58 protein-coding genes and 1 pseudogene (1 of these 59 running past the window's edge) are annotated in these 55,409 nt (G+C 75.6%); 27 read left to right on the forward strand and 32 right to left on the reverse strand.

The window, feature by feature from the left end; genetic code table 11:
- Positions 1 to 8 precede the first annotated feature (8 nt).
- Together ACI79P_RS17590 and ACI79P_RS17595 are read left to right on the forward strand one after the other, a co-directional pair.
- Complete coding sequence (locus ACI79P_RS17590) at positions 9 to 137, forward strand: DUF2391 family protein (protein WP_456582428.1); 129 nt, start codon at positions 9 to 11, stop codon at positions 135 to 137.
- Between the two features lie 14 nt (positions 138 to 151).
- Entirely contained in the window at positions 152 to 565 is a 414-nt protein-coding gene (locus ACI79P_RS17595) for a hypothetical protein (RefSeq protein WP_456582351.1), read from the forward strand.
- A 100-nt stretch (positions 566 to 665) separates the two neighbouring features.
- Here the strand turns inward: ACI79P_RS17595 and ACI79P_RS17600 are convergent, their stop codons facing one another.
- A complete protein-coding gene (locus ACI79P_RS17600; RefSeq protein WP_456582352.1) occupies positions 666 to 872 on the reverse strand; it encodes a dihydrofolate reductase family protein in 207 nt (68 codons plus the stop codon).
- Positions 873 to 931: 59 nt separating this feature from the next.
- Between ACI79P_RS17600 and ACI79P_RS17605 the strand changes: the two genes are divergently transcribed.
- The gene (locus tag ACI79P_RS17605) at positions 932 to 1,075 is read left to right on the forward strand and encodes a hypothetical protein (RefSeq protein WP_456582353.1); all 144 of its coding nucleotides are present in this window, start codon (positions 932 to 934) and stop codon (positions 1,073 to 1,075) included.
- Here the strand turns inward: ACI79P_RS17605 and ACI79P_RS17610 are convergent.
- Both ACI79P_RS17610 and ACI79P_RS17615 read right to left on the reverse strand, forming a co-directional pair.
- Positions 1,012 to 1,230: pseudogene (locus ACI79P_RS17610) on the reverse strand (dihydrofolate reductase family protein); the annotation flags it as partial. The gene ACI79P_RS17605 and the pseudogene ACI79P_RS17610 sit on opposite strands and share 64 nt — an antisense overlap.
- Positions 1,231 to 1,323: 93 nt before the next feature.
- Positions 1,324 to 1,728: an MmcQ/YjbR family DNA-binding protein gene (locus ACI79P_RS17615; protein WP_456582354.1), complete on the reverse strand. Its 405-nt coding sequence runs from the start codon at positions 1,726 to 1,728 to the stop codon at positions 1,324 to 1,326.
- Between the two features lie 102 nt (positions 1,729 to 1,830).
- Here ACI79P_RS17615 and ACI79P_RS17620 point away from each other — a divergent pair, with 102 nt between their 5' ends.
- Together ACI79P_RS17620 and ACI79P_RS17625 are read left to right on the forward strand one after the other, a co-directional pair.
- The gene (locus ACI79P_RS17620; protein ID WP_456582355.1) at positions 1,831 to 2,202 is read left to right on the forward strand and encodes a nuclear transport factor 2 family protein; all 372 of its coding nucleotides are present in this window, start codon (positions 1,831 to 1,833) and stop codon (positions 2,200 to 2,202) included.
- Positions 2,203 to 2,281: 79 nt separating this feature from the next.
- Positions 2,282 to 3,973 (forward strand): flavin monoamine oxidase family protein, encoded by a 1,692-nt coding sequence (locus tag ACI79P_RS17625; RefSeq protein ID WP_456582356.1) that lies wholly within the window; start codon positions 2,282 to 2,284, stop codon positions 3,971 to 3,973.
- 1 nt (position 3,974) lies between these two features.
- On the opposite strand, the gene ACI79P_RS17630 is transcribed toward ACI79P_RS17625, so the two are convergent.
- A complete protein-coding gene (locus ACI79P_RS17630) occupies positions 3,975 to 5,270 on the reverse strand; it encodes a class I SAM-dependent methyltransferase (protein WP_456582357.1) in 1,296 nt (431 codons plus the stop codon).
- A 59-nt stretch (positions 5,271 to 5,329) separates the two neighbouring features.
- On the reverse strand, positions 5,330 to 5,665 hold the full coding sequence (locus ACI79P_RS17635) for a hypothetical protein (RefSeq protein ID WP_456582358.1): 336 nt from the start codon (positions 5,663 to 5,665) through the stop codon (positions 5,330 to 5,332).
- Positions 5,666 to 5,912: 247 nt separating this feature from the next.
- On the opposite strand from ACI79P_RS17635, the gene ACI79P_RS17640 reads away from it, so the two are divergent.
- Positions 5,913 to 6,584, forward strand: a complete 672-nt coding sequence (locus ACI79P_RS17640) for a bZIP transcription factor (RefSeq protein WP_456582359.1) — start codon at positions 5,913 to 5,915, stop codon at positions 6,582 to 6,584.
- Positions 6,585 to 6,594: 10 nt separating this feature from the next.
- Here the strand turns inward: ACI79P_RS17640 and ACI79P_RS17645 are convergent, their stop codons facing one another.
- Together ACI79P_RS17645 and ACI79P_RS17650 are read right to left on the reverse strand one after the other, a co-directional pair.
- Positions 6,595 to 7,698 carry an AI-2E family transporter gene (locus ACI79P_RS17645; RefSeq protein WP_456582360.1) on the reverse strand — a complete coding sequence of 368 codons (1,104 nt, stop codon included), beginning with the start codon at positions 7,696 to 7,698 and terminating at the stop codon, positions 6,595 to 6,597.
- A gap of 312 nt (positions 7,699 to 8,010) precedes the next feature.
- Complete coding sequence (locus tag ACI79P_RS17650; protein WP_456582361.1) at positions 8,011 to 8,634, reverse strand: hypothetical protein; 624 nt, start codon at positions 8,632 to 8,634, stop codon at positions 8,011 to 8,013.
- 364 nt (positions 8,635 to 8,998) lie between these two features.
- On the opposite strand from ACI79P_RS17650, the gene ACI79P_RS17655 reads away from it, so the two are divergent.
- The 5 genes from ACI79P_RS17655 to ACI79P_RS17675 all read left to right on the forward strand — a co-directional run bounded on the left by ACI79P_RS17655 (position 8,999) and on the right by ACI79P_RS17675 (position 13,118).
- A complete protein-coding gene (locus ACI79P_RS17655) occupies positions 8,999 to 9,292 on the forward strand; it encodes a hypothetical protein (RefSeq protein ID WP_456582362.1) in 294 nt (97 codons plus the stop codon).
- A gap of 78 nt (positions 9,293 to 9,370) precedes the next feature.
- Complete coding sequence (locus tag ACI79P_RS17660) at positions 9,371 to 10,621, forward strand: cytochrome P450 (protein ID WP_456582363.1); 1,251 nt, start codon at positions 9,371 to 9,373, stop codon at positions 10,619 to 10,621.
- 133 nt (positions 10,622 to 10,754) lie between these two features.
- A complete protein-coding gene (locus ACI79P_RS17665) occupies positions 10,755 to 10,958 on the forward strand; it encodes a hypothetical protein (RefSeq protein WP_456582364.1) in 204 nt (67 codons plus the stop codon).
- Between the two features lie 5 nt (positions 10,959 to 10,963).
- A complete protein-coding gene (locus tag ACI79P_RS17670; protein ID WP_456582365.1) occupies positions 10,964 to 12,181 on the forward strand; it encodes a phospholipase D-like domain-containing protein in 1,218 nt (405 codons plus the stop codon).
- A gap of 151 nt (positions 12,182 to 12,332) precedes the next feature.
- The gene (locus tag ACI79P_RS17675; RefSeq protein ID WP_456582366.1) at positions 12,333 to 13,118 is read left to right on the forward strand and encodes a hypothetical protein; all 786 of its coding nucleotides are present in this window, start codon (positions 12,333 to 12,335) and stop codon (positions 13,116 to 13,118) included.
- Positions 13,119 to 13,157: 39 nt separating this feature from the next.
- On the opposite strand, the gene folP is transcribed toward ACI79P_RS17675, so the two are convergent.
- From folP to ACI79P_RS17690, 3 genes are read right to left on the reverse strand one after another with little or no spacing between them, the layout of a single operon-like run.
- Entirely contained in the window at positions 13,158 to 13,991 is an 834-nt protein-coding gene (gene folP, locus ACI79P_RS17680) for a dihydropteroate synthase (RefSeq protein WP_456582367.1), read from the reverse strand.
- 10 nt (positions 13,992 to 14,001) lie between these two features.
- A complete protein-coding gene (locus ACI79P_RS17685) occupies positions 14,002 to 15,090 on the reverse strand; it encodes a glycosyltransferase (RefSeq protein ID WP_456582368.1) in 1,089 nt (362 codons plus the stop codon).
- On the reverse strand, positions 15,087 to 16,163 hold the full coding sequence (locus ACI79P_RS17690; RefSeq protein ID WP_456582369.1) for a glycosyltransferase family 9 protein: 1,077 nt from the start codon (positions 16,161 to 16,163) through the stop codon (positions 15,087 to 15,089). The genes ACI79P_RS17685 and ACI79P_RS17690 overlap by 4 nt, the downstream gene beginning before the upstream one ends.
- Positions 16,164 to 16,232: 69 nt before the next feature.
- Here ACI79P_RS17690 and ACI79P_RS17695 point away from each other — a divergent pair, with 69 nt between their 5' ends.
- Together ACI79P_RS17695 and ACI79P_RS17700 are read left to right on the forward strand one after the other, a co-directional pair.
- A complete protein-coding gene (locus ACI79P_RS17695; RefSeq protein WP_456582370.1) occupies positions 16,233 to 17,483 on the forward strand; it encodes a glycosyltransferase in 1,251 nt (416 codons plus the stop codon).
- The gene (locus ACI79P_RS17700; RefSeq protein WP_456582371.1) at positions 17,480 to 19,294 is read left to right on the forward strand and encodes a glycosyltransferase family 2 protein; all 1,815 of its coding nucleotides are present in this window, start codon (positions 17,480 to 17,482) and stop codon (positions 19,292 to 19,294) included. The genes ACI79P_RS17695 and ACI79P_RS17700 overlap by 4 nt, the downstream gene beginning before the upstream one ends.
- A gap of 4 nt (positions 19,295 to 19,298) precedes the next feature.
- Here the strand turns inward: ACI79P_RS17700 and ACI79P_RS17705 are convergent, their stop codons facing one another.
- From ACI79P_RS17705 to ACI79P_RS17715, 3 genes are read right to left on the reverse strand one after another with little or no spacing between them, the layout of a single operon-like run.
- Positions 19,299 to 20,525, reverse strand: coding sequence for a glycosyltransferase (locus ACI79P_RS17705; protein ID WP_456582372.1), 1,227 nt, complete (start codon positions 20,523 to 20,525; stop codon positions 19,299 to 19,301).
- A 6-nt stretch (positions 20,526 to 20,531) separates the two neighbouring features.
- Positions 20,532 to 20,687: a hypothetical protein gene (locus tag ACI79P_RS17710; protein WP_456582373.1), complete on the reverse strand. Its 156-nt coding sequence runs from the start codon at positions 20,685 to 20,687 to the stop codon at positions 20,532 to 20,534.
- A 59-nt stretch (positions 20,688 to 20,746) separates the two neighbouring features.
- On the reverse strand, positions 20,747 to 21,712 hold the full coding sequence (locus ACI79P_RS17715) for a Gfo/Idh/MocA family protein (RefSeq protein WP_456582374.1): 966 nt from the start codon (positions 21,710 to 21,712) through the stop codon (positions 20,747 to 20,749).
- 116 nt (positions 21,713 to 21,828) lie between these two features.
- Here ACI79P_RS17715 and ACI79P_RS17720 point away from each other — a divergent pair, with 116 nt between their 5' ends.
- Positions 21,829 to 23,445, forward strand: coding sequence for a molybdopterin-dependent oxidoreductase (locus tag ACI79P_RS17720; protein WP_456582375.1), 1,617 nt, complete (start codon positions 21,829 to 21,831; stop codon positions 23,443 to 23,445).
- Positions 23,446 to 23,460: 15 nt separating this feature from the next.
- Here the strand turns inward: ACI79P_RS17720 and ACI79P_RS17725 are convergent, their stop codons facing one another.
- From ACI79P_RS17725 to ACI79P_RS17750, 6 genes are all read right to left on the reverse strand, one after another.
- Positions 23,461 to 24,345: an alpha/beta fold hydrolase gene (locus ACI79P_RS17725; protein ID WP_456582376.1), complete on the reverse strand. Its 885-nt coding sequence runs from the start codon at positions 24,343 to 24,345 to the stop codon at positions 23,461 to 23,463.
- Positions 24,346 to 24,406: 61 nt separating this feature from the next.
- Positions 24,407 to 25,813, reverse strand: coding sequence for a metallophosphoesterase (locus ACI79P_RS17730; protein WP_456582377.1), 1,407 nt, complete (start codon positions 25,811 to 25,813; stop codon positions 24,407 to 24,409).
- 71 nt (positions 25,814 to 25,884) lie between these two features.
- Positions 25,885 to 27,372, reverse strand: a complete 1,488-nt coding sequence (locus ACI79P_RS17735) for a phosphatase PAP2 family protein (protein ID WP_456582378.1) — start codon at positions 27,370 to 27,372, stop codon at positions 25,885 to 25,887.
- A 74-nt stretch (positions 27,373 to 27,446) separates the two neighbouring features.
- The gene (locus ACI79P_RS17740; protein WP_456582379.1) at positions 27,447 to 27,842 is read right to left on the reverse strand and encodes a hypothetical protein; all 396 of its coding nucleotides are present in this window, start codon (positions 27,840 to 27,842) and stop codon (positions 27,447 to 27,449) included.
- Positions 27,839 to 28,390, reverse strand: a complete 552-nt coding sequence (locus ACI79P_RS17745; RefSeq protein WP_456582380.1) for a hypothetical protein — start codon at positions 28,388 to 28,390, stop codon at positions 27,839 to 27,841. The genes ACI79P_RS17740 and ACI79P_RS17745 overlap by 4 nt, the downstream gene beginning before the upstream one ends.
- On the reverse strand, positions 28,387 to 30,453 hold the full coding sequence (locus ACI79P_RS17750) for a PEP/pyruvate-binding domain-containing protein (protein WP_456582381.1): 2,067 nt from the start codon (positions 30,451 to 30,453) through the stop codon (positions 28,387 to 28,389). Before ACI79P_RS17750 ends, ACI79P_RS17745 begins: the two co-directional genes overlap by 4 nt.
- 200 nt (positions 30,454 to 30,653) lie before the next feature.
- On the opposite strand from ACI79P_RS17750, the gene ACI79P_RS17755 reads away from it, so the two are divergent.
- Positions 30,654 to 31,574, forward strand: a complete 921-nt coding sequence (locus ACI79P_RS17755; protein WP_456582382.1) for a hypothetical protein — start codon at positions 30,654 to 30,656, stop codon at positions 31,572 to 31,574.
- Between the two features lie 50 nt (positions 31,575 to 31,624).
- Positions 31,625 to 32,623 (forward strand): non-homologous end joining protein Ku, encoded by a 999-nt coding sequence (ku, locus tag ACI79P_RS17760; protein WP_456582383.1) that lies wholly within the window; start codon positions 31,625 to 31,627, stop codon positions 32,621 to 32,623.
- Positions 32,624 to 32,675: 52 nt separating this feature from the next.
- Here ku and ACI79P_RS17765 read toward each other — a convergent pair whose 3' ends face one another.
- The 4 genes from ACI79P_RS17765 to ACI79P_RS17780 form a co-directional block, all read right to left on the reverse strand.
- A complete protein-coding gene (locus ACI79P_RS17765; RefSeq protein WP_456582384.1) occupies positions 32,676 to 33,302 on the reverse strand; it encodes a Rho termination factor N-terminal domain-containing protein in 627 nt (208 codons plus the stop codon).
- Between the two features lie 87 nt (positions 33,303 to 33,389).
- Entirely contained in the window at positions 33,390 to 34,415 is a 1,026-nt protein-coding gene (locus ACI79P_RS17770; protein WP_456582385.1) for an acetamidase/formamidase family protein, read from the reverse strand.
- Positions 34,412 to 35,857 carry an APC family permease gene (locus ACI79P_RS17775; protein WP_456582386.1) on the reverse strand — a complete coding sequence of 482 codons (1,446 nt, stop codon included), beginning with the start codon at positions 35,855 to 35,857 and terminating at the stop codon, positions 34,412 to 34,414. Before ACI79P_RS17775 ends, ACI79P_RS17770 begins: the two co-directional genes overlap by 4 nt.
- 86 nt (positions 35,858 to 35,943) lie before the next feature.
- Positions 35,944 to 36,987, reverse strand: coding sequence for an ABC transporter substrate-binding protein (locus ACI79P_RS17780; RefSeq protein WP_456582387.1), 1,044 nt, complete (start codon positions 36,985 to 36,987; stop codon positions 35,944 to 35,946).
- A 21-nt stretch (positions 36,988 to 37,008) separates the two neighbouring features.
- On the opposite strand from ACI79P_RS17780, the gene ACI79P_RS17785 reads away from it, so the two are divergent.
- The 4 genes from ACI79P_RS17785 to ACI79P_RS17800 all read left to right on the forward strand — a co-directional run bounded on the left by ACI79P_RS17785 (position 37,009) and on the right by ACI79P_RS17800 (position 40,564).
- Positions 37,009 to 37,452, forward strand: coding sequence for a MarR family winged helix-turn-helix transcriptional regulator (locus ACI79P_RS17785; RefSeq protein WP_456582388.1), 444 nt, complete (start codon positions 37,009 to 37,011; stop codon positions 37,450 to 37,452).
- A gap of 84 nt (positions 37,453 to 37,536) precedes the next feature.
- A complete protein-coding gene (bluB, locus tag ACI79P_RS17790; RefSeq protein WP_456582389.1) occupies positions 37,537 to 39,231 on the forward strand; it encodes a 5,6-dimethylbenzimidazole synthase in 1,695 nt (564 codons plus the stop codon).
- Positions 39,228 to 39,773 carry a bifunctional adenosylcobinamide kinase/adenosylcobinamide-phosphate guanylyltransferase gene (locus tag ACI79P_RS17795; RefSeq protein WP_456582390.1) on the forward strand — a complete coding sequence of 182 codons (546 nt, stop codon included), beginning with the start codon at positions 39,228 to 39,230 and terminating at the stop codon, positions 39,771 to 39,773. The genes bluB and ACI79P_RS17795 overlap by 4 nt, the downstream gene beginning before the upstream one ends.
- Complete coding sequence (locus tag ACI79P_RS17800) at positions 39,770 to 40,564, forward strand: adenosylcobinamide-GDP ribazoletransferase (protein ID WP_456582391.1); 795 nt, start codon at positions 39,770 to 39,772, stop codon at positions 40,562 to 40,564. Before ACI79P_RS17795 ends, ACI79P_RS17800 begins: the two co-directional genes overlap by 4 nt.
- A 13-nt stretch (positions 40,565 to 40,577) precedes the next feature.
- Here ACI79P_RS17800 and ACI79P_RS17805 read toward each other — a convergent pair whose 3' ends face one another.
- Complete coding sequence (locus ACI79P_RS17805) at positions 40,578 to 41,603, reverse strand: AraC family transcriptional regulator (RefSeq protein WP_456582392.1); 1,026 nt, start codon at positions 41,601 to 41,603, stop codon at positions 40,578 to 40,580.
- A gap of 90 nt (positions 41,604 to 41,693) precedes the next feature.
- On the opposite strand from ACI79P_RS17805, the gene ACI79P_RS17810 reads away from it, so the two are divergent.
- Positions 41,694 to 43,193, forward strand: coding sequence for a flavin-containing monooxygenase (locus ACI79P_RS17810; protein ID WP_456582393.1), 1,500 nt, complete (start codon positions 41,694 to 41,696; stop codon positions 43,191 to 43,193).
- 44 nt (positions 43,194 to 43,237) lie between these two features.
- Positions 43,238 to 44,173: an alpha/beta hydrolase gene (locus ACI79P_RS17815; protein ID WP_456582394.1), complete on the forward strand. Its 936-nt coding sequence runs from the start codon at positions 43,238 to 43,240 to the stop codon at positions 44,171 to 44,173.
- 44 nt (positions 44,174 to 44,217) lie between these two features.
- On the opposite strand, the gene ACI79P_RS17820 is transcribed toward ACI79P_RS17815, so the two are convergent.
- Both ACI79P_RS17820 and ACI79P_RS17825 read right to left on the reverse strand, forming a co-directional pair.
- Positions 44,218 to 44,994 (reverse strand): esterase/lipase family protein, encoded by a 777-nt coding sequence (locus ACI79P_RS17820; RefSeq protein ID WP_456582395.1) that lies wholly within the window; start codon positions 44,992 to 44,994, stop codon positions 44,218 to 44,220.
- A gap of 29 nt (positions 44,995 to 45,023) precedes the next feature.
- Complete coding sequence (locus ACI79P_RS17825; RefSeq protein ID WP_456582396.1) at positions 45,024 to 45,329, reverse strand: hypothetical protein; 306 nt, start codon at positions 45,327 to 45,329, stop codon at positions 45,024 to 45,026.
- Between the two features lie 152 nt (positions 45,330 to 45,481).
- Between ACI79P_RS17825 and ACI79P_RS17830 the strand changes: the two genes are divergently transcribed.
- Entirely contained in the window at positions 45,482 to 45,742 is a 261-nt protein-coding gene (locus ACI79P_RS17830) for a hypothetical protein (RefSeq protein ID WP_456582397.1), read from the forward strand.
- A 45-nt stretch (positions 45,743 to 45,787) separates the two neighbouring features.
- On the opposite strand, the gene ACI79P_RS17835 is transcribed toward ACI79P_RS17830, so the two are convergent.
- Positions 45,788 to 46,975: an acyl-CoA dehydrogenase family protein gene (locus ACI79P_RS17835; protein WP_456582398.1), complete on the reverse strand. Its 1,188-nt coding sequence runs from the start codon at positions 46,973 to 46,975 to the stop codon at positions 45,788 to 45,790.
- Positions 46,976 to 47,133: 158 nt separating this feature from the next.
- On the opposite strand from ACI79P_RS17835, the gene ACI79P_RS17840 reads away from it, so the two are divergent.
- A complete protein-coding gene (locus ACI79P_RS17840; protein WP_456582399.1) occupies positions 47,134 to 48,171 on the forward strand; it encodes an ion channel in 1,038 nt (345 codons plus the stop codon).
- Here the strand turns inward: ACI79P_RS17840 and ACI79P_RS17845 are convergent.
- From ACI79P_RS17845 to ACI79P_RS17860, 4 genes are all read right to left on the reverse strand, one after another.
- On the reverse strand, positions 48,168 to 48,317 hold the full coding sequence (locus ACI79P_RS17845) for a hypothetical protein (protein WP_456582400.1): 150 nt from the start codon (positions 48,315 to 48,317) through the stop codon (positions 48,168 to 48,170). The genes ACI79P_RS17840 and ACI79P_RS17845 overlap by 4 nt on opposite strands.
- A 46-nt stretch (positions 48,318 to 48,363) precedes the next feature.
- Positions 48,364 to 49,872, reverse strand: coding sequence for a hypothetical protein (locus ACI79P_RS17850; protein ID WP_456582401.1), 1,509 nt, complete (start codon positions 49,870 to 49,872; stop codon positions 48,364 to 48,366).
- A 321-nt stretch (positions 49,873 to 50,193) separates the two neighbouring features.
- Positions 50,194 to 51,843: an AMP-binding protein gene (locus ACI79P_RS17855; RefSeq protein WP_456582402.1), complete on the reverse strand. Its 1,650-nt coding sequence runs from the start codon at positions 51,841 to 51,843 to the stop codon at positions 50,194 to 50,196.
- A 7-nt stretch (positions 51,844 to 51,850) separates the two neighbouring features.
- On the reverse strand, positions 51,851 to 52,819 hold the full coding sequence (locus tag ACI79P_RS17860) for a cyclase family protein (protein ID WP_456582403.1): 969 nt from the start codon (positions 52,817 to 52,819) through the stop codon (positions 51,851 to 51,853).
- A 154-nt stretch (positions 52,820 to 52,973) separates the two neighbouring features.
- On the opposite strand from ACI79P_RS17860, the gene ACI79P_RS17865 reads away from it, so the two are divergent.
- Entirely contained in the window at positions 52,974 to 54,263 is a 1,290-nt protein-coding gene (locus tag ACI79P_RS17865; RefSeq protein WP_456582404.1) for a hydroxyacid-oxoacid transhydrogenase, read from the forward strand.
- 6 nt (positions 54,264 to 54,269) lie between these two features.
- Here the strand turns inward: ACI79P_RS17865 and ACI79P_RS17870 are convergent, their stop codons facing one another.
- On the reverse strand, positions 54,270 to 54,686 hold the full coding sequence (locus ACI79P_RS17870) for a PaaI family thioesterase (RefSeq protein WP_456582405.1): 417 nt from the start codon (positions 54,684 to 54,686) through the stop codon (positions 54,270 to 54,272).
- Between the two features lie 117 nt (positions 54,687 to 54,803).
- On the opposite strand from ACI79P_RS17870, the gene ACI79P_RS17875 reads away from it, so the two are divergent.
- Together ACI79P_RS17875 and ACI79P_RS17880 are read left to right on the forward strand one after the other, a co-directional pair.
- Complete coding sequence (locus ACI79P_RS17875) at positions 54,804 to 55,226, forward strand: hypothetical protein (RefSeq protein WP_456582406.1); 423 nt, start codon at positions 54,804 to 54,806, stop codon at positions 55,224 to 55,226.
- Positions 55,223 to 55,409, forward strand: the 5' portion of a protein-coding gene (locus ACI79P_RS17880) for a hypothetical protein (RefSeq protein WP_456582407.1). Its footprint extends 536 nt past the window's final position; 187 of the gene's 723 nt are visible here — the first part of the coding sequence; the start codon lies at positions 55,223 to 55,225; its stop codon lies beyond the right edge, outside the window. The genes ACI79P_RS17875 and ACI79P_RS17880 overlap by 4 nt, the downstream gene beginning before the upstream one ends.

A 55,409-nucleotide genomic window follows, 5' to 3' on the forward strand; every position in this document is an offset into this window, starting at 1 on the left:
CGGTGTGCGTGTCGGCGTACCTCCTGTGGACGTTGGGCCGCTTCGACGACACCGGGCTGCTGATGGTGGTCACCGAGACGGTGGTCCTGGCCCTCCCCGCGAGCCTGGGCGCCGCGGCGGCCCGGCTCATCCTGTGACGAGAGGAAAGCCCATGCCCGAATCCGACGAGGACGCCCAGGACCAGGGCCCCGGTGCCACGTCAGCGGCCGAGTACGCCGCGGGCGGCCTGGGCGGAGTGCTGGTGCTGCTGCTGATCGCCTTCCTCGGCTACCAGGCCGTCGCGGTCCGGGAGAGCGGCCCGGAGCTGGTCGTCGAGATAACGGCCATCGAGCAGGCAGGTTCCGGCTATGAGGTGCACCTACGGGTGCGCAACGACGGTGGGACCACGGCCGAGACGGTGCAGCTCAGCGGTCAGCTGACCCGGGACGGGCGTCAGGTCGAGCAGGCCTCCGCGAGCGTCGCCTACGTTCCGCCGGAGAGCCGGCGTGAGGCGGTACTCGTGTTCTCGGCCGATCCGCGCGACGGCGAGCTCACGGTCGGTCCCGAGGGGTACAAGGTCGCCTGAGTCGGTGACCGCCGCGCTCGCGCACCCCCGCCCGGCGTCCTCATGACGCACGTGGTTACGGCCGCCGGCTGACGGGGCCACCGTCGGGGGACCGCCGTTGTCAGGGCCGGCGGACGGCGTAGCGCAGCAGGACGACGCCGTTGCCGAACCGCCGGTTCTCCACCAGATCCAGCTCGGTCGGGCCGTCGGCGGTCTCGAACAGCCGCCGGCCGCGGCCGAGGACGACCGGGCTGACGTAGAGGCGGTACTCGTCGACCAGGTCCAGCCGGCGCAAGGTCTGGACCAGGTCCACCCCGCCGAGCGTCATGTCCCCGCCCGGCTCCTGCTTCAGCGCGCGGATCTCGTCGGTCCACCGCTGCGCGCAGCGTGGCGTTGGGGCCCACCCGTTCCAGCGTGCGGGAGAAGACGATCTTCGGCGTGGCGCGCCAGATGCCGGCGAACTCCTGCATGACCGGCGGGAAGTCCGGGTTCTGGTCGGCGGTCGGCCAGACTGCCTCCATCAGCTCGTAGGTGACCCGGCCCTCCACGAATGCGCTCATCGTCGCGAGCTGCTGGTTGAAGTGCGCGTGGAGCTCCTCGTCGACCAGGTGCCAGCTCAGGTCGTGGTCCGGCCCCTCGAAGCAGCCGTCCAGCGACAGCGTCATCTGCACGACGATCTTCCGCATGCGTCCTCCTGATCCGTGACCGGGCGGGAGCTCAGACCGGTGGACTCCGGCGATCTCATCGGTCCCGCCGCTGGCGGCTCGGCACCCGAGCGGTCAGGGAGTGCTCCCGCGGCCGTCGAACTCGGCGAGCAGCCGCCGCGGCGCACGCGCCCGCCACGCGTCCTCCACCAGCTCCGCGAGCTCGTCGACCGGGATCCGCCCGAGGCGCACCAGGACGACGGCGTACCCGTCGAAGTGCGGCGTCGTGAGGAAGACGCCGGGCGCCGCCGCGAGCAGCGAGGCCTTCACGCCCTCGTCGGCCACGCACACCCCCAGCACCGGCTCCTCCTCGTCCGGCGCCGCGGTGTCGAGCGCCGCGCGGTCGGCCGCCCGCAACGGCCGCACCCAGACGAAGCCCTTGCCGTGCACCCGCCACGACGGCTGCCCGCCGTACGAGGGGTGCTCGTCGGTGTCCGGCAGCCCGGCGACCAACCGCCGGACGTCCTCCGAGGTCGCCACCCCCGCAGTGTGGTCCCGCCGGGGCGCTGGTGGGAGGGTGCCTCCGGTGGCGCGGTGATCGGCCACCCGACGACCGGTGGAGCCATCGAGAGAGGAACGACCGTGCCGACCGACCCCTTCGCCGCCTTCCGGGCGGCGGTCGAGAGCCGTGACGTCGACGCCGCGGTGCGGCTGTTCGCGGACGACTGCGTCTTCCTGTCGCCGATCGTCCACGAGCCCTACCGCGGCACCGGGGCGCTGCACGCGATCCTCACCGGCGTGATGTCCGTCTTCGAGGACTTCCGCTACACCGCCTCCTACGCGGCCGACGGCGGGCACGTCCTCGCCTTCGACACCCGGGTCGGGGACCGCACGCTCCAGGGCGTGGACATCCTGCGCGGCCGCGGCGGCGTCCTGACCGAACTCACGGTGATGGTCCGGCCCTACTCGGCCGCGACCGCGCTCCGCGAGCGGATGGCGGCGCTGCTCGCGTGAGGACGCCGGACCGGGGGACCGCTCCCCGTAGGGTGCAGCGCGCCACGGGGAGCCGGTGCGGGCGAGGAGGGAAGAGGCGATGACGATCGGTCCCGATCGGGAGGACGCTCAGGACGAGGACCGCCCGCCGATCACCATCTTCGGCCCCGACTTCCCCTTCGCGTTCGACGACTGGATCACCCACCCCTCGGGCCTGGGGGCCGTCCCGCCCGAGCGGCACGGGGAGGAGGTCGCCATCGTCGGCGCCGGGATCTCCGGCCTCGTCGCGGCGTACGAGCTGATGAAGCTGGGCCTCAAGCCGGTCCTCTACGAGGCCTCGCAGATGGGGGGCCGGCTGCGGTCGGCCCGGTTCGAGGGCGCGCCGGAGGAGATCGTCGCCGAGCTGGGCGGCATGCGGTTCCCCGTGTCGTCGACCGCCTTCTACCGCTACGTCGACCTGCTCGGCCTGGAGACCAGGCCCTTCCCGAACCCGCTGACGCCGGCGTCGGGCAGCACGGTCATCGACATCGAGGGCGAGACGCACTACGCGGAGTCCTCCGAGGCCCTGCCGCCGCTGTTCCGGGAGGTGGCGGCGGCGTGGGCCGACGCACTGCAGACCGTCGGGTTCGCCGAGATCCAGGACGCCATCCGGGCGCGCGACGTGAAGTCGCTCAAGGCGCTGTGGGACGAGCTCGTGCCCCTGTGGGACGACCGCACCTTCTACGACTTCATCGCCAGCTCGGAGGCGTTCTCGCGGCTGTCCTTCCACCACCGGGAGGTGTTCGGCCAGGTCGGCTTCGGCACCGGCGGGTGGGACTCCGACTTCCCGAACTCGATGCTGGAGATCTTCCGCGTGGTGATGACCAACTGCGACGAGGACCAGCGCTTCGTCGTCGGCGGGGTGGAGCAGGTGCCGTGGGGGTTGTGGAACCACGCCCCCGACGCGCCCGCGCACTGGCCGGCCGGGACGACGCTGGCGAAGCTGCACTCCGGCGGCCCCCGTGCCGGTGTCGCCGCCATCGCCCGGGACGCCGACGGCGCCTTCGCCGTCACCGACGCCTGGGGACACGTCGCCCGGTACCCCGCGGTGCTCGTCACCTGCCAGAGCTGGCTGCTGACGACGCAGATCGACTGCGACGAGAGCCTGTTCGCGCAGAAGATGTGGACGGCCCTGGACCGCACGCGCTACATGCAGTCGTCCAAGACCTTCGTGATGGTCGACCGGCCGTTCTGGAAGGACAAGGACCCGGTGACCGGCCGCGACGTCATGAGCATGACGCTGACCGACCGGCTCACCCGCGGCACGTACCTGTTCGACCACGGCGACGACAAGCCCGGTGTCATCTGCCTGACGTACTCGTGGATGAGCGACGCGCTGAAGATGCTGCCCTACCCGGTGGACCAGCGCGTGCGGCTGGCGCTCGGGGCGCTGAAGAAGATCTACCCCGGTCTGGACATCGCGCAGCACATCATCGGCGACCCGGTCACGATCTCCTGGGAGGCGGACGCGCACTTCCTCGGCGCCTTCAAGGGCGCCCTGCCGGGCCACTACCGGTACAACCACCGGATGTACTCCCACTTCGTGCAGGACGACTTCCCGCCCGACCACCGGGGGATCTTCCTGGCCGGCGACGACGTCTCGTGGACGCCGGCCTGGGTCGAGGGCGCGGTGCAGACCTCCCTCAACGCGGTCTGGGGCATCATGCGGCACTTCGGGGGCCGCACCCACGCGGGCAACCCCGGCCCCGGCGACGTCTTCGCCGAGCTCGGCCCCGTCGCGCTGCCCGACTAGCTCACGCGGTGCCGGCGTCCACCGTCGAGCGGCTCCAGTCGGGACGGCCCAGGGGGAGCCGGCTGTCCCCGCCCGGCCGCACGGCGAGGACCTGGTTCACCCCGACCCGGTGGCGCTCGAACGCCAGCGCCGAGCCGGCCAGGTAGAGCCGCCACACCCGTGCCCGCCCCGGCGAGGACGCCCGCACGGCCTCGTCCCAGTGCGCCTCCAGGTTGCGCACCCACGCCCGGCAGGTCAGCGCGTAGTGCCGGCGCAGCGCCTCGACGTCGCACACCTCGAAGCCGGCCTCCTCCAGCACCTGCACGTGCGTGGCCAAGGGCTGCAGCTCGCCGTCGGGGAAGACGTAGCGCGTGAGGAACGACCCCGGGTCGGGGCGGTCGGGGCCGGCCGCGGGGCCGCGGGCGATCGCGTGGTTGAGCAGCCGGCCACCCGGCGCGAGCAGGTCGTGCAACCGGCCGGCGTACCGGGGCAGCTGGTCGCGGCCCACGTGCTCGGCCATGCCGATCGACGCGATGGCGTCGAACGGGCCGTCGTCGACCTCCCGGTAGTCCCGCAGCCGCACCTCGACGCGGTCGGCGAGCCCGGCGTCGGCCAGCCGGCGGCGGGCCAGGTCCGCCTGGGCGCCGGAGATGGTCACCCCCACCACCGAGACGCCGTACCGGGAGGCCGCGTGCAGGGCCAGCGAGCCCCACCCGCAGCCGACGTCCAGCAGCCGCATCCCCGGTTCCAGTCCGAGCTTGCGGCAGACCAGGTCCAGCTTCGCCTCCTGCGCGCGCTCGAGCGTCGCGCCGGGCTCGGGGAAGTAGGCGCAGCTGTAGACCAGCGACGGGCCGAGCAGCAGGCGGTAGAAGTCGTTGCCGACGTCGTAGTGGTGGGTGATGGCGCTGCGGTCGCGGTGCAGCGAGTGCCGGAGGCCGCGCAGCCGGGCCTCCTCCGGCGGCGGCGCCGGAGGCGGCCCGAGGACCCCCAGCCGGAGCAGTGGGCGCGCCAGCCGGGCGAGCGCCCGCCGGTCCAGGCGCAGGTCGGGCCGGGACGGCAGGTCGTCCGGGAAGCTCAGGGCGGCGTAGAGGTCCCCCTCGATGTCGAGGTCGCCGCTGACGTAGGCCCGGGCCAGGCCCAGCTCTCCCGGCGCGTGGACCAGGCGGCGCAGCGCCCTCCGGTGGTGCACCACGAGGGTGGGTGCGCCGTCGACGAGCGTCTCGGAGCCGTCCCAGCAGCGCACCGAGAGGGGGAGCGGTGCGCCGATCAGGAGGCTCCCCAGTTCGTGGACCAGCCGGCTCGCGCCCCGGTGCGCCATGCCCCGACCCTGGCAGAACGACCGCGCCCCGGGGGAGGGGTTCCGGCGCCGGCGTCCGCTCAGAACAGGTCGACGACGAACCGCCCCGCCGTCCAGACACCCAGCCCCATCAGCGCGCCCCCGAGCCCGAGGAGCAGGACGATCCAGGCCGCGGCGAGACGGTCGCGCCAGGTCGACGCGTGCGGCGCGGGGGGCGTCGGATCGGGGAGCGGCCGGGCGAGCCACTGGGCGGCGTGCTGCTGGGTGCAGAAGTCGGCATCCACGAAGCGGAACTCGTCGGCCTCGTCGTGGCGGGTGACCTCGAGGTGGACCCAGCTGCGGCCGCCGTCCACGTCCGTCCAGGGACGGCCGCACGTCGCGCAGGCGGAGGCGTCGTCCCGGTCGGGCAGGATCACCCCCGGCACGGTAGCGGTGGGCGACGGCCCGCTGGACCAGGCGCACCGGGCGTCACGTGCCCGGCTCGTCCACTCCCCGGCTTGCTCCCGGGCGCGCGGAGGGGCCACGCTGGCGGAACGATCCCCGCCGCGGTGGACGGCGGGTTGCGACCACGGTCTGGTGCGGGGGTCGGCGTGCGGGATGAGGGGTAGCGCGGACACGGCGCCGAGAGCCGAGCCCGGCGCACCGGACGAGCGAGGAGAGGGCATGGTGGCCCAGCGACGGACGCGTGCGGGCAGGCGCGGGGGAGCCGCCGGCGGCCCCGGGCGCAGGGCCGCGCTCGTCCTGGCCCTCGCGCTCGAGGGCCTGGCCGCCTGCGGGGCCGGGGCGACGTCCCCGGCGCTGGAGGCCGAGGTGCAGGGGCTGCGGGAGGAGGTCGACGAGCTTCGCGACCGGGTCGAGGCGCTGGAGCAGCAGCCGCCCCCGTCCGCCGCCCCCAGCGGGGCCCCACCCACGGAGGACCCCTCGGCGTCCGGTGACGAGGAGCCCGCGACGGACGGGGGTGCCGAGCAGCCGTTCGACGACCCCGCCGGCCTGTTCCAGGACCCCGAGCCCCTGGTCGGGCAGGACGTCACGGTGACCGCCGAGGTGGTGCAGCTGGTGTCGGTCGCCGACGTGGGAGCGGCGTTCCGGCTCGGCGACGGGGACGGGACCACCGTCGGCGTGGTGACGGTCACCCCGCCGGGTGACCTCGAGCTGGGCGACGTCCTGCGGGTCACCGGACCCGTCGGGCGGGTCCAGCGGGACTCCTTCGAGGCGGACTTCGGCATCTCCGCCGACGTGCTGGCGGAGGACCCCGAGACCCTGTTCGCCGAGCTCGGCGGGGAGATCGCGGTCGCCGCCCGCGAGGTGCGGGTCGTGCGGCAGTCGTCCGGCTGAGCCGGGCCGGCTACGGGAGGGCCGCGCCCGCTGCCGGTCGCCGTGCGGGCGCCGCTGCCGGGTCCCGTGCGGGGGTCGCTCCGTCCGAGGCGGCGGGCGCCGTCCCGGACGGGGTGAGCGGGTTCTCGCGCAGGTGGTCGAGCACCCGGTAGGCGACGGCCACGAGCGGTACGGCCAGCAGCGCGCCGGCGAGGCCCCAGAGCAGCGAGCCGGCCGTCACCGAGACCAGGATGACCACCGGGTGCAGGCGCAGCGTCCGGCCGACGATGATCGGCTGCAGGATGTTGCCCTCGACCTGCTGCACCACCAGGACGGCGACCAGCACGATGATCGCATCGGTCAGGCCGTTGGTGACCAGGGTGACGAGCACGGCCACCACCCCGCTCACGGTCGCGCCGAACAGCGGGATGAAGGCGCCGACGAAGGTCAGCAGGGTGAGCGAGGGCCACAGCGGCACGCCCAGGATGACCAGGGCCAAGCCGATCCCAGCCGCGTCGATGAGCGCCACGATGACGACGCCCCGCACGTACTGCGACAGCGTCGTCCACGCCGTCCGCCCGGCGCCGTCCACCTGGCCGCGCCGCCGGGCGGGCACGAGCCGCAGGACCCAGGCCCACATCGACGCTCCGTCCTTGAGCAGGAAGAAGGTCAGGAAGGCCACCAGGATCACGGCGGCCAGGACGTAGAGGGCCATGCTCGCCGCCGCCGTCGGCTCGGGCGCGAGCCGGAAGAGGCGGTCCACGAGGGCGTTGCGGGCCTCGGTGACCTGCTGCGGGTCCAGGCCCAGCGGCCCGTCGATCAGCCACACCCGGATCCGGTCGATCCCGGCGGCCAAGGGGCGGGTGAGGTTGCGCAGCTGGTCCGCGGCGCGGAAGCCGACGAGGAAGCCCGCGCCGATCAGCACCCCGAACAGGAGGAGCACCGACAGCAGCGCCGCGGCCGCCCGGGGCAGCCCGCGGGCCAGCCACCGGGTGATCGGCGCGACGATGGCGGTGAGCAGCAGGGCGACGGCGATGGCGACCGTCACCAGCGGCAGCCGCAGCAGCAGCCAGAACAGCAGCCAGCCGATCCCGGCCAGGGCCAGGAGCGCGGCGCTGACGACGAGGGTCCGCACCGCCCAAGCCGGTGCGGCGGGTGCCGCGGGCGGGGGATCGCCCCGGGAGGGCGTCGCGACGGCCCTCGGCGCGGGGCGACCGACGCCGTCCTGCGGCACGTGCGACATCCGCCTCGACCACCAGTTCACCGCCGTCGTCCCGTCCGCACAGTCGCTCCTCCGGTCCTGGTGATCCCGTCCCTGCCGTGCCGGGAGCGGCAACGGGGTACCTGCGCATCCTCGGCCACCGCGGCACGACCGGCCGGGCGGACCGCGACGGCGCGGTGGAGCACCGCTCCCGGCGCTCCACCGCGTGCCGCGTGCGTCAGCGGATCAGTCGTTCTGGCCCTGCTCCTGCAGCACCTCGATGCTGTCGGCGGAGATGGCCACCGAGCCCTCCTCCTCCTGGAACCACGCGTCGGCGTCCTCGAAGAGCTCGTCGGAGGCGACGCCGAAGTCCTGCTCGAAGGTGTCGCGCTGCACCTGGACGACGGTGCCGGTGACCTGGACGACGTCGTTGGCGTCCATCTCCGCGGTCTGGGAGGCCGAGACGACGGCGATCGGGTCGCCCGACTCGCCGGCGATCCGGAAGGCGCTGCCGACGTCCGTGGTCGTCACCATCTCCGAGACCTCCGCGCTGACGGTGACCTCCTGGCCGACGTAGGACTGGCTGTCCTCGAAGAACGCGGCGGTGTCGTCCTCCGCCCCGAGCGGGTCGACGGGCGCCTCGGTGCCGACGCCCTCCTCGAGGGCACCCACCCGCTCGTCGAGGCCGGCCAGCTGGTCCTCGACCTGCTGGAGGTCGTCGGCGGTGACCCCGCCGGCCTCGGGACCGGCCGAGTCGTCGCTGCAGGCCGCGAGGCCGCCCAGGCCCAGCACGGCGGCGGCGAGCGCGGTCGCGGTTCGGCCCGCCCGCTGCTTGCCGGTGGACGTGGTTCGTGCTGCGTTCGTGGTCATGCTTCCCCCTCTGGGATCCGGCCGGTCGGAGCCCGGCCGATGTCGGTCTGGACGGCGCACCAGGTGCCCGCTGCACGGCAGGGGGGCGCGGTGTGTGCGCGCACCGACACGGATCCGACACCGATCCGCCACATGGTCACGGAGCGGTCACGGGGCGGGGGCGAGGAGCAGGCGCCTCCCGGGTGGGGTCCGCGGCGACGCGGTCCGGGCCTCTCCTGCCGGCACCGGCCCCCGGTTCTGTTGCGGTCCTCTTGCAGATCCGTGTCAGCACGGCTCGGATCGCTGTGACCGCCGCGCGGACGGGCACATCCGGCGCAGCGGCCGCCGACGTCGCGGCCGCTCCCGCCGTATCCCGGAGGTCGCCATGTCCCAGCCCGTCCTGTCCCGACCGACCTCGTCCGCGCCGCAGCCCCGGAGCCTCGCGGCCATCGACGGGGACCTCCGGTCCAGCCGCAGCGTCCGCCTGGACGCGGAACGGGAGCTCGCCGAGATCCGGCGGCGCCAGGAGGAGCTCGCCGATCTCGAGGCCACCCTGCTGGTGACGATCGACTGCAGATCGCGGATGGTCGACCACCTCCTGGACGAACGGCTGCGCGCCGCGGCCGCCCTGCGCGCCCCGGCGGCCGAGGAGTGGCACCCGTTCGGCGCGCTGGGCTGAACGGGCCGTCTGCAGCGGGCTGCCGTCCGGGCACCGACGCCGGGCCCGGCACGGTTCGTCAGGAGAGGAGATCCACCCGTGACCGACGACATCCCCCGCGTGGGCGCCGCCGACAGCAGCCTCGCCCTGCTCCGCGAGGGGTACACGTTCGGCACCCACCGTTTCGCCGCCGTGGGGACCGACGTCTTCGAGACGCGCCTGATGCTCCGGCCGGCCGTCATGGCCTATGGCGAGGAGGCGGCGCGGCTGCTGTACGAACCGGACCGGATGACCCGCCGCCGGGCGCTGCCACCGACGGTGGTGACGCTCCTGCAGGACCTGGGCAGCGTCCAGATGCTGGACGGGTCGGCGCACCGCCACCGCAAGGCGATGTTCCTGTCTCTCATGACCCCTGCCGCGCTGGACGACCTGGCCGACCGGGTGGAGGGCGAGTGGCGGGACGGGGTGCGACGGTGGGCCGGCACGGGCGACGTCGTCCTGCTCGACGCCGTCCACGAGGTCCTCTGCCGGGCCGTGTGCGCGTGGGCCGGGATCCCGCTCACGCCGGCCGAGGTGGGTGAGCGCACCCGGCAGCTCGCCGCGATGGTGGCGGGCGCCGGGGCCGTGGGGCCGCGGAACCTCCGCGGGCAGGTCCGTCGGCACCGGGCCGAGCGCTGGGCCGGTGCGGTGATCGACCGGATCCGCAGCGGTGCGCTCCCCGTGGAGGAGGGCCGGGCCGCGGACGTGATCGCCTCGTACCGCGACGAGGAGGGCCGGTTGCTCGACCCGGAGGTCGCGCGGGTGGAGCTGATCAACGTGCTCCGCCCGACGGTGGCGGTGGCGCGGTACGTCGTCTTCGCGGCGCTCGCGCTCGCCCAGCACCCCGATGCCCGCGCCCGCGCCGCCACCGACGAGGAGTACCGCCGCTGGTTCGTGCAGGAGGTCCGCCGCTACTACCCGTTCTTCCCGGCCGTGGGCGGACGGGTGCGCGAGCCGTTCGACTGGCGCGGCCGCCACTTCGGGCCCGGTGACTGGTTCCTCCTGGACGTCTACGCCACCAACCACGACCGCCGGCTGTGGGACGAGCCGGCCGCCTTCCGGCCCGAGCGGTTCGCCACCTGGGACGGCGGCCCGTACAGTTTCGTCCCCCAGGGCGGCGGGGACGTCGAGGCGGGGCACCGCTGCGCGGGCGAGTGGCTCACGATCACGGTCGTCGAGCGCGCCGTCCGGCTGCTCACCGCGGCCATGACCTACGACGTCCCGCTGCAGGACCTGAGCATCGACCTGTCACGGATGCCGGCGGGCCCGGCCAGCGGGGTGCGCCTGTCCGCTGTCCGGCCGGTGGGGTGAGCGGCGCGGCCCCGCCCGCACCGCCCCGGGCCGGTGCTCCGTGTCGAAGCCGTGACAGCGGCGGCCGGGCGGTTTCCGCCGGCGGGTCCGGGATAGCCGTCCACCGGCACGACCCCAGCGAGAGGAGATCCCCGTGTCCGCAGGACAGGTGGTGGCGGAGCGGACGACCCCGTCGGTCGTCCCGCCGATGGAGGAGAGCAACGAGGCCGAGCCGGAGCAGCTGGCCACGGCCCGCCGGCAGGGGGACGCCGACGGCCGGTTCGTGCCGGGCCTCGACGTCACCGTCACCGTGCCGGACGCCTCCCCGCGCGGGCCCGAGACCCCGTACGCGGGGTGACGGCGGTGCCCGGCTGCCAGGTCGCCGGCGTCTCCACCCGGCGGGTGGTCGAGTCGCTGCTGGGCGTGCCCTTCACCGAGGGCAACAGGGTCGACGTCCTGAGGGACGGCGACGAGACGTTCCCGGCGCTGCTGGAGGCCATCGCCGCCGCACGACGCAGCGTCGACCTGCTCTGGTTCTCCTGGCGGGGCGGGGAGATCAGCCACGAGGTCGCCGGAGCCCTCGCCCAGCGCGCCCAGGACGGCGTGCGCGTCCGGGTCCTGCTCGACGGCTACGGCGCCAAGCACATGGACCGGGGCGACCTGCGTGCCCTGCGCGGGGCCGGGTGCACCGTCTACTTCTACCGGCCGATGCACAGCTTCCGGGTCACCGCCTGGAACATGCGCACGCACCGCCGCGTGCTGGTGTGCGACGAGCAGGTCGCGTTCACCGGGGGGACGGGCATCGACTCCACGTGGACCGGGAACGGCCGCCAGCCCGGGGACTGGCGGGACACCGCCTTCCGGGTCCGGGGACCGGCCGTCGCGGGCCTCCGCGCGGCCTTCGTGTCCGCCTGGATGCAGGCGCAGGTCCGCCTCCCGGGCGGGCTGGTCTCGGCGGAGGACGAGTTCCCGGAGCTGCCGCCGGCGGGCACCACGGCCGTCCAGGTGCTCCGGACGTCGTCGCAGCCGGGCTGGAGCGAGGCGGCCGTCGCCATCGCTGCGCTGCTGCAGGTCGCCCGGGAGGACGTCCGGATCACCACGCCCTACATCCGGCTGCCCCGGTGGCTGCGCCAGCTGCTCTGCGACACCGCCCGAAGAGGGGTGCGGGTGCGCGTGCTGGTCAGCGGACCGCACCAGGAGCGACCGTCGGTGCACCTGCAGGCGGAGCTGGACTTCCAGCCACTGCTCGACGCCGGTGTCGAGATCTGGCGCTACCAGCCCTCGCTTCTGCACTCCAAGGTGGTCTCCGTCGACGGCGCCGTCGCGCTGGTCGGCACGACGAACGTCGACGTCCGGTCGCTCGCCCTCAACGAGCAGGTGGGACTGGTGCTCGACGACCCGGCGGTCGTGGGGGTGCTCGACCGCCACTTCGCCGACGACCTCTCGCTCAGCGAACGGGTCGACGCCGGCCGGTGGCGCGACCGGGGCGTCCGCAGGCGGGTGCTGGAGGTGGCCGCGGACGTGGTGGGGCGTCCCCTGCGGGGCATGGGGGCGGCCGGGCTGGCCGGTCGCCGCCCCTGAGACGGCTGCGTTGCAGAACCGTGACGAAGGGCGCTCCCGGCGGTGGGCGGGCTCCTGCCGGGAATGGTCCGGAGGCCGAGCAACGCCCCCGCCGAGCGGCGCGGGCACCGACCGGATCCCTCGTGGACCGCTGAACGGACGGAGCAACCGCATGCACCGCAAGCCGCTGATCGTCGCCGCGCTGGCCGCTCCCCTGGGCCTCGCCGTCGCCGCACCCGCCGCTGCGGAGGAGGTCGAGGCCGTCGTGGTCCTCGACTCCGTCGGTGACGGCGAGGCGGCCGGGGAGGCCGACCTCGTCCTCGACGACGAGGCGCAGACGTTGCTGGTCCGCCTCGCAGCCGAAGGCCTGGAACCCGGGATCCCCGTCGCAGCCTTCCTCACCGCCGGTGGCGAGGGCGTCTGCCCGCCCGACGGCGCGGCCACCGGTGCGGAGGCGGCTCCCTCCGTCGGTGAGCCGGTGGTGGCGCTGACCACCGAGGGCGACATCGCCCCCGAGCCGGTCGTGGACGTCGACCGGGTGCCGGTCGTCACCGACGGCGGGGAGATCGCCATCGAGCGCACGTACGACATCGCGGAGGTCGACCCGTTCGGTCTCGAGGACGTCGTGCTCGTGGGCTACCGGATCGAGGACCCGGACGCCGGGATCGACGAGGCCCGACCCGTCCTCTGCGGCACGGTCACCCAGGCATCCGCCGAGACCGCGGCCCCGGCGCCGTCGACCACCCCGGCGCCGTCCACCGCGCCGTCGCGCACCCCCGCGCCGGAGGCCCTGACGACCGCCCAGGTCGAGCGCACCCCGGTCGGCGGCGTCGCCGCCGGTGGCGGCAGCACGGCCGGGACCGAGCACCAGGGGCTCCTCGCCCTGGGCGGCACCGCCCTCGTGGGTGCCGCCGTCGCCGCCGGCATGGCGGTCCGCCGGAGCCGCGGGACGCGCTGATCCCCGTCCGACCGCGGTCGGCCGGCGGACTCGTCGTGCTCAGCCGGCCGACCGCATCGCGTGCGCCAGATCGGCCGCCTGGCGGCCCACCCGGGCGTCGTGCACCCGGACCAGGTGGCCGCCGGCTGCGGCCCCCAGGGCGCACGCCGCCGCGGTGGCGACGTCGAGGGGGGCATCGGGGAGGCCGAGGGCCCGGCGCAGGAAGAGCTTGTTGGAGACCGCCAGGAGCACAGGGAAGCCGAGGGCCGCCACCTCCCCGAGGTGCCCGAGCAGCCGCAACGACTGCTGCCAGGTCTTCCCGAGGTCGATGCCCGGGTCGACGACGACCTGCCGGCGGTCCAGCCCGGCGGTCAGCGCACGCTGCGCCAGGTCGGCCAGGCACCCGGTCACCTCGCCGACGACGTCGCCGTAGACCGGGTCGGGGTCGGGCACCCCCGGCGGCCGGCGGATGTGCGTGGCCACCACGGCCGCGCCGGCCCTGACGGCGGCGGGCAGGTAGCCCGGATCGCGGAACCCGCTCATGTCGTTGCCCAGCACGGCGCCCTCGGCGAACGCGGCGGCCGCGACGCCCGCGCGGGTGGTGTCCACCGCCAGTGGCAGGTCGAACCGGGCACCGAGGGCGGCGATCGTCCCCGCCGCGAGGTCCTGCTCCTCGTCCGGCCCCACACCGGCCACGCCGACACCCCCCGGACGCGCCCCGACCTCGAGCACGTCGGCACCGTCGGCCACGAGTCGCTCGGCGTGCGCGAGCAGGGCGTCGAGCGCGTAGTGGGCACCGCGGTCGTGGAACGAGTCGCGCGTCCGGTTGAGGATGCCCACGACCAGCGGGCGCCGGGAGAGGTCGACGAGCTCGGCACCGAGGCTCAGGAACATCCATCCAGACCTACCAGACGCGCCCGGCGGCGGCAGGGTCGTGCACCACCCGCTCGAGCACGGCGAAGGTCCGTCGGGCCATGAGGCCGGCGTCGAACTCGGCCTCGGCCCGCCGACGTGCCGCCGCGCCGAGCGCGGTCCGCCGGCCGTCGTCGAGGAGCAGCGACCGGAGTGCGCCGGCGAGCGCGCCCGGGTCCTCGGCGGGCACCACCACCGCGTCGTCGCCGACCGCCTCCCGGACCGCGCCGACGTCCGTGGCGACGCACGGCAGGCCCTCGGCCATCGCCTCCAGCAGCACCAGTGGCAGGGCCTCCCGGCGCGAGGAGAGGCAGAACAGGTCGAGGCCGGCCAGGAAGCCGCGGACGTCGGTGACGAAGCCGGGGAACGCGACCGGCAGCCCCTGCGCCCGCGACCGGAGCGCGGTGCGGTCCCGCCCGTCCCCGCCGATCAGGACGTCCACGGGCAGCCCCTCGTCGACCAGCCGCCGCACCGCCTCGAGCAGGACGTCGAAGCCCTTCTGCCCGGTCAGCCGGCCCAGCGCCCCCAGCCGCGGCACGGGGCGCCCGGCCGGGCCCGCCGGATCCGGTGGCACGGGCACGCCGTTGGGCACCACGTGCACCCGGTCGGGGCGCAGGCCGAGCCGGGCGACCAGCAGCGCCCGTCCGTCGGCCGACGGGGTGAGGACGGCGCCGAGCCGGCCGAGGAGGGCTGCGAGCGCTGCCCGCTGCGCGCCGGTGCCCGTGCTCCCGGCCAGGTGCAGCGTGGCCGTGGTGGGGGCGACCGCGAGCGCGGCCGCGACGGCGGCGGCGTTGGAGCCCGGGTCCACCAGGTTGACGGCGACCACGTCGGGGCGCTGCGCCCCGATCGCCGTCTGCACCTCCGGGGCGCGCACGGTGTGCCGGGCGAGCGGGACGACGGCACACGGCAGGTCCCCGCAGGCCGCCCGGAAACCGGCTGCCACGGGCTCCGCGCAGACCAGCGAGGCCGCCCAGCCGAGGCCGGCCGCGTGCCGCAGGAGGTGGGTCAGGTAGACCTCCGCGCCACCCCACGCGTCGGAGTCGCTGACGAAGGTGACCCGCGCCGGCCGCACGGCGCTCACCGTTCCCGCGGCGGGCCGACCAGCTCCCGGGCCCGGGCGAGCACGGCGGCCGGGGTGATCGCCGCGGCGCAGCGGAAGTCGATCGGGCACTCCAGGTGCGGGCACGGCGCGCAGGCGACGTCGGGAGCGAGCCACCGGTGCCGGGGCCCGCGGTGGGCCCAGCGGACCGGGTCACCGGGGAGGAAGACCGTCACGCTCCGGGCGCCCACCGCCGCCGCGAGGTGCGCGGTGCCGGTGTCGTTGCCCACCAGCACGGCGCTGTCCCGCAGCAGCGCGGCCAGCGCGCCCAGGCCCGTGGTTCCCGTCAGGTCCACCGCGGGGGCCCGCATGGCCGCCACCAGTTCCGCGCCGATCCCGGCCTCAGCGGGGACCCCGGTCACCACGACGTCCAGCCCGTCGGCGGCCAGGGCGTCGCCGACGGCGGCGTAGCGCGGCACCGGCCAGCGCCGGGTGGGGGAGGAGGCGCCCGGGTGCAGGACGGCGTACCGGCCGGGCCCGAGGCCGTGGCGCTCCAGGAGGCTCCGGTGCTCGGCCTCCTCCTCCCCGTGGACGTGGAACCACACGGCGGGCGGGTCGCCGGCGGGCAGCCCCAGGTGCTCGAGCAGCCGGAGGTGCCGGTCGACCTCGTGCAGGCCCAGCGGGTAGCGCAGGTGCAGGTGCTCCTCCCCGGGCGGCGGGGTCCAGCCGGTCGGGGCGAAGCCGCCGACCAGCCGTGCGCCGAGCGAGGCGGCGACCTCGTTGGCCGCGGGGCGGTCCCCGTACACCTGCAGGGCGAGGTCGAAGCGCCGGCTGCGGGCCGCGTGGCGGAACGCCGCCCACCCGGCCCGGTCGACCGGCCCGTCGGGGATCCCCGCGCACCCGGGGAAGGGGAGCAGTTCGTCCACGGTGTCACCCAGGCGCTCGACCACCGGTGCCATGCGCGCCCAGGTGATCAGCGTGACGTGGGCGTCGGGCCGGGCGGAGCGGAGCCGGCGCAGGGCGGGCGCGCTGCAGAGCAGGTCGCCCAGGCCCACCCGGAGACGGACCAGTGCGATCCGGGAGACCTCCGGGTCGGTGAGCGGCGCGACCGTCACGGCGACCTCCTGCCCAGGTCGGTGGCGCACTACACAGCGTCGGGCCGGTGCGCGTGCCAACGTGTGCCCATGACGGGAACCGAGGGGAGAGCCGCCGGTGGCCTGCGCGTTCTCCGGCTCTGCAGCGTCTTCGAGCCCCTGCCGGACCCCGGTCGGGGACCGGACGCGGAGCTCGACGGGCGCACCGCGAGGTTCGACCCCATCGGCGGGATGCAGAACCACACGGCGGCGCTGACCCGCTGCCTGGACGCGCAGGGCGTCGCGCAGACCGTGCTCACCTCGCGGCTGGCCGGCCCCCGGGGGACCAGCCGGCTCGGCGACGGCGCGCGGGTCGTCCGTGTCGGCCTGCCCGTCCGCTTCCTGCGCCAGTGCTGGGCCGTCGCGGCCCTGCCGGCGGCGCTGCGCCGGCGGGTGGGGGTCGACGTCGTCCACGTCCACCAGGGGGAGGACCTCGCCGTCCTGCCGCTGGCCCGGCTCGCCGCCCGCCGGCACGGGTGCCCCCTGGTGGTCACCGTGCACTGCAGCGTGCGGCACACCATGCGTGGGCGCGGCCTGAGGGCCCGCCTGCTGCACCGGCTCGGCGGGGCGGTCGAGCGGGCGGCCCTGCGGCGGGCGGACGCGGTCGTCGTGCTGACCGCCCGGGCGCGGGGAGGGCTGCTGGCCGATGGGGTCGCGGAGGACCGCGTCCACGTCATCCCGTCCGGCTTCGACCCGGCGCTCTTCCGGCCCCCGGCCGACCGGCCCGGGAGCCGCCCCACCGGTGGCCTGCGGATCGGCTACGTCGGGCGGCTCGCCCCGCAGAAGCGGCCGGACCTCGTGGTCCGGGCGTTCGGACGCATGGCCGAGCCGGCGCAGCTGGTGGTGGTCGGGGACGGCCCCGAGCGCCCCCGCGTCGAGTCGCTGGTGGCCCGGAGCCCCGCCCGCGACCGGATCAGGCTGTCGGGGTTCGTCCCCCACGACGCGGTGCCCGGCGTCCTCGAGGGGCTGGACGTCCTGGTCCTCCCCTCCGCCTACGAGGAGATGGGGTCGGTCCTGGTCGAGGCGATGGCCGCCGGCCTGCCCGTCGTCGCCAGCGACGTCGGCGGCATCCCCGAGGTCGTGCGGGACGGCGAGACGGGGCTGCTCGTCCCACCGGGCGACGTCGCCGCGCTCGCCGCGGCCCTCGACCGGCTGGTGGCGGATGACCGACTCCGCGGCCGCCTCGCCCGGGCGGCGCGCTGGCGGGCGGCGGCGTACGCCTGGCCCGAGCTGTCGTCGCGGGTGGCCGGGGTCTACGCCGCGGTCCTGGGCCGGGTGACCGTCTCCTCGGCGCGCGCGTGAGGCCGGCACCACCGCGCGTCGGCGTGCTGGTGCCGGTGCACGACCAGGCGGCCTTCCTCCCCCGGGCGCTGGGCAGCCTGCTCGCCCAGCAGGAGGAGGGCTGGGAGGCCGTCGTCCTCGACGACGGGTCCACCGACCCGACCGCGGTCCGGGCGGTGGTGGCGGCCCTCGGCGATCCCCGGATCCGGGTCTCCCGGACGCCGGGCAACCGCGGCCTGGGCGCCACGCTGAACCGCGGGCTCGCCGCCACGGGCGCCCCGGTCGTGGCCTACCTCCCCGCCGACGACCTCTGGTTCCCCGGCCACCTGAGGGCGCTGCTCGAGGCCCTCGCCGTCCCCGGCGCGGTCTGGGCCCGGTCCCGGCCGGACGCCGACCCGGGCACGCCCTACGCCCAGCTGGTGCAGGTGGCCCATCGCCGCACTCCCGACCGGTGGACCGAACGCGCCGAGCTGGAGACCGACGACCTCGACCGGCTGTTCTGGTCGCGGCTGGCCGCCCGCGCCCCGGCGGTCGACACCGGGCGGACCACCTGCCGGTGGACGGTGCACCCCGGCCAGCGGTCCCGCGCCATCCGCGAGACCTTCGACGGCGGGCTCAACGTCTTCCGCAGCCGCTACCGGGTGCCGGCCCCGCTGCGGTTCGCCTCCACCGACGGCGGCGAGGTCGACGAGGTCGCCCGCTACGCCCGGTTCCGGGAGCGGAGCTACCCCCCGGCGCCGGACGGGCTGGACGTCCTGGTCGTCGGGGAGCTGGCGTTCAACCCCGAACGGGTGCTCGCGCTGGCCGAGCGCGGCCACCGGCTCTCCGGGCTGTGGACCCGCCGCGGGCTCGGCGACGCGACAGTCGGGCCGCTGCCGTTCGGCCACGTCGCCGACGTCGACCGCGACGGGTGGCGTGACGCCGTCCGCTCGCGCCCCCCGGACGTCGTGTGGGCGCAGCTGAATTGGCGCGCCGTGCCGCTGGCGCACGCCGTGCGCCGGGCCTTCCCCGACGTGCCGTTCGTCTGGCACTTCAAGGAGGCCCCGCAGCGCAGCCTCGTCCGAGGGGAGTGGCCGCTGCTGGCCGACCTGGTCACCGGCTCGGACGCCTGCCTGCTCGCCACCGAGGAGGAGCGGAACTGGTTCCTCGCCGCGCTGCCGGGGCAGGCCGACCCGCGGCGGCTCGGGGTGCTCGACGGCGACCTGCCGCCACGCGAGTGGCAGGACGGCCCGCTGGCGCCCAAGCTCTCGGCCGCCGACGGGGAGCCGCACACGGTGGTGGTCGGCCGCCCGGCCGGGCTGGACGCCGACCTGGTGCTCGACCTGGCCCGTCGCGGCATCCACGTGCACCTGCACGGCCAGGTGCGCGCCCCCGGGCCCAAGGGGGCCTGGACCACCTGGCTGGGCCGCGCGCTGGCCGAGGCCCCCCGGTACGTGCACCTGCACGCCGCCGTCGGCCCCGAGGACTGGGTCGAGGTCTTCTCCCGCTACGACGCCGGCTGGCTGCACCGCTTCCACAGCGCCAACGGCGGCGACCTGCGGCGGGCGAGCTGGGACGACCTGAACTCCCCGGCAAGGCTGCCGGTGCTGCTCGCCGCGGGGTTGCCGCTGCTGCAGCAGGCGAACCCGGGCTCGGTCGTCTCCGTGGAGCGCGTGCTCCGCCAGGACGGCACCGGGCTGCTCTACCGGACCGTCGACGACGTCGCCGCGGTGCTGGCGCGGGAGGTCGCCGACCGGCGGGCGGGCGCCGCGGCGCTCGCGGCGCGCCCGCGGTACACCTTCGACGCGCACGCCGACCGGTTGTCCGCGCTGCTGCGGTCGCTGGCCCGGTGACCGCTCAGGGCCGCGCACCCGCGACGGTGACCGACCGGTAGGTGTCCAGCAGGCCGGCCACGTGCGCGGCCGGGTCGTGCCGGCGCCGGACCCGCTCCCAGGCGGCGCGGCCCATGGCGTCCGCCGCCGCCCGGTCGGTGACGGCGAGGCTCAGGGCGCCGGCCAGGGCGACCGGGTCGCCCGGGGGGACGAGCCGCCCGGTCTCGCCGTCCGCCACGAGCTCCGGGATCCCGCCCACCGCCGTCGCCACCACCGGCACCCCCTGGGCGGCGGGCTCGAGCACCGCCATGGGGCAGTTCTCCCACCACACCGCCGGGAGCACCGCCACGGCGGCCCGCCGGAGCCGGGCGGCCACCTCGGGCGCCGGCAGCGGACCCAGGACGTCGACCGGCAGCGCCTCGGCCGCCACCCGCCGGCGCACCTCGCCCTCCAGGCGCCCCGACCCGATCAGCTGCACCCGCACCCCCTCGGGCAGCCCGGTCGACGCGTCGAGCAGCGTGTGCACGCCCTTCTCGGCGACGAGGCGGCTCGCGTACACGACGACCGGGGGCTGATCGGAGCCCTCCCGGGGCGTGGCGGCGGCGACGACCGGGTTGGGCAGCACGTCGATGCGGCCGGCCGGCAGCCCGCCCTCGACCACCCGGTCGCGCAGGAACGCGCTGGGGGAGACGAACCGGTCGACCCGCTGGTACAGCCCGCGGGCGCGGGAGACGTAGCCGTCCGCGGCCGCCGCGACCGAGCGCCAGCGCGAACCCTCCAGGCAGCGGTGCCGCACCACCTCGAGGTAGCGGCCCGACAGGCAGCGGGTGCACGGCGCGCCCTCGGTGAAGAGCCGGTAGTTCGGGCACACCGGCTTGTAGTCGTGCAGGGTCACGACGGTCGGCACGCCGCCGCGGCGCAGCGCGTCGAGGACCGACGTCGTCAGCCGCTCGAAGACGTGGTGCACGTGCGCGACGTCGGGCCGCACCTCCCGGACCACCTGCGACAGCGCCCGGTAGGAGCGCGGGGACCACGTGCCCGCCCACGCCTCCCCGAACCGGGTGCGCGCCCGGCTGCCCGCCGCCTCGGGGAGCCGGTGGCGCACCGGGGTGGGCAGGGTCCGCTCCTCGGCCACGGCGAACGGCACGACCTCGTGCCCGGCGGCGCGCAGGAGCTCGGCGGTGAGGACGAGCACGGTCTCCGCACCGCCGGGGCCCTCGGTCCAGTGGTTGCCGACCAGCAGGATCCGCACGGCGGCTCACTCCCCGGGGAAGGGGAGGACGGCGGTCAGCAGGTCCGGGTCGGCGCAGTGGCCGGTGCGGTGCCCGGAGGCCATGGCGACGAGGGAACCGTCGGCCAGGGTGTCGGTGCGGGAGCCGCTGCGCTGATCCCGCTGCACACGGTGCGGACCCACGCCTGCCCCTGCCCGGGCTCGGGGCTCGGCGACCCCGAGGCTCCGCACGGTCGGGCCGGTCACCCGGCGGCCCCGCCCAGGTCGACCGCGCCGCCGTCGGCGGCCGCTCGCGCGACCGCGACGGCGAGCCGGTGGGTGCGCAGGGCCTCGGCGTAGGGGGCCCGGACGTCCTCGCCCTCGCCGCGGACGGCGTCGACGAACGCCCGGTCCTCGGCGGCGATCGGGTCGACGACGGCGGTGACCGTGCGCTCCCCGTCCGCGTCGGAGACGGTCATCTCCCTCTCGGTGAGCCGCAGGCCCAAGCCCGGGGCGACGACCTCGAGGCCGATCCGGAAGCCGCGGGGGAGGAGGCAGCTGGAGGTGAAGGAGCCGACCGCGCCGTCGGCGAACCGCAGGGCGGCCGTGCTGGCGTGCAGGATGTCGCCCGGCCCGTCGGCCGAGCGCACGCCGAGGGCTCGGCCGGAGGTCACCTCGCCGGCGAGCAGCCGCGCGACGTCGAGCAGGTGGGTGACCTGCTCGACGGTCTGCCCGCCCGAGGCGTCCTGGCGGGCCCACCAGTCGACCCGGGGGGCCTTGTCCAGCCAGGCCCCGGAGACCAGCCGGGCCGGGCGGTCGGCGAGCAGCCGGCGGGCGTGCTGCACCGTGTCCAGGTACCGCCAGTGGTAGCCGACGGCGGTCAGCAGCGCGGCCTCCTCGATCCGGCCGGCCAGCCGCTCGGCGGTGGCGAGGTCGGCGGCCAGCGGCTTCTCCACGAACAGCGGGAGACCCCGGTCGACGGCCGCGTCCTCGACCGCGCCGTGGGCCGACGGCGGGACGCAGACGTAGAGGGCGTCCAGGTCGCCGCGGTCGAGGAGCTCCTGCCAGTCCGGGTAGGCCGCTGCCCCCGCGGTGCCGGCCAGGTGCTCGGCCCGGTCGGGCCGCGGATCGGCGACCCCGACCACCTGCGCCCCGGGGACGGTCGCCAGCGCCTCCACGTGCCGGCCGGCTATGAAGCCCGCCCCGACGATCCCGAGCCGCACACCCATGGCTGCGGGCTTCCCCCGTTCGGAGGCGCGGGAACCTCCCGGGGCGGCTGATGACGATCGTGCGTCATCCCCGCGGACCCGGTGTCCCGCCCGCGGGCGCGGGTCACGCACCCGACGTGGCGCAGACGACGCGGTCGGCAGGTGCAGGGACGGGGCGGGCCCACCCGCTGGGCCGGGGGAGCGCAGCGCTGGCCGGGGTGGCGGCGGTGGCCGCGGGGCTCGGGCTGGCCGAGCTCGTCGCCGGGCTGATCCCCGGGGCTCCCTCCCTGGTCATCGCCGTGGGGGATGCGGTCATCGACAGCGTGCCCGGCTGGCTCGAGCAGTGGGCGATCGCGACGCTGGGCGCCGCTGACAAGCCCGTCCTCCTGGGCGGCGTCCTGCTTCTCTCCGTGCTGATCGGCGCCGCGCTGGGAGTGCTCGCCCGGCGCCACGTCATCCTGGCCGCCGGCGGGTTCGCCCTCTTCGCGACGCTCGGTGTCGTGGCCGCGCTGGCCGACGACCGCAACCCCGTCTTCCTCACCGTGCTCGTGGGGCTGGTCGGTGCCGCCACCGGCATCGCGGCGCTGGGTCTGCTCGTCGTGGGCCTGCCCCGCCGCGCGGTGTCGGCGGATGGCCGCTCGGCGACCGCCGACCCGGCCGACCCGGGAACGGTTCCCGCGATGAGCGAGCTGGACCGGCGCCGGTTCCTGGCCGTGACCGGTGGTGCCACCGTGCTCGGCGTGCTCGCCGGCGTCGGGGGCTACCTGCTCTCCGGCCGGGAGCGGCTCGACGAGCTGCGGGCCGCCATCCGGCTGCCGGTCCCGGTGAGGCAGGCCGGCCCCGTGCCTCCCGGCGCCACCTTCGACATCCCGGGCCTCACCCCGCTGTTCATCCCGAACGAGGAGTTCTACCGGATCGACACCGCGCTCCGGGTGCCCACCGTGGACCCCGAAACCTGGCGGCTGGAGATCCGCGGGATGGTCGACGACCCGTTCACCCTGACCTACGCCGACCTCATGGAGCTGCCGCAGATCGAGGCCGACATCACCATCGCCTGCGTCTCCAACGAGGTCGGCGGCGACCTCGTCGGCAACGCCCGCTGGCAGGGCGTGCCGCTGCGCGTGCTCCTCGAGCGGGCCGGGCTGCAGGAGGGCGCCACCCAGCTCATCGGCCGCTCAGTCGACGGCTTCACGGCCGGGTTCCCCACCCTGACCGCCCTGGACGTGGAGGAGGCGATGGTTGCGGTGGCGATGAACGGGGAGCCGTTGCCGGCCGAGCACGGCTTCCCGGCCCGCCTCGTGGTCCCCGGCCTCTACGGCTACGTCTCGGCGACGAAGTGGCTCTCGGCGATCGAGCTCACCGGCTGGGACGTCGACGGGTACTGGATCCCGCGCGGCTGGGCCAAGGAGGGGCCGATCAAGACGCAGGCCCGCATCGACGTGCCCGCGTCCGGGAGCACCGTCCCCGCCGCGCGGCGCCCCATCGCCGGGGTCGCGTGGGCGCCGACACGGGGGATCCAGCGGGTCGAGGTGCGCATCGACGACGGCCCGTGGCAGGAGGCCGAGCTCGCCGAGTCCTACGACGTCGACGTCTGGCGCCAGTGGTACCTGCCCTGGGACCGGACGCCCGGGCGGCACGTGATCGCCGCACGGGCGACCGACGGGCTCGGCGAGGTGCAGACCGACGAGCGCACCCCCGTGGCGCCCGACGGTGCGTCCGGCTACCCGGTGATCGAGGTCCTGGTCCAGGAGTGAGCGCCGGGCGGCGGATCAGGCGGCGGCGTCCCGCTCACCGCCGACCCGGTCGACCCAGCGCGCCACCTGCTCCACCACCACGTCGGGGTCGGTCAGGGGCAGCATGTGACCGGCTCGGGGCACCTGCACCAGCTCCCCGTCGGGCAGGGCGGAGAGCAGCCGGTGGATCTCCGCGTTCGGCACCTCCGGGTCGCGGTCGCCGTGCACGAGCAGCGTGGGGGCGGTGAGGGAGTGCGCCCGCCGGACGCCGTCCTCGGTCAGGGCGCCCAGCGCTGATCCGGCCAGGGCCAGCGGCCGGGTGGAGAGGAAGTCGTCCCGCATGCGGGCCACGGCTTCCTGCGGCTCACCGGGGGCGAAGGCGAAGTGCCGGATGCCGCGGTCGGAGAGCGCCCGGACCGGCCGGAGCCGGCGGCCCCACCGGGCACCGGTGCGCAGCAGGGTGAACCACACCGTGCCCAGCCGGGCCCGCGCCCAGCCCGGCAGGCGGCGGCCGGGAAACCCCGGCGCCGTCACCCCCGCGCCACCGGAGCCGACGAACACGACGCCGCGGATGCGGTCGTCCCCGCTGCCGTCGACGTGCCGCAGCAGGACGGCTCCGCCGAGGCTGTGGCCGACGACGACCGCGGAGCCGCCCCGGGGCACGACGGCGTCCAGCACGGCCGCGAGGTCCGCGGCGTGCGCCGCCAGGCCGTAGCTCCCGGAGCGGGCGTCCCCGGACTGGGCGTGGCCCCGCAGGTCGTAGGCGACCACGCGGTGCGCCTCGCCGAGCCGCTGCGGGACGTCCCCCCAGGAGTCCACGGACATCCCCAGCCCGTGCACGAGCACGACGAGGGGGGCGTCCTGCGCTCCCCAGGAGTAGAGGGCCAGGCGGGTGCCGTCGAAGGAGGTCACGTCGGTCATGGGAGGCCCCTACCCACGAGCCGGGTGGGGGCCGTGTCGAAGTGGTGACATCCCGCGCGGCTCACCGGTCCCGGTGCACGAGGAAGGGCACCTCGACGACGCCCCCGTCGGGCGCCTGGGGGGTCATGGCCTCCGGTCGGCCGGAGCGGTCGACCGCCGCGAGGGGGAGCACGGTCATGGTGTCGTCGTCGATGCGCACGTGCAGCAGGTGCGCCTGGGCGGCCCAGGCGACGGTCCCCGCCGGGCCGAACTCCTCCGGGGGGTCCTCGCGCAGCTGCCCGCCGGCGCCGGAGAGGAAGAAGTCGGTCCCGTCGACCCGCGAGTACTGGAAGTTGTGCTCGTGGCCCGCGAACGTGGCGCGGACGCCGGCCCGGGCGAACAGCGGCGCCAGGTGCTCGACCATCGCACCGGTGTTCCCGTGGTGGGGGCCCGCGCAGTACACGGGGTGGTGGGAGAAGGGCACGCGCCACCGCGGCCCGGGGCCGTCCTGCGGGAAGGCCTCCTCGAGGAAGGCGTGGTGCCGCGGGTGCTCGAAGAAGTGCTCCGTGGGCAGCGGGTCGGCCAGGGAGGTGTCGATGCAGACGAACTCGACGTCGGCGCCGAACGCGAACCGGTAGAACATGCCGGGGTCCACCGAGGCCCGCGGCCCGGCCACCTCGGGGGTGAAGCGGGCGTCGGTGTGGAAGTTGTTGCGGATCTGCTCGCGGTCGTCGCTGGTCTCCTTGTCGCTGCTGTCGTGGTTGCCGACGGCCGGGTAGACCGGGACCTGTCCCAGCGCGTACCGGTACGGCTGGTAGAAGCTGCCGTACCAGTCGGCGTCCCGGCCCCCGCTGCCCTCCGAACCCCGGGAGCCCGGCCCCGCGTAGACGTTGTCGCCGAGGGTCAGCACCAGGCGCACCCCCGGGTCGTCGACCAGCCGGTCGAGCACCTCGGCCACCCGCCGCTGCCGGCGCCCGCTCTCGGTGTCGGCGAGGACGCCGATGCCGTAGTCACCGAGCACGGCGAAGTCCAGGGGGGCCGGGAGCTCGGGGGAGGGGTGCGTGCGGAAGCGCATCCGGTACTCGCGACCGCTCGGCAGCAGGTCCAGCCCGCCGCGCGGGGCCGGCCCCCAGTCCATCCGCGGCCCCTCCGCCCAGGGGCGGCCGTCCACCGTGATCCGGTAGCCGTAGGCCGTGTCCGGGGCGAGCCCGTCGACCCAGACGCTGTTGCCGCTGTCGGTGCGGGCCGCCGCCACGACGTCGCCAGCCCCGTCCAGCACCTCCACCAGGGCGTCGCCGTACGGCTGCGACGACGCGCCGATGCTGGCGGTCCGGCCGCTGTCCAGCCCGGTCAGCTCGCCGTCGCCGACCACCTGCCAGCGCGCGCCCGGGTCGTCGCGCCGGAACCAGAACCCGCCCCAGGCCAGCAGCGCCCGGTGGGGGGTGACGTCGACGAGGTGGACGAACGGTTCGAAGTGCGTGTCGGGCATGGTCGGTGGGCGTACCCCGCACCCCGGTGGTCCAGCGCCCGGCGCGCCTTGCGGTTCGGTGACGACGCCCGTCAGCGCCCGGCCGGGACCGGCTGCGCGGGGTCCGACCGGGGGTACCGGACCTGGTCGCCGACCCCGGGCAGCAGGTAGCGGGCGCACACGAGCACCCACACCGTGCCCAGGAGGAGCCCGGCGACCACGTCGGTCGGGTAGTGCGCCGCCGTGTAGATGCGGGCCAGGGCGATGGCCGGGGCCAGCAGCACCGGCACGGCGAGCACCGCCCAGCGCCAGCGGCTGCTGGCGAGCGTGATCACCAGCGCGGCGAGCGCTCCGTAGAGGGCCGCCGCGGCGGCCGCGTGCCCCGACGGCCAGCTCGCTGCGGTGGGCAGGCCCGAGGTCAGGTCCGCCACCGACGGGCGCATGCGGTCCACGGTGCGGGAGACGACGAAGTAGATGCCGAGCTCCCCGAGCAGGGTGAGGAGGACGAAGAGCACCGGCCGCCAGCTCCCCGTGACCGCCAGGGCCACGGTGCCGAGGGTCAGCGGGACCGCGATCACCATGGCGGTGCCGGACAGCTTCTCCACCGCGTCGGCGATGTCGGTCAGGGTCGGCGTGCGCAGCTCGACGACGGCCTGGACGACCTGCCGGTCGAGCCGGCCCAGGGCGGTGTCGCCGAGCACCGCGGTGACCAGCAGGCCGAGCAGGATCAGCGCCACGGCGAGCGCCCCCGCGGCGCCCAGGAGTCGCACCACCGTGCGCTTCCCACGGGGCAGCGCGGGCTGCCGGGACGGCGCCAGGTGCGACGCGTCCCGCGGTTCGACGTCCAGCGGGTCGACCGCCGCGTCGGGGCGGGCGTGGTGGTCGTGCTCCCAGCCGCGGAACGCCGCCGTCGTCACCGCCAGGATCCCGGCGCCGAGCGCGTACCCGGCGAGGACGTCGGTGACGAAGTGGACACCGAGGGCGAGCCGGGTGAACCCGACGGCCAGGGTGACGAGCACGGCGGCCGTGATCACCCAGGGGCGCAGCGCCCGGCGGACCGCCGGGAGGGCGAGCAGGGCCAGCGTCCCCCACGTGACCAGGGAGACGGCGGCGTGGCCGCTGGGGAAGCTCGCGTTGGACGGGAGCTCAGAAACCGGGCTCTCGACCATCGGCCGCGCGCGCCCGATGAGCGCCTTGGTCAGGGGCACGAGGACCGCCAGGCCGATCCCGGTGACCACGGTGAAGGCGGCGAGCCGGCGTTGTCCGCGGATCAGCAGGAAGACCGTCGTCAGCGTGAACACCAGGATCGCTGCGGCGTTGCCGCCGAGGTCGGTGACGACCCGCAGCACGGAGACCAGGGCGGGGGAGCCGCTGACGACCGAGTTCAGGTCGTCGGCCACCGCGCCGTCGAGCGACGCCAGCGGCGACCACTCCCGCTCGACGAGCAGCAGGAGGAGCAGGAAGGGGACCAGCCCGGCGAGCAGGGCCACGAGGCCGAGCCCCGCCCGCAACCCGAAGCGGCCCATCCCTGCGGTGCTGCGGGTGCCCTGGACGTGGGTGTGCTCCTCGGCCCGGCTCATGCCCGTCACGGGTACCCGCGGGGAGCGGGGGACACCGGGAGGGACCTGACGATCGCGTGACGGCTGCCGGCGGGTCACCCGCGGGCCCCGTCCCGCGGTGACACCGTCTCGAGCCGGCGCACGTCGGCGAGCAGGTGCTGCACCCGGGTGTCGCGCAGGCAGCCCCGGAGCTCGCGCCGGTCGAACTCATCGAGCCCGGGGCGCAGCCGGAAGGCGAACACCCCCTCGTCCACCGACAGGAAGGTGTCCTCGACGACGTCGGCGTTCACCAGCAGCCGGCAGGTGCTCACCAGCCCGCGGGTCATCTCCTCGCGCACGGCCGGGTCCTCCCGGATCTCCACCGCGATGACCACGTCGGTGTAGGAGCCCTCCGGCTGCGGGATGTCCACGGTCATGAGCTCGGCGCGCAGCAGCACGAGGCCGGTGGCGGCCACGGCGATGCCCAGCAGCCAGGCGAGCACCCGCCTCACCGCGGCACCGCCGAGGCGGCCGGGCCGAGCAGCACCCGCAGCGCCGCGTCGTCGGCGAAGTCGTCACCGCAGCCGAGCAGCTCGGCGTCCGTGGGCACCAGCGAGGTGACCGGGAAGGCGACCTCCTCGAGCTCGGCGGCCAGCTCCTGCTCCACGCCGGCCCGTGCGGAGCTGCCCGCCACCCGCTCGACCAGCCAGGCGATGCCCGAGACCACGAAGCCACCACCGAGGAGCACCGGGATGAAGATGTGCGTGCGGTCCAGCGCCTCGGGCGACAGCCACCGGAAGGGCTGGGTCTGCACCGGCGCTGCCCGCAGGCGCTCCAGCGCCCCGGGCGGCCGCGGGTCGGCGCACGTCGTCCGGGCCCGCTCCTCCACGGCGCCCAGCCGACGCAGCACCAGGGCGGTGCACAGCCCGACCAGCGTGGCGAGGAAAAGGGTGCCCACGAGCAAGGCGCGGTGCCACTCCCACCGGTAGATGTAGACGAACAGGTAGCCGCCGCTGGCGAGCAGGGCCACCACTCCGACGAGCCAGCTCAGCTTCTTCACGACGACTCCTCCTCCTCGACGGCACCCGTGGCGCCGTCGACCCTGACGGTGACCCCCGGCGGGAACCGGTCCAGCGCCCCGGCGACGCCCACGACGGTCGGTACGCCGGATTCCCGGGCCAGGATGGCCAGGTGCGCGAGCACGCTGCCGGTCTCGGCCACCAACCCGGCCAGCCGCGGGAGCACCGGCGCCAGCGACGGGTCGAGGGTGCGGACGACGAGCACCGAGCCCTCCGGCGGGTCCTCCCCCTGGTGCACCGGGCCCGTGCCGGTGCCACCACCGGCGCCGGTCCCGCCCGAGGCGCCGGTGACGGGCACCGGCTGCCCCGTGTCGCTCATCCGGAAGCGCGCCGGGAGCGGTTCCCCCTCCTCGCCGGGCGCCGGGGACAGCTCCAGGCCGGGGTCGTGGACGGCGGCGGCGAGGTCGGTCAGCCGCAGGCCGCGCACCGACTCGGCGTCCTCCAGCCGCCCGGCCGCGGCCAGCCGCTCGCCGAGGGACCAGGCCGCGCGTGCGGAGACCTCCTGCAGCCAGCGCACCCGCAGCCGGAGCGCCTCGCGCAGCAACCCGGCGTCGGTCGGGTCCCCGGGCGCGGGGCTGGTGGGGGCGTCGACCTCGGGCGGGAGGACGGGGGCGGCGCAGATCCGGGGCGGGGCCAGCGCCAGCACGACGGGGTTGGCGGCGACGATCTCGGCGTCGCCCAGCCCGGCCTGCCGGGAGCGCGCGAGCACCCGCATGGCCGCGCTGACGCCGGTCAGCCGGGGGGTCACGGGGTCGACCAGCATGCCCATCAGCAGCTCGTGGGCGTGCACCGAGCGCAGCGCCGGCTGCACCCGGTGCAGCACGGCGACGAGCTGGCGGTCCGACAGCGCGTCGAGCCGGGGGACGCCCCCGAGCGCGTGATCGGCGGACTCCAGCACGTCCTGCGCCAGCGCGGGCAGCGCCGAGCGCAGCCGGCCCACCCGCCAGGACGCGCGGAGGCGGCGCAGCCGGGGCCGCGGGTCCAGCCGCTCCCGGAGGCCGGGTGCCTCGGTGCGGCTCTCCAGGAGGTCGAGGTCGACGGCGACCCAGCCACCGAGCACGGTCACCAGCGGGGAGTCCTCCACCGCCGCACGGTCGGTGGTGCCGGCCAGCAGCAGCGCGTGGCCCAACGCCTCGCGCAGCGGGGGGATCCAGAGGTCGGCCTCCAGGGGCTGCAGCGGCTCCGGGAAGGTCTCGGCGACCGGGCCCGGGCCGAGCACGGGCCCTCGCGGGCGGCCGCGCGCCTCCGCCGTCACCGGCCGGCTCTGCAGCAGCCGCAGCCGGTTGGTCTCGTCGAAGGCCCACTCCACGTCCTGGGGGCCGTCGAAGACCTGGGCGGTCCGGCGGGCGAGGTCGGCCAGCGCCCGCAGCTGCGCTTTCCGCAGCCGCACCCCGCCGTCCCCGCGGTGGACGTCCGTGCGGCGACCGGAGCGGTCCAGCTCGTAGCGGTCGCCGTCGACCTCGCCGCTGACCAGCCGGTCGGGACCACCGGTCACCGCGGCGACGACGAGGCGGTCCTCCCGGCCGGACACCGGGTCGATGCCGAAGAGCACGCCGCCGCTGCGGGCGTCGAGCAGCGGCTGGACCAGGACGGCCAACGGCTCCCGGCCGGTGAGCTGGTCCGAGCCCTCCGCGGCGGTCTCCCGGGAGGCCACGACGGTCGCCACGGCGCGCTCGAACTCTTCGGCGCCCCGGACCCCGACCACCGACTCGAACCGGCCGGCCATCGACGAGTCGCCGAGGTCCTCGACGGTCGAGCTGCTGCGCACCACGAGCGCGCGCCGCCCGTCGTCCGACAGCCCGCGCCAGGCCGCCAGCACCTCCTCGGGGAGAGGCGATCCGGCGGCGATCCGCTCCACGGCCCCGGTGGTCACCACGAACCCGGGGACGATCGGCAGCCCCGCGCGGTGCGCGCGCGCGAGCGCGGCCGCCTTCGCGCCGGTGGTCCCTTCGTCGGCGGCCTCCTCGTCGTCGAGGTGCACCACGGACGGTCCGGCGGCGACGGGCGGGGTTCGGGAGCCGTCGTCGATCGAGGTGGCGGGCATGGGGAGGGGGTTGCCACCGGCCGCCCGGGCAACCGCCGCGCGGCACCGACCGGCGGTTTCGTCGGGAAAACGTAACGGCGGCGATCGGGTCTCCCGGGGTAGGGGAGGCCCGTGGACCTGTCGCCCCCCTGCCCGGACAGCCGGCGCGGCGGCGCGCTGCTGTCCTCCGGGGAGCCGCGTGACGGCCGGCGGATCACGCCGTGACGCCGGCCGACGTCGCCGACGAGCTCTACGGCGTCCCACCCGAGGACTTCGTCGAGGCGCGGGAGGCCCGGCGCAAGGAGGTCCGTGCGGCCGGCGACCGGGAGCTGGCGGGCGCGATCGGCAAGCTGCGCAAGCCGACGACCGCGGCCTGGGTGGTGAACACCCTGGTGCGCCGGCGACCGGCCGAGGTCGCCCAGCTGGTGGAGCTGGGTGCGGGGCTGCGCGAGGCCCAGGGCGACCTCGACGGCGACGAGCTGCGGGAGCTCTCCCAGCAGCGCCACCGCGTGGTCGCGGCGCTGACCCGGCAGGCGCGCTCACTCGCCCAGGACCTCGGCCACCCGGTGAGCGACTCCGTCGCCGGACAGGTGCAGGACACCCTCCGGGCGGCGATCGCCGACGAGACCGCCGGGCAGGCGGTGCTCACCGGTCGCCTCCTGACGCCGCTGTCGCACCACGGCCTGGCCCGGATCGGGGTCGAGGGGGCGGTGGCCGACGTCGGCGCCGGCGGGGGCCTGCAGCCGGCGCCGGTCGGCACCCGGGCGGCGCGGCCGGGGCGCCGGCGAGGGCGCCAGGACGCGCTGGAGAAGGCGCGCCGGGAGCTCCAGGAGGCCGAGGCGGCGGCGGCCGAGGCCGAGGAGGAGGCGCGGGCCGACCAGGAACGGGCCGAGCAGGCGGGCGCCCGTCGGGAGCGGGCCCGCGCGCGGGTCGACGAGCTGGCCGAGCAGCTGCGCGAGGCGGAGCGGGAGGCCGCGGAGGCGGGCGAGGAGCTCCGCGGGGCGCAGCGGCGCCGGGACGCCGGGGAACGCCGGGCGCGGCGGGCCGGCGAGGTGCGGGACCGCGCCCGCGCGCGGGTCGACCGGCTGACCGCGGAGGCCGGCGAGGACACCCGGGGCGACCGGACCGCCCGATCGGGGTGACGGACGCCGACCCGGGGGTACGCCTGCCGGATCAGTCGGGAGGAGGAGCCGTGGCACGAGCCATCTGGACGGGCGCCCTGGCGTTCGGCCTGGTCAACGTCCCCGTGGGCCTGTACTCGGCGACCGAGGACAAGTCGGTGCACTTCAACCAGTTCGAGCGGGGGACCTCGTCGCGCATCCGCTACAAGCGGATCAACGAGGACACCGGCGAGGAGGTCGACTACGACGACATCGTCAAGGGCGAGGACATCGGCGACGGCCGGTACGTGATCGTCACCCCGGAGGAGCTGGAGGAGATCGAGCCGGGTCGGTCGCGGGTCATCGACATCTCCGACTTCGTCGACGTCTCCGAGATCGACCCCATCTACTACGACCGGACCTACTACCTCGCTCCGCAGGACGAGCAGGCGCATCGTGCCTACGCGTTGCTGCTGCAGGCCATGGAACGGGCCGGGCGGGTCGCGGTCGCCACCTTCGTGATGCGGTCCAAGCAGTACCTGGCGGCCGTCCGCCCGCAGGGCGACGTGCTCACGCTGGAGACGATGTACTTCGCCGACGAGGTGCGGGACCCGCTGGAGGAGATCGAGCAGCTCCCCGTGCGGCACTCCTTCGCCTCCCGCGACCTGGACATGGCGGTCTCGCTGATCGACTCGATGACCACCGAGTGGGACCCGACGAACTACCGCGACACCTACCGCGAGCGGGTCGAGGAGCTGATCGAGGCCAAGCGCCGCGGCGAGGAGGTGGTCACCCAGGGCGAGCCCGAGAGCGCCTCGAACGTCGTCGACCTGATGTCGGCGCTGCGCGCCAGCGTGGAGGCCGCGGGCAAGCACCGGCCGGGGAACTCGGGGGACGACGCCGGGCTGCGGACGCGAAAGGCGCACCGGCGGGGCGGGCGCCCGGCCGCGGAGGACCTGGAGGGGAGGTCCAAGAAGGAGCTCTACGACATGGCTCAGGACCTCGACGTCTCCGGCCGGTCGAAGATGACGCGCGACGAGCTCGCCCGCGCCGTGGCCGACGCCCGCCAGGGGTCGAGCAAGGCCTCCTGAGCCGGCGCCGGGTCGTGCCCCCGCCGCGGGGTGCACGACCCGGCGCGTGGGGTCAGGCGTCCTCTCGGTCCGGGCTCTCCAGGCGGAAGAAGTTGCTCTGGTTCCCGTCCTTGCGCTCCTCCTGGTAGAGGAAGTTCAGCTTCCGGGCGTCGAAGGTGTGGAACCACTCGTCCCAGCTGACGTGGCGCAGGTTCTCGTTCTCGCCGCCGAAGTCGAACCGCAGCACGCCGAGGTGGTCGCCGTGCTCGGTGCCCTCCACGGTGGCCGGGACGCCACCGCGCTCCTCGGCCCAGCGCCGGATGACCTCGTGGCTGGAGGTGGCCAGGCTGCGCCCCGGGCGCTCCGGGTCCTCCTCGAGGGAGGTCACCTCCTGCGAGTACTGCAGCGACCGCGACGACTGGTCGCCGGTGCGGAGGTGCCCGTCGTCGGGGCCGCGGTCACCGGGGGCACCGGCCTCGTCCCCGCCGCCGTCCCCGCCACGGTCGCCGCCGCCCTTCCCGCCGGCGGAGTCGCGGTCCTGCTGGTAGGCCTCGGAGATCGCGTCGACGAGCTCCTCCTTCTTCATCGACGACGTGCCCTCGATGCCGTCGGCCTTGGCGCGCTCCCGCAGCTCGTCGACCTTCATCTCGCGGAGCGCGGTCTCGCTCAGGCCCGGGGTGTCGGGGGTCTCGTTGGTCATGCGTCCGTCCTCCTCCGAAGTCGGTGCAGGCATCGACCTCGGCCCTACCCGCAGCTGCGCGACGCACGCACCGGGGCCGCCCGGTCGTCAGCGCTGGGCGAGGTAGGCCGCGGCCGTCTGCCGCAGCCGGTCGTGCACGCCGTCGGCGACGACGACGCCCTCGCGCCCCAGGTAGGCCTTCGCCAGCTTGGCGACCATCGTGTAGTTGGTGTCCACGACGTTGCCGGCCGGGGCGAGCCCGGCCTGGCTGACCAGCTGGTAGGCGTCGAGGGTGTCCCAGCCGGTGAGCTCGGCGGCCCAGGTCACCAGGTCGTGCTGGCTCACCCGGTAGGCGTCCTCCAGGGGCCTGGCGGAGCCGGTCGACATGAGGAAGTCGTCGGTCTCCAGCCGCGGCCAGGGGGTGCCGGCACCCTTGACCAGGTCGACGACGACGACGGTGCGCATGGCCGCCTCCACGGCGGTGCCGCACACCTCGCCCTCGCCCTGCCGGCAGTGCCCGTCCCCGATCGCCAGCTGGGCGCCGGGCACGTTGACGCCGAAGTACGCCGTCGTGCCGGCGCGCAGCTCCGGGGTGTCCATGTTGCCGCCGTGCGCGCCCGGTGTGATGGTCGCGAACGCCTCGCCGCCGGCCGGCGCCACCCCGACGGTGCCGTGCATCGGGTCCAGCGGGAGCTCGACCTCGGGGCCGCCGCGGCGGGGGCGGAACAGGCAGGTCCCCCGCTCGCGGTCGACCTCGTAGACCCACACGACCTCCTCGAGCGGGTCGTGCAGCATCGCCGTGCTGTGCGTCGCGGTCAGCGCGCCGAAGTGCGGGAACGTCGTCGAGACGGCCCAGTCGCGGGCCGGCGCGATCTCCACGAAGTGGACGGCGACGGTGTCGCCGGGCTCGGCGCCCTCCACGTGGATCGGGCCGGTGACCGGGTTGAGCTGCGCGAAGTCGCAGACCCGGCTGGGCAGGTCGTCGGTGCTGGTCACCCGGCCGCCGAAGCAGTCCTCGGTGGTCAGCTCGACCACGGTTCCCGGCCGGACGCGCACCAGGGGCTCGGGCCCCCCGCCGAAGAGGTACCGGTACTGGTCGGGCGTCGGGGTGAGGGAGACGACCTCGAGGCTCACAGCTTCTCCTCCGTCCGGAGCTCGGGTCGGCGGCCGGTGGCCAGCAGACCGATCATCAGGGCCACGCCGACGGCGAACCACACGAAGCCGAGCTCCTGCGCCGCCACCTGCGCGTTGTAGACCACGTAGGCCAGGATCGCGAAGCCGACGACCGGCACCACCAGGTGCAGCCACCAGTTCCGGCTGCGGAGCCGGCCGATGTAGTGCACGACCACCGAGACGTGCAGCAGCAGGAATCCCGACAGGGCGCCGAAGTTGACCAGCGTGGACAGCAGCGTGATGCCGTCGTCCCGGGTGCTCATGTAGACGCCGAGGACGAGCGAGATCACCGCCACCAGCAGCGTGGCGTTGACCGGCACGCGGCGGACCGGGTGGACGCTGGCGAGGAAGCGGGGGAGCTGGCGGTCGCGGGCCATGGCGAAGAGCAAGCGCGACGTGGCGGCCTGGGCCACCAGGGAGTTGGCGAAGCCCCAGGCGATGGCGGTGGCGACGGCGGTCAGCGTCGCCAGCCACTCGCCACCGGCGACCCCGGCGGCATCGTAGAAGGCGGTGCCCGCGGCGTCGCCCTCGGCGATGAGGGTGTCGGGGTCGGGCACGAGCAGCGCGGCGACCCAGGTCTGGACGACGAAGAGCGTGCCGGCGAGCACCAGTGCGGCGATCATCGACTTGCCGATCGAGCGCGCCGAGTCGCGGTTCTCCTCGGCGAGGGTGGAGATGGCGTCGAAGCCGAGGAAGCTCAGCACCGCGATGGAGACCGCGCCGAACACCAGCTCCAGCGAGAACGTGTCGCTGTTGTAGATCGGCGTGAGGTCCCAGCCGCCACCCGCGCCGCCGGCCAGCGCGATGACGCCGACCACCAGGAAGATGGCCAGGACGACGAGCTCGGCCACCAGCACGATCTTGTTCACCCGCGCGGTGAACTCGATGCCGAAGTAGTTGACCACCGTGTTGAGCAGGACGAAGCCGACGATCCACGTCCACACCGGGACGCCGGGCACGATCGAGTTCATGGCGAAACCGGAGATCAGGTACAGCAGGCCCGGGATGAGCAGGTAGTCCAGCAGCACCATCCACCCGGCGATGAAGCCGACGGGCTGGGCGATGCCCCGCCCGGCGTAGGTGTAGACCGAGCCCGCCATCGGGAACGCCCGCGACATCTGCGAGTACGACGCGGCGGTGAACGCCATGGCCAGGCCGCCGACGACGTACGCGAGGGCGACCATGCCGCCCGAGGCCTGGAAGACGCCGCCGAAGATGCCGAACGGCGCGATCGGGACCATGAAGACCAGGCCGTAGACCAGCAGGTCGCCGAAGGTGAGGGAGCGCTTGAGCTCCTGCTTGTAGCCGAAGGACTCCACGCCCTGCGCGCTCGCGGCGGGGCTCGCGCCGCCGAGGGTGGGGGCGCCCCCGGGGGCGCCGGTGGTGGTGCGGGGCTCGCTCATGGGCGGTCGACTCCGTCTCTCTTCCCGGTGCGGTGCCGGGGCGCGAGCAGAGTAGGACCGATTCCTTCCAGATGGAAGTATCTGTCTCAGGCTGTGAGAAGGCCCGGGATCTCGCGCAGCGCCAGCCCATCGGCGCGCGCCAGCCGGGCGGCCGGTGCGCGGCGGCCGGACCGCGCCGGTCCCGTGGGCGAGACCGCCAGTCGGACGCCGTCGTAGACCGCCCGGGCGTAGGCGCAGACCACTGGCGCCGACGGGCCGGAGCGCCGGGCATGCCGCTCCTGCAGGTCCAGCTGCGCCTCGTCGGGGCCGTCACCGGACGAGGCGAAGGAGGGCATGCAGGCGTACAGCTCGCCGGTGCCGTCGCCGCCCAGGGCATACAGGCCGTTCTCCTCCAGCGCCCCGGAGAGCCGCACCACCCGCCGGTCCAGCCCGGCGCGCGCGAACTCGCGGTTGAAGGTCACCAGGTCCCGGCCGACCATGCTCAGGAGCACGCCATCGGCCCGGGTGCGACGGACGAGGTCGAGCAGCGGACCCATGTCCGTAGGGCCGAAGGGCACCAGCGCCTCGCCGACCACCCGGGCGCCGGCCGCGCCCAGCGCCCGGTGGGCGGCCCGGTGCACCGCCCGGGGCCACACGTAGTCGGTGCCCAGCAGCACCCAGCGGCGTGCCCGGCGGTGCGCGACGAGCCGGCTGAGCGCCGCGGCGTGCTGCCCCGCGGGGGAGGCTCCGGTGCGCAGGACGCCGGGGCGCGGGCGCCCGCCCTCGTGCGGCGGGGTGAAGACGTACCGGGCACCGGGCGGCAGGGTGCGCTCGAGCGCGCGGTGCACGTCGCTGGTGTGGAACCCGACGAGGACGTCGAAGGCCCCGGCCGCGAACAACGACGCCGCCTCGGCCGCGACGACCTCCGCCGCCCGCCCGGAGTCGACCGCGACCAGCCGCACCTCCCGGCCGTCCACGCCGCCGGCCGCATTGAGCTCGTCGGCGGCCAGCCCGGCAAGGTCCAGGGCCGAGGGCGCGGTCAGGGCGAGCGGACCGGACAGCGGCACCGCCAGCCCGACGTGCAGCGCATCGGTCCGCGGGCCCGCGAGCAGCAGCTCCCACGGATCGAGCAGAGGCCTGGCAGCGGTCACGGCGAGAAGTATGGTCTCCGCATGTTCCCGGGCGGTGACGTCGAGGCGGTACCCGCCGCAGACGACCTGGTCGAGCTGCTGACGGTGACCCAGCGCCGGGTGGCCGGCGGTGTGGCGGCCGCCCTCGCCGAGGACGGCGGCACGCTCGACGGATACCGGCTGCTCCGGGCGCTCACCGGCGGCGGGCGAACGATGGGGGAGCTCGGGACCGCGCTGCACCTGCCCGCGCCGACCTGCACCCGGCTGGTGGACGGCGCGGTCGACCAGGCGCTGGCCTACCGGCTGCCGCACCCCGAGGACGGGCGCAAGGTCGTCGTCCACCTCTCCGGCCCTGGCCGCGACCGGCTGCGCCGCTGGGAGGCCCTGGTGCGGGCGCACGAGGCGGCGCTGGCCGCCTCCCTGGGCCCTGCCCGTGTCGAGGGGTTGCGCCGGGCGCTGGGCGAGCTGGCCACCCCGGAGGGCTGAGGCGCCGGACGCGTGCGGGGAACGGGGGTCCGCGCGCTCCTGCCCTCGTGCGAGGGTCTTCCCGAGACCGATGGAGGAGTTGGCATGACCTGGCCCCGGCCGGTCCCGGTGATCGGTGACCAGACGCACGCCGCCGAGCGGGCCGCCGATCCCGCGGGCTGGGCCTTCGACCCCGCGACGGTGGCGGCGCTGCACGCGGTCGTCGCGGCCCGCCGGGACATCCGCCGCTACCGGCCCGACCCGGTGCCGCCGGAGCTCCTGCGGTCGGTGCTGGAGGCCGGTCACCGGGCCCCGTCGGTGGGGCACTCGCAGCCGTGGCGGTTCGTCGTCGTCACCGAGCAGGGCGCCCGCGACCGCGCCGCGGTGCTCGCCGACCGCGAGCGGCTGCGCCAGGCCGAGCTGCTCACGCCCGACCGCCGCGCGCGGCTGCTGGACCTGCAGCTGGAGGGCATCCGCGAGGCGCCGCTGGGCGTCGTCGTCGCCTGCGACCGCCGCACGCACGCCACCGGGGTGCTGGGCCGGGCGACCTTCCCGGACGCCGACCTGTGGAGCTGCGCCTGCGCGATCCAGAACATGTGGCTCGCCGCCCGCGCCGCGGGGCTGGGCATGGGCTGGGTGACGCTCTTCCAGCCGGCCGACCTCGCCGCGCTGCTGCACCTGCCCGAGGGGGTGCAGACCCTCGGCTGGCTGTGCCTGGGCTGGCCCGACGAGCGCCCGCCCGAGCCCGGGCTGGTGCGCCACGGCTGGTCCCACCGCGCCCCCCTCGAAGACGTCGTGCTGCGGGAGCGTTGGCCGGCCGACGACAGCCCGGCCGCCCCCGTCAGCCACCTCGCGGGGCCGCGTCCCGAGGCGGTGGTCGCCGCGCGCGACACGGGTGACGACCTGCTCGCCGTCCCCGGGTCGCTGGGGGTGCTCGACCGCGCCGTCGACCGCGTCCTCGCCCTGCCCGGGTCGGTGCCCGACGCCGGCACGCTGGTGGTCGTCGCCGGCGACCACCCCGTCGCCCACGCGCACGCGGTCTCGGCCTACCCGCTCACCGTGACCGCCGACGTGCTGGCCGCCACCCGCACCGGGGAGTCGCTCGGGGCGTCGACCGCCCGCCAGGCCGGGCTGCGGGTGCACGCCCACCACGCGGTGCCGCCGGGGCCGCAGGGCGACCTGCTCACCGCCGACGCCCTGACCGCCGACGCCGCGGCGGCGCTGGTCGAGGAGGGCCGCGCCCTCGGGCGGGAGCTCGCCGCCGCCGGCCTGGTGTGCCTGGGCGAGGTGGGCATCGGCAACACCACGGTGGCCGCCGCCCTCGCCTGCGGCCTGCTGGGGCTCGACCCCGACGACGCCGTCGGCCTGGGCGCGGGCGCCGACGCGGCGATGCTCGACCGCAAGCGCGCCGTCGTCCGCGGTGCCCTGGACCGGGTCCGGGAGGAGCGCGGCTCCGCCGACCCGATGACCCTCCTCGCCGCGCTCGGGGGGCCGGAGATCGCGGTGCTCACCGGCGTCACGCTCGGCGCCGCCGCGGCCGGCGCGCCGGTGGTCCTCGACGGGCTGGTCACCTCCGTGGCCGCCGCCGTCGCGGTGCGCCTGGAGCCGGCCGCCCAGACGGCGCTGGTCGCCGGCCAGCGCAGCCGCGAGCGCGGGCACGCCGCCGTCCTCACCGACCTGGGGCTGGAGCCGCTGCTGGACCTGCGCCTGCGGGCCGGCGAGGGCGTCGGCGCTGCGCTGGCCGCGCAGCTGCTGCTCACCGCGCTGCGGGCCCGGCGCACCGCCGGGCGGGTCTCGTGAGCCTGCGCCGACCGCGGCGCACGCTGGTGCTCGGGGGGGCGCGCTCGGGCAAGTCGCGGCACGCCGAGCAGCTGCTGGGCCGCGCCGGGCAGGTCGAGTACGTGGCCTGCGGCCTGCCCGCCGACGGCGGTGACCCGGAGTGGGCCGACCGCGTGGCCCTCCACCGCGACCGCCGCCCGGCGAGCTGGCGCACCCGCGAGACCGTCGACCTGGTCGGCGTGCTGGGGGAGGCGGGCCCGCCGCTGCTGGTGGACTGCCTCTCCACCTGGCTGGCCCGCGCGATGGACGACTGCGGGGTCTGGACCGGGGAGCAGGGCGCGGACGAGCGGCTGGCCCGCGCGGTCGACGACGTCGTCGCCGCCTGGACGGGCACCCGCCGCCGGGTGGTCGCCGTCAGCAACGAGGTCGGCTCCGGCGTCGTGCCGGCGACCGTCTCGGGGCGCCGGTACCGCGACGAGATGGGCATCCTCAACGCGCGGGTGGCGGCGGCGTCGCAGCGGGTGTGGCTGGTCACCGCCGGCATCCCGCAGCGGCTCCGGTGACCGGGCCGGCCCGCGGCGGGCCGCTCGCCGCGCTCGGGGTCTTCAGCGTGCTGCCGGTGCCCCCGTCGGCCCGCGTGCCCGGCGCCGGCGTGCTGCGGTGGCTACCGCTGGTGGGCGCGCTGCTCGGGGCGCTGGCGTTCGTGCCGGCGCTGGCGGTGTGGCGGGGGAGCGACGGCGGCGCCCCGCTGCTGGCCGCCGCGGTGGTGGTGGGCGCGCTCGCCCTGCTGACCCGCGGGCTGCACCTGGACGGCACCGCCGACCTCGCCGACGGCCTGGGCAGCGGCCGCCCGGCCGAGCAGGCGCTGGCGATCATGCGGAGGCCCGACGTCGGCGCGTTCGGGGTGGCCGCGCTCGTCTGCCTGCTGCTGGTCCAGGTGGCGGCGCTGGGGGCGGTGCTGGACGACTCCTCGCGGACCGCCGGCCTGGTCTGCGTCGTCCTGGCGACGACGGCCGGCCGGGTGGCGGTGCTGCACGCGGCGGCGCGCCCGCCGGCGGCGGGCTCGGCGCTCGGCGTCCTGGTGGCCGGGGCGGGAACGCCCGCGGTCCGGTGGACGGCGACGCTGCTGCTCGTCGCCGCCGCGGCCGGGCTGCGGCTGCTGGCGGGTGGCTCCCCGGCCGACGCCGGCTGGGCGGTCGCCGCGGTGCTGGTCGCGCTGGCGGCCGCGGCGGCGCTGACCGCGCACGCCGGCCGCCGGCTCGGCGGGGTCACCGGCGACGTCTTCGGCGCCGCCGTGGAGACCGGGACGACGACAGCGCTGGTCGTGCTGGCCGCCGGGACCGCCTGGGCCTGAGCGAGCGGAGCTCTCAGCCCCGCGCGGCAGATCGGGCCCACCGTCGCGGGCTGTCGCCGGTCCACCGCCGGAAGGCGTGCACGAACGCCGAGGCCTCCGAGTAGCCGATGCGCTCGGCGACCTGCTCCACGCTCAGCCCGACGGTCGCGAGGAGCTCCTCGGCCAGGTGCCTGCGGGTCTGGTCGACGACGGCGCGGAAGCTCGTCCCTTCCTCGTCCAGGCGGCGCCGCAGCGTCCGCACGCTCATGTGCAGCTCGGCCGCGACCGCCTCCTGGCCGGGCATCCGCTGCGGGTGGCGGAGCAGCACGTCCCGCACCTGGCCGCTGAGCCCCCGGCGGTGGACACGGCGCTCCAGCAGCTCGCGGCACTGCGCCTCGCACAGCGCGGCGGTCAGCGGGGCGGCCTGGGGGAGCGGCTGGTCGAGCAGCACGGCGTCGAAGACCAGGACCGATCGCGGCGCGGCGAACCGCGGCGGGACGCCGAACGCCTCCGCGTAGGGCGCGGGGTCGGCGGGCTCGGGCAGCTGCAGCTCCACCCGGCGCGGCACGACCGGCCGGCCCAGGGACTCCCGCCACAGCTGCAGGGCCGCCGAGCTGTCACGCAGGAGGACGAACCGGCGCACCGGGTCGGGCAGCTCGAGGTCGTCGAAGAAGAGCAGGAGCTCGCCGTCCTCCTCGTGCGCGCTGATCCGGGTGAGCGCGTAGGTCAGGTCGAGGAAGCGCATGGCCACCTCGTGCCCCTCCCGCAGCGTGCGGCTGGAGAGCAGGGCGAAGCCCCAGATGCCGTAGGTGGCCAGCCGGTAGCGCACCCCGGCGGCCAGGCCGCCGTCCTCGGGGAGCGCGCCGACCAGGGCCGCCACCAGCCGGACCTCCTGCTCGGCGCTGATCTCCGCCGCCGGGTCGCGGAGCTGCGCCTCGGTGACGCCGGCCGCCGCGAGCAGGTCGGCCCGGTCCAGGCCGTGCTCCTCCGCGAGCGCGCACAGCAGCGCCGCGCTGCCGGTGCCCCGGGCCGCGGCGTGGACGGAGTTGGCCGAAATCATCAAGGTGCGGCCGATTGTGCCATGGCTCACACCGCGGTCCCGCCCTTACGTTCGCGGACGTCACGGTCGGGCACGGAGGGGACATCACGCATGACGGCGATCGCGCAGGAACCCGCCAGGACGTCGACGACCGAGCACGTCGACGTGCTCATCGTCGGTGCCGGGATCTCGGGCATCGGGGCGGCCCACCACCTCAAGGACCGCTTCCCGGGACGGACCTTCACCGTCCTCGACGCCCTCGACGACCGGGGCGGCACCTGGTGGACCCACCGCTACCCCGGCGTCCGGTCGGACAGCGACCTCTTCACCTTCGGCTACCAGTTCAAGCCCTGGCGCGGCGCCTCGATCGCCACCTCGGCCGAGATCCTGTCCTACCTCGACGAGGTCATCGCCGAGGACGACCTGGCCGGGAGCATCCGCTACCGGCACCGCGTGACCTCGGCGAGCTGGTCGTCGGCCGAGCGGCGGTGGACCGTGCGGGTCAGCCGCGAGGACACCGGCGAGGAGCTGACCCTCACCACCGACTTCCTGTGGATGTGCCAGGGCTACTACGACCACGGGCAGCCCTACCGGCCGGAGTGGCCCGGGACGGACCGCTTCCGCGGGGTGGTGGTGCACCCGCAGCAGTGGCCGGACGACCTCGACCACACCGGCAAGCGCGTCGTCGTCATCGGCTCGGGCGCGACCGCGGCGACGATCGTCCCGGCCATGGCGGAGACCGCCGCGCACGTGACCATGCTGCAGCGGTCCCCGACCTTCTTCTTCGCCCGTCCCCGGACGCACGAGCTCGCCGAGACCCTGCGCGCGCTCGACGTGCCCGACGACTGGACCCACGAGATCCTCCGCCGCGCCTACATCGCCGAGGGCGACGAGATCACGCGGATGTCGTTCGAGTCGCCTGACGAGCTGCGCGAGATGCTCATCGAGGCGATGCGTCCGCTGCTGCCGGAGGGCTTCGACATCGCCAAGCACTTCAGCCCGACCTACCGGCCCTGGCAGCAGCGGCTCGCCCTGCTGCCCGACGGCGACATGTTCACCGCCATCCGGGAGGGCAAGGCCTCGGTCGTCACGGACACGATCGACACCTTCACCGAGACCGGGATCCGCACCTCCTCGGGCGAGGAGCTGGAGGCCGACATCGTGGTGACCGCCACCGGGTTCGACCTGTGCCTCTTCGGCGGGATCGCGTTCACCGTGGACGGCGAACCGGTGGACTTCACCCAACGGGTCACCTGGCGCGGCACGATGATCAGCGGCGTGCCCAACATGGCGTACGTGTTCGGGTACTTCCGCGCGAGCTGGACGCTGCGGGCCGACCTGGTGAGCGAGCTCGTCTGCCGGCTCCTGGCGCACCTGGAGGAACGCGGCGCCTCCGTCGTCGTGCCCACGCTGCGCCCCGAGGACGCGGACATGCCGCTGCGGCCCTGGGCCGATCCGGAGAACTTCAACTCCGGCTACGTCATGCGCTCGGTGGACCGCATGTTCAAGCAGGGGGACCGCGAGCCGTGGACCCACCTGCTGGAGTACGCCCACGAACGGACGGCGTTGCCTGCCGTCGACCTCGACGACGGGTCGCTGGTCTACCGCTGACCGCCCGCCCCGCCCACTCCCACCCGCACAGATCTGGAGACCACGTGCCCGTCGACCCGCACATCGCCGCGATGCTGACCATGATGGAGGAGGCCGGGCTGCCGCCCATGTACGAAGGCACCCCCGAGGCCGGGCGGGCGCTCTACCTGGCGCTCACCCACGGCGCGCGCACCCCCGAGCAGCTGGTGCCGGTGGCCAGCACGGAGGACCGGACCGTCCCCGGTGCCGAGGGCGACCTGAAGGCCCGCGTCTACCGCCCCGAGGGTCAGGGGCCGTTCCCCACGGTCGTGTTCTTCCACGGCGGCGGCTGGGTGATCGGCGACCTGGACACCCACGACAACATGGCGCGCAACGTCTGCCGGGGCAGCGGCGCCGTCGTCGTCGCCGTCGATTACCGGCTCGCCCCGGAGCACCCGTTCCCGGCGGCGGTGGACGACGCCGTGGCGGCCGCCCGCTGGATCGCCGCCCACCTGGACGAGTTCGGCGGCGACCAGCGGCTCGGCGTCGCCGGCGACAGCGCCGGGGGCAACCTCTCCGCGGTCGTCGCGCAGGCCCTGCACGCCGACGGCACGCCGATGACCGCCCAGTTCCTCATCTACCCGGCGGTCGACGCCGAGGGCGAGTACCCGTCGCGGATCGAGAACGCCACGGGCTACTTCCTCGAGAAGGACACCATGGACTGGTTCTACGGGCACTACGCCGAGGGCTGGGACGACGCCATGGACCCGCGGCTGTCGCCGCTGCACCACGGGGACCTCTCCGGGCTCCCGCCCGCGGTCGTCGTCACGGCCGAGTACGACCCGCTGCGCGACGAGGGCGAGGCGTACGGCGAGGCGCTGCGCGCGGCGGGCGTGACCGCCGAGGTCCTCCGCTACGACGGCATGATCCACGGCTTCTTCGACATGGGCACGATCTCGCCGGCCGCCCACAAGGCGATCGAGGAGTCCTGCGCCCGGTTCGCGGAGCTGCTGCACCGCTGAGGGGACGACGCGGCGGAACCCCTGTCCCGGTTCCGCCGCGCTCCTCACGCCTCCGGGAACAGCGCCCGCAGGCCCAGCCGCGTGGGCCGCTGGAACGGCCGCCAGGCGCCCCGGGGCTGCGCCAGCCGGTCGGCGACGATCCACAGCACGGCCGGGTCCACCCCCATGCCCAAGTGGCTCGCGTGCACGGCGACGTTCTCGCTGGTCGGTCCCTCCTGCTGGAGGCAGGTGCGCCAGTCGACGACGCCGTCCCACCGCGAGTAGACCGAGGTGCTCGGCACCGGTAGCGGCCGGGCGGGGCGCACGTCCGGCACCGCCCGCAGCCGCCGGAGCTCGCCGTAGGTTCCGGCGCGCGTGCCGGCACGGCGCGGCCGGGAGGTGACGGCGGCGAACGGGGAGCCGAGGGAGACCACCTGCCGCACCAGACGGGGCGAGCGCTCGGCCAGCCGGCGGGCGAAGATGCCGCCCAGGCTCTGCCCGACGATGCTCACCGGGCCTCCGTGCTCGTCGGCGAGCCGCCGCACCAGGTCGCGGACGCCGTCCACGACCTCCGGCCGCGGCCCGTGGTTGCGGCCGAGGTCCCAGCCGACGGCCGGGTAGCCGAGGCGGCCCAGCCAGCGGCGCAGCGTCCGGGTGGAGACGTCGGAGGCCAGCCACCCCGGCAGGACGACGACCGGGTGCGGCTCGCCGCGGGGGGCCCACCGCAGCAGCGGGGTCCCGGCGGCGAGCGCACCCGCGCTCATCACGGCGCGGACGGGCTCGGTGAGGGCCAGCAGGTCGTCGGTGCGGGCGGCGCGGGGGCGCCCGGACGGAGTGCTCACCCGACCTGCATGCCCGCGAGGCGCAGGTGTCAGTCGCCCGGTGGGAGCACCCGGGGCACGAACACCTCGTCGATCGGCCGCGGGCCGACGTACTGGCGGCAGGTGCACGGCACCCAGCTGTGCCCGGACCAGCGGCCGCGCTTGTCGTAGGTGTCCCGGCGCAGCTCGGCGTAGCAGGTGTTGGTCCCGGTGTCGTGCTGGCTCAGGGTGTGCCCGCAGCCGCACAGCGGCGTGACCGGTGGGGGCGGGGCGCTGCCCCGGCGGCGGCCCATCCGGCCGGCGAGGAAGCCGGCGCCCAGCAGCCCGGCGCCCACCAGCAGGCTGATCGGATCCATCTGCGTGCACCTCCCGCGCGAGGCCTCCGACGGTAGCGCGCGCGGGCCGTCCGCACCGGCGTGCGGGTGGGGCCTCGCGTTGCGCCCGACCCGGAGCCGTATTCGCCCGATCGAGGGGATTGAGCGGGAGTGATCTGGGGCACGTGTGACCCGTGGACACGTACGCCGTGGGATTCGCCCGACCCGACCGCTGGTCGGCCGGGCAGCGGACCGAGCAGAGCTACCCGTGGCACGCCGTCGAGGCGCACCGCCCGCCGGCCGAGCTGGACGGCGAGGTCGAGCTGGCCGTCTGCGGCGCCATCGTCCAGGTCTGGGGCTCGCAGAGGTGGGAGCGCGTCGGCGTCGGCCGCACCGGTTGCCCCGAGTGCGCGCGCATCACCGCCGTCGACAACCGGCTGACCTCCGCCCGCTGAACCCGGGAGCTGCTGACCGGGCCGGCCGCAGCCGGCCCGGTCCGTTCAGCGCTTGTCGGGCTTCCGGCCGCTGATCGCCGACAGCCCGGTGATGGCGCGCCCGACGATCAGCGCCTGCACCGAGTCGGTGCCCTCGAAGGTGAAGACCGCCTCCATGTCGGCGTGGTGCCGGGCGATGTGGTGGTCCAGGAGGATGCCGTCGCCACCGAGGATGTCGCGGGCGTCGGCGACGATCGCCCGGGCCTTGGCCGCGTGGTTCATCTTGGCCAGCGACGCCATGGCCGCGGTCATCCGGCCGGAGTCGGCGAGCTTCGACAGCCGCCAGCACATCAGCTGCATCGAGGTGATCTCGGCGAGCATCCGCGCGAGCTTGTCCTGGACCAGCTGGAACCCGGCGATCGGCTGGCCGAACTGCTCCCGCCGCAGCGCGTGGGCCAGCGCGAGCTCGTAGGACGCCGTCGCCAGCCCCAGCGCCCGCCAGGCCACGGTGTACCGGGTCCGGTCGAGCATCTGGGAGACGTCCTTGAAGGAGTGGCAGTTGGCCAGCTTGTTCTCCGCCGGCACCCGGACGTCGGTCAGCGTGATCTCCGCCTGCCACACCGCGCGCAGCGCCGTCTTGCCCGTCATGACCGTGGCCTCGTAGCCCGGCGTGCCCTTCTCGACCACGTAGCCGCCGACCGCGCCGTCCTCACCGCGCGCCCAGATGATCACGTAGTCGGCGATCGAGCCGTTGCCGATCCACTTCTTCTGCCCGTTCAGCACGTAGGCGTCGCCGTCGCGGCGGGCCGAGGTCTCCAGGGCGACGGCGTCCGAGCCGTGCGCGGGCTCCGTGAGGCCGAAGGCGCCGATCTTCTCCAGCCGCGCCATCTCCGGCAGCCAGCGCTCCCGCTGCTCCTCGTCGCCGAGCACGGCGATCGACTGCATCGCGAGGAAGCTGTGCACCCCGTTGAACGTGCCGATGCTGCCGTCGGCGCGGGCGAGCTCGGCGGCGACGAGGCCCGCGGCGACGTTGCTCATCCCCGGGCAGCCGTAACCCTCGATGGTGCCGCCGACGACCCCCACCCCGGCGAGCTTCTGCGCCATCTCGAACGGGAAGTCCGCGCGCTCCCAGTAGTCGTTGATGTGCGGTGTGACCTCGGCGTCGCAGAAGGCGCGCACCCGGTCGCGGAGCTCGATCTCGGCGGGCTCGAGCAGGTCCTCGATGGCGTAGAAGACTGGGCTGTCGACGGTCACGACCCCGAACGTACGGCGAACCGGCGGATGCTGCCCCTCGTGCAGCGTGCTACCACGCATCGACCGGCAGAGGTGCCGGCCGGACCGATCGGCGCGGTGCTGGGGGCGGGTCTGCCGCGGTAGCTTGCGTCGTCCCGGTTCCCGCCCCAGGAGCTCCGTTGCCGTTCTTCGTCCACTTCGCCCGGTTCGTCCGGCTGCGCCTGAGCGGCTGGCGGCTGCCGCTCGCCGTCGCGGCGTTCGTCTTCCTCTCCAGCTGGCTGGCGATGGCGCTGGTCGAGCCGGCGGACGGCGGGATCACCGCGCCGGGCACCTACTGGTGGTACTTCCTCGTCACCGCCGCGACCGTGGGCTACGGCGACGTCTTCCCGAGCTCGACCGGCGGCCGGTTGATCGGCGCCTACGTGATCGTGGGCGGCATCGTCACCCTGACCCTGCTGTTCACCCAGCTGTCCGAGGCCCTGCAGTCGCTGCGGGGCCGGCGTCTGAGAGGTGTGGTCCCCCTGGACATGTCCGACCACGTGGTGCTGCTGGGCTACTGGCCCGGGCGCACCGAGCGGATCGTCGCCGAGCTCACCGCCGAAGGGCGGACCCAGGTGGTGCTCTGCGCCTGGGACGAGGTCGGCGAGAACCCGATGCCCGACGTGCCGGCGGTGCACTTCGTCCGCGGCGACCTCACCCACGAGGACGTCATGCGGCGGGCGTGCGTGCCGGCGGCCCGGACGGTGGTCATCGACGCCCGGGACGACAACGAGACGCTCGCCGTCGCGGTCGCCGTCGAGCACGCCCGGCCGGGGGTCCACCTCGTCGCCGCCCTGCGCGACCTCGAGCGGCGGGAGACGCTGAGTTACGTCAGCGCCGGGGTGCAGGCCGTGCAGTGGCACATGCCCTCGCTGCTGACCGAGGAGGCGAACGACCCCGGGATCACCCAGGTCTACAGCGAGCTGATGACCCACGGCGGGCGCAACACCTACTCGCTGACGGTGCCGCGGGGCTTCCCGCACGGCACGTTCGGCGAGTGCCAGCGCCACTTCGGCGCAACCTTCGGCGCGACCGTGCTCGCGGTGCGCGGCCCCCAGGGGCTCGCGGTCAGCCCGCCGTGGGACACCCCGCTGGAAGCCGGGACGACGCTGTACTACGTGGCCGAGGGCCGCATCCCCGCCCGGCAGCTCACCGGCGGGGCCCGCTCCCAGGCCTAGGCGGGGTGGCCCTCGAGGTCCCCCTCGTCGCCCTGCGGCGCCTCGCGCGGGGCGCTCTGCGCCTCCAGGGACGCCGCCATCTCGGGCGACTCCTGCTCCAGGGCGATGTCGCGGGGCTGCGGCGTCTCGGGCTCCGGCGTCGTCATGCCCCCACCCTGCCGCAGCGCACCCCGCCCCGCTGCCTCACCAGGCTCACAGCCAGGCCGGGCGGAAGACCACGGTGCCCGACCGCGCCGGCACGTCCAGCACCACGGTGCCGGTGACCGCGGCGGATGGCGCCAGCGGACCGCCCGGGAAGGCCGCCGCGCCGGTGTCGCAGGAGCCGGCCGGTGCGCCGCCGGTGGCCACGCTCCCGTCGTCCCCGACCAGGCGGAAGTCGCCGGGCCCCACGCTGCGCTCCCCACCCAGGGCGGCCAGGTCGGCGCCGGTGGTCACCGTGATGCGGACGGCCACCAGCGTGCCGATGCCCGCGACGACGGAGCTGTCGGCGCAGGACGCGCCCGGGAGGACGTGTTCGACGGTGACGGTGAGGGCGGAACCGCCCGCGGGGTCGGGCACGTCCACGGCGGATCCCGGGACGATCACGACCGGCGGCGGCTCCACCGGCGCCGGCTCGACCGGCTCGGCGGGCGGCGGCTCCTCGACGGGTGGCGGTGGCTCCTCGACAGGCGGTGGCTCCGTGACAGGCGGTGGGTCCGCGGCCGGGGGTGGCTCCACCGGGGGTGGGTCGGTGGGTGTCGGGTCGGCCGGCGAGGGGGCCGCGGGCGTCGGGTCCGTGGGTGTCGGGACGGCGGGTGTCGGGACGGCAGGTGTCGGGACGGCGGGCGTCGGGTCCGTGGGTGAGGGGGCCGCGGGCGTCGGGTCCGTGGGTGAGGGGGCCGCGGGCGTCGGGTCCGTGGGTGAGGGGTTCGCGGGCGGCAGGGTGGTCGCCGGTGGGGTGGTCGCCGGGGACGGCTGCACCGAGGAGGACGGTCCGGACGGCGGCAGGGTGGTCGCCGGTGGGGTGGTCGCCGGGGAGGGCTGCACCGAGGAGGACGGTCCGGACGGCGGCAGGGTGGTCGCCGGTGGGGTGGTCGCCGGGGAGGGCTGCACCGAGGAGGACGGTCCGGACGGCGGCAGGGTCGTCGCCGGGGCCGTGGACCCGGCGGGCGGTGCCGGGTGGGTGGGCGGCGCGACGGCCTGGTCCCGGGACTCACCGCGGTCCGCCGCGGACGGGGGCGGCGCGGTCGTGGGCGCCGCCGGCGCCGCGGAGGGGCCGGGGACCGAGTCGAGGCCGAGTTCGGCGTCGAGGGCGGCGTCGACGGCGGCGTCGAGGGCGCGCTCGGCCGATGGCACCGCCTTCCGGACGGAGCTGACGGAGACGGCGGGGGAATCGGCGACGGGGGCGGCCGCGGCGGGCGCGCCAGGGAGGAACCAGTCGGCGGAGCCGGGAGGGAGCGCACCGATGGTCGGGATCACCAGCGGCCCCATGCCGGCGCCCTCGGGCAGGACCCAGGCCTGCGGGTCCACCCGGTCGTCGGATGCCACCTCCACGGCACCGGCCACCGGCACCGGCGCCCCGAACCCGGTCAGGGCGAGCAGGGCCGCGGAGCCCACGCCGCCGGTCATGGCGGCCAGCGCACGCAGCCGGCGGCGGGCCAGCAGCTGGGCCTGGTACCGGGCCAGCGGCGACGGCGGTGGTGCCGACCGAGCCGGGACCACGCGCCGACGCACCGGCGGTGCCACCGGCCGGGCGGCGGAGGGATCGCGCGGGAACGGCGTCGGCCGCCGTGGCCCGCAGCCGGCTCCGGGGGCAGGGGAGACGGACCGCGGGTCGCCGTCCGGATCGGCTCCAGGCGCCGGCGGGGGCGAGGTGGTCATCGTCATCACCGCCAGGGTCTGCGAGCCGGGGGAACATCCGGGGAGGAGTGGTCGAACGCTAACCGGCGGCACGGCGTCCCGGAGCTGGTCCGGAGTCGGAACCGATCCGTTCACCCACTCTTGGGGGTCCGGCCTGCCCCCAGGCCGGGTCCACCCGCCCGCCTACCGTCCCCGCAGCTCACGGCGGAGGATCTTGCCGGTGACCGTCTTGGGCAGTTCGTCCACCAGCTCCACGCTGCGCGGGTACTTGTAGGCGGCCATCCGCTCCTTGCAGTGGGCGATCAGCTCCTCCGGCGTGGTGCTCGCTCCCGGCTTCAGGCTCACGAACGCCTTGACGGTCTCGCCGCGCTTCTCGTCGGGGACCCCCACCACCGCGGACTCGCGGACGGCCGGGTGCTCGGCGAGGACGTCCTCGACCTCGCGGGGCCAGACCTTGTAGCCGGAGGCGTTGATCATGTCCTTCTTGCGGTCGACGATGAACACCCAGCCCTCGGCGTTCATGAAGCCGACGTCACCGCTCTTGAGCGCCCCGCCGGGCAGCCCGGCCGCGGTCTCCTCGGGCTTGCCCCAGTAGCCGGCGACGACCTGGGGGCCCTCGGCGACGATCTCGCCCACCTCGCCGAGCGGCAGGTCGCGCCCCTCGTCGTCCTGGATGCGCACGACCGTGTTCGGGGCGGGCACCCCGACCGACAGCGCGCCCGACACCGGGTCCACCGGGGACGGCGACCCGAACGGGGTCACCGTCATCGGCGAGGTGGTCTCGGTCAGGCCGTAGGCGTTGTGCACCTGCTTGCCGGTGGCGGCCAGGAAGTTCTGCTCGGCGGTGGGGGAGATGGCCGCCCCGCCGGAGTAGAGGGAGGTGAACGAGGCGAAGTGGTCCTTGCTGAACCCCGGGGCGTTGAGCAGCGCGGTGAAGGCGGTGATCGCGCCGATGGTGAAGGCCGGGCGGTGTTCGGCAAAGGCGTCGAGCACGACCTGGGGCTCGAACCGGTAGGCCAGCACCAGCGGCGCCGGCACCAGCAGGCTGACCGCGATGTGCCCGATCAGCCCGGTGATGTGGAACAGCGGGGCGACGCCGAAGATCGCACCGTCCCGGCCCGCGTGCACCCAGTCCCGGTACACCTGGGCGGTGAAGACGACGTTCCGGTGGGTGTTCATCGCACCCTTGGGCACGCCCGTGGTGCCCGAGGTGTAGGTCAGGAACGCCACGTCGTCGGAGCGGAGGCCGACCGGCGGGGGCACCTGGCCGCGGTGGACGGCGACGAACTCGGAGAAGTCCGTCGTCCCCTCGTGGCGCTGCCGGGTGGTGCCCGCGAACAGCCGGTCGTCGTCCCGGGTCTGGAACTCCAGCTCGCTGGTGGTGAGCACCAGGCGCACACCGGTCGAGGGGACCACCTCGCGAGCCACCTGCTCGTAGAGGGTCTCCAGCGACAGCAGCACCGTCGCGCCGGAGTCCTCCAGCAGGTAGGAGAGCTCGCGGGCCCGGCTCATCGGGTTGATCGACACCATGATCCCGCCGGCCTTCCAGGCGGCGACCATGGCGATGACGAACTGCGGCACGTTCTGCAGGTAGACAGCCAGCCGGTCACCCGGCCCGAAGCCGCGGGCCAGCAGCCCGACGGCTAGGGCGTCGCTGAGCTCGTCGAGCTCGCGGCGGGTGATGGCCCCGTCGAAGTACCGCAGGGCCACGCCGTCGGGGTCCCGCTCGACGCCGGCCCGGAACATCTCCAGGGCGGTCTCGAACTCGATCGCGTAGTCGGCCGGCTGGTCGCCGTAGAGCGCCAGCCAGGGCCGCTCGTCGTAGGCGCTCATGGGGGCGCTACTTGATGACGACGGGGTTGACCGGGGTGCCGGCGGCCTTGGCGACCTTGAGCGGGGCGGCGACGTAGAGGAAGGCGTACTGCCCGTCCTCGGCGCAGTCGGCGGCCAGCGCCTCCAGGTCGGCGATCTCCGTGAGCGTCACGCCGAGGTTGCGCATGAGCGCGTTGTGCAGCACCAGGGCCACCCCGTTGTTCGGGTCGAAGGTGACCTCGTTGGCGATCGTGTCGGTGACCAGGTTCGGTATCTCCATGTCCTGGAACCACTGCACGAGCTCGGGGGAGTAGACCAGCCCCGGCTCGTTGAAGCCCTCGTAGAACGCCTCGCCCTGCTCGTGGAACAGCTGCAGGAAGTTGGTGCGGATGACCAGGATGTCACGCTTCTCGATGGGCGTGCCCTGGGCCTCGGCGCAGGCGACGAGGTCCTCGTGGGTGAAGGTCTCGCCCTTGTCGAGGGTGGCCTTGCCGCGGAAGCGGGCCATGTCCAGCAGGACGGCCCGGCCGACGACGCCGCGCTGGGCGATCGGCTCGACGCTGGCCTTCTCCAGCCCGCCGACGGTGGTGCGGGCGTCGTAGCCGTTCCAGATCTTGCCGTCGTACCAGAGGTGGCCGAGGGCGTCGTACTGCGTCGAGCCCTGCAGGTAGGCGTCGATCTTGTCGTCGGCGTAGTGCAGCCCGCCGGGGTAGTCGGCTCCCTTGCCGCCCTCGTCCCAGTCGCTCTCGTCGAGCACCTGGGTGCGGACGGCGGGGGTGCGGCCGGGCCAGACCGGGTCGCCCTTCGGGTCGCCGATGAGCCGCTGCAGCGTGAAGACCTTGCCCGAGCGCACGAGCTTGACCGCGGCGAGCACCTGCTCCGGCCCGAGGTAGTTCAGCGCGCCGACCTCGTCGTCGGGCCCCCACTTGCCCCAGTTGGTCGGCGCGTCCTTGAGCAGCTCACCGAGGTACGGCGCGGTCGCGGGGCTGTCGGTCACAGGTGCCTCCAGGGGATGGGCGGAGACCCGTCCGTCGGACGGGCGGGGCAGTGCCTGGGAGTGTTCGCCGGTGTGGTGCCAGCCACAACCGGCGTGCAACATTCGGTGCAACCGCGCACCGCCCGGAGCGCCGTCCCAGTCCCAGGGAGACCTCGTGACCAGCACCGTGCCCGGCAGCCCCGAGTCCGTCTTCACCTACGGGGCGCCGCAGCTGAAGTTCGGCAACGGCGCCTCCGACGAGATCGGCTTCGACCTCAGCCGCTTCGGCGTGCGCCGGGTCCTCGTCATCACCGATCCCGGGGTGGCGGCCACCGGGCACCCCCAGCGGGTGGCCGACCAGATGGCGCAGTTCGGCATCGAGGCCCGGGTGTTCGACGGCGTCCACGTCGAGCCGACCGACGTCAGCCTGGTCGCCGCCATCGAGGAGGCGCGGTCGTCGGGGCCCTGGGACGCGTTCGTCGCCGTCGGCGGTGGGTCGAGCATCGACACCGCGAAGGCGATCAACCTGCTCACGACCAACCCCGGCGAGCTCATGGACTACGTCAACGTGCCGGTCGGCAAGGGGCAGGCGCCGCCCAACCCGCTCAAGCCCCTGGTGGCCGTCCCGACGACGACGGGCACCGGGGCCGAGAGCACCACGATCTGCGTGATGGACGTGATCTCGGCCCGGGTGAAGACCGGCATCAGCCACGCCCGGCTCCGGCCGACCCTCGCCGTCATCGACCCCGACCTCACCCGCAGCCAGCCGGCCGGGGTGACAGCGGCGTCGGGCATGGACATCCTCTGCCACGCGCTGGAGAGCTACACGGCGCGCTGGTACACCACCTACGAGCACAAGTCGCCCGATCAGCGGGTGCCCTACTGCGGCTCGAACCCGATCTCGGACATGTGGTCGGAGAAGGCGATGAGCCTGCTGGCCGGGTCGTTCCGCACGGCCGTCCGCAACGGCGACGACACGCAGGCCCGCGCGGAGATGGCGATGGCCGCCACCTTCGCCGGCATGGGGTTCGGCAACGCCGGGGTGCACATCCCGCACGCCAACGCCTACCCGATCGCCGGGCAGGTGAAGGACTTCCACCCCAAGGACTACCCGGCCGGCGAGGCGATGGTGCCGCACGGGATGTCGGTCGCGCTGACCGCCCCCGAGGCGTTCCGCTTCACCTTCGAGGCCTCGCCGGAGCGGCACGTCCGCGCCGCCGAGCTGCTCGCGCCCGGTGCCGACCGCCCGTCGGACGCCGCGGAGTTCCTGCCCACGGTGCTCGCCGACCTGATGCGCGACATCGACATCCCGAACGGCGTGGGCGCGGTCGGGTTCGGCGAGGGCGACATCCCCGACCTGGTCGACGGCGCGATGAAGCAGCAGCGGCTGCTCGCCACCTGCCCGCGCGCGGTCACCGAGGACGACCTCGCCGGCATCTTCCGGCGGTCGCTCTCCCTCTGGTGAGGCGGCTCAGCGGGGGGCGACGACGGTCTTGGTGACCTGGCCGGTGGCCACCAGGACGCCGTCGACGGTGGCCTCCGCCCGCATGAACGCGACCGCCCGGCCGCGGCGCAGCACGGTGGCGGTGACCTCCACGGCGGAGTCGGCGCGGACCGGCCGCAGCAGCGATGCGGAGACGTCGTGGGTGACCGCGTGCTCGCCGTCGCCGAGGTGGGGGAGCAGCGCCAGGAACGAGGCGACGTCGAGGAGGGCGTAGACGACGCCACCGTGCAGCATCCCGGCCGGGTTCTGGGCGGCCGGGCCCACCGGGAACCGGATCCCCGCTGCCGGATCGGCGTCGTCGCGCAGCTCGACGCCGAGGAACCGGTGCAGCGGGATGTCGAGGACTGCCTGCACGAGGGCACGGGGGACGGGGGCGTCGGTCACCGGGTCAGCATCCATCAACAGCTCCGGCGGCTGCCCACAGGCCCGGCCCGAGGGCCGCGGGGAGGGCGCCCACGTTCCTAGGCTCCGCCCTGGTGAGGGGACCGGGAGGAGGCCGAGGTGGGCGGGTACGGGGATCCCCATGCCCTCGACGGGCTGGCCGACGAGCTGGCCGGACGGGCGAGGGCGGTGCGCGCGGCGGGGGAGGAGCACCGGCGCGCGGGCGCCCGCACCCGCTGGGTGTCCGACGCCGCCGAGGCGTACCGGCAGCGGCACGCGCGGGACTGCGCGGACGTCGACGCCGCGGCCGACGCGATCGAGCACGCCGCAGGCTTGCTGCGCCGGCACGCCGACGAGGTGCGCTCCCGGCTGGCGGCGATCGCGCGCGCCGAGCGGTCGGTCCGCTCGTGGCTGGCCGACCAGGCCGCCCGGGGCGGCGACCTGCTCGAGGAGCTCGGCGACGTCGTGGCGGAGCTGCCCGAGGCGGGCGCCGACGCGTGGCGCACGGAGTCGGCCCGGCTGAGCAGCGCCGGCCTGTGGTGAGCGTCGCGGCCCGGCGGCTGGCCCTCCCCGCCGCCGGGTGGGCCGTCCTCGCGGCCGGCCGGCTGCCCGGTGCGCCCCGGGCCCTCGCTCCCGCAGCGCTCGGGGCCGCCGAGCGGGAGGCGGCCACCACCGCGCTGCTCGCCGACGGGGTGCTGGCAGCGCCCGGGGACGGGCCGGTGCGAC

The sequence above is a fragment of the Blastococcus sp. SYSU DS0510 genome (assembly GCF_054050835.1).

Coding starts and splice junctions, on each gene's coding strand:
- ACI79P_RS17595 (WP_456582351.1), top strand. CDS start 152: ATGCCCGAATCCGACGAGGACGCCCAGGACCAGGGCCCCGGTGCCACG.
- ACI79P_RS17600 (WP_456582352.1), bottom strand. CDS start 872: ATGACGCTCGGCGGGGTGGACCTGGTCCAGACCTTGCGCCGGCTGGAC.
- ACI79P_RS17625 (WP_456582356.1), top strand. CDS start 2,282: ATGACGATCGGTCCCGATCGGGAGGACGCTCAGGACGAGGACCGCCCG.
- ACI79P_RS17630 (WP_456582357.1), bottom strand. CDS start 5,270: ATGGCGCACCGGGGCGCGAGCCGGCTGGTCCACGAACTGGGGAGCCTC.
- ACI79P_RS17640 (WP_456582359.1), top strand. CDS start 5,913: ATGGTGGCCCAGCGACGGACGCGTGCGGGCAGGCGCGGGGGAGCCGCC.
- ACI79P_RS17650 (WP_456582361.1), bottom strand. CDS start 8,634: ATGACCACGAACGCAGCACGAACCACGTCCACCGGCAAGCAGCGGGCG.
- ACI79P_RS17655 (WP_456582362.1), top strand. CDS start 8,999: ATGTCCCAGCCCGTCCTGTCCCGACCGACCTCGTCCGCGCCGCAGCCC.
- ACI79P_RS17675 (WP_456582366.1), top strand. CDS start 12,333: ATGCACCGCAAGCCGCTGATCGTCGCCGCGCTGGCCGCTCCCCTGGGC.
- folP (WP_456582367.1), bottom strand. CDS start 13,991: ATGTTCCTGAGCCTCGGTGCCGAGCTCGTCGACCTCTCCCGGCGCCCG.
- ACI79P_RS17695 (WP_456582370.1), top strand. CDS start 16,233: ATGACGGGAACCGAGGGGAGAGCCGCCGGTGGCCTGCGCGTTCTCCGG.
- ACI79P_RS17715 (WP_456582374.1), bottom strand. CDS start 21,712: ATGGGTGTGCGGCTCGGGATCGTCGGGGCGGGCTTCATAGCCGGCCGG.
- ACI79P_RS17725 (WP_456582376.1), bottom strand. CDS start 24,345: ATGACCGACGTGACCTCCTTCGACGGCACCCGCCTGGCCCTCTACTCC.
- ACI79P_RS17730 (WP_456582377.1), bottom strand. CDS start 25,813: ATGCCCGACACGCACTTCGAACCGTTCGTCCACCTCGTCGACGTCACC.
- ACI79P_RS17735 (WP_456582378.1), bottom strand. CDS start 27,372: ATGAGCCGGGCCGAGGAGCACACCCACGTCCAGGGCACCCGCAGCACC.
- ACI79P_RS17750 (WP_456582381.1), bottom strand. CDS start 30,453: ATGCCCGCCACCTCGATCGACGACGGCTCCCGAACCCCGCCCGTCGCC.
- ACI79P_RS17765 (WP_456582384.1), bottom strand. CDS start 33,302: ATGACCAACGAGACCCCCGACACCCCGGGCCTGAGCGAGACCGCGCTC.
- ACI79P_RS17775 (WP_456582386.1), bottom strand. CDS start 35,857: ATGAGCGAGCCCCGCACCACCACCGGCGCCCCCGGGGGCGCCCCCACC.
- ACI79P_RS17785 (WP_456582388.1), top strand. CDS start 37,009: ATGTTCCCGGGCGGTGACGTCGAGGCGGTACCCGCCGCAGACGACCTG.
- bluB (WP_456582389.1), top strand. CDS start 37,537: ATGACCTGGCCCCGGCCGGTCCCGGTGATCGGTGACCAGACGCACGCC.
- ACI79P_RS17805 (WP_456582392.1), bottom strand. CDS start 41,603: ATGATTTCGGCCAACTCCGTCCACGCCGCGGCCCGGGGCACCGGCAGC.
- ACI79P_RS17810 (WP_456582393.1), top strand. CDS start 41,694: ATGACGGCGATCGCGCAGGAACCCGCCAGGACGTCGACGACCGAGCAC.
- ACI79P_RS17825 (WP_456582396.1), bottom strand. CDS start 45,329: ATGGATCCGATCAGCCTGCTGGTGGGCGCCGGGCTGCTGGGCGCCGGC.
- ACI79P_RS17845 (WP_456582400.1), bottom strand. CDS start 48,317: ATGACGACGCCGGAGCCCGAGACGCCGCAGCCCCGCGACATCGCCCTG.
- ACI79P_RS17855 (WP_456582402.1), bottom strand. CDS start 51,843: ATGAGCGCCTACGACGAGCGGCCCTGGCTGGCGCTCTACGGCGACCAG.